General features: G+C 67.7%; 58 protein-coding genes. 30 read left to right on the top strand and 28 right to left on the bottom strand.

Features of this window, described 5'->3' with window-relative positions:
• Positions 1-116: 116 nt before the first annotated feature.
• Both YU1_RS0120095 and YU1_RS32150 read left to right on the top strand, forming a co-directional pair.
• Positions 117-296, top strand: a complete 180-nt coding sequence (locus YU1_RS0120095; protein WP_029005610.1) for a hypothetical protein — start codon at positions 117-119, stop codon at positions 294-296.
• A gap of 1 nt (position 297) precedes the next feature.
• On the top strand, positions 298-912 hold the full coding sequence (locus YU1_RS32150) for a hypothetical protein (RefSeq protein ID WP_051357066.1): 615 nt from the start codon (positions 298-300) through the stop codon (positions 910-912).
• Between the two features lie 56 nt (positions 913-968).
• On the opposite strand, the gene YU1_RS0120085 is transcribed toward YU1_RS32150, so the two are convergent.
• The 22 genes from YU1_RS0120085 to flgF form a co-directional block, all read right to left on the bottom strand.
• Complete coding sequence (locus tag YU1_RS0120085) at positions 969-2,306, bottom strand: globin-coupled sensor protein (RefSeq protein WP_029005609.1); 1,338 nt, start codon at positions 2,304-2,306, stop codon at positions 969-971.
• Between the two features lie 285 nt (positions 2,307-2,591).
• A complete protein-coding gene (locus YU1_RS30375; protein WP_198018995.1) occupies positions 2,592-3,437 on the bottom strand; it encodes a CheR family methyltransferase in 846 nt (281 codons plus the stop codon).
• Complete coding sequence (locus YU1_RS0120075) at positions 3,437-4,684, bottom strand: protein-glutamate methylesterase/protein-glutamine glutaminase (RefSeq protein WP_029005608.1); 1,248 nt, start codon at positions 4,682-4,684, stop codon at positions 3,437-3,439. Before YU1_RS0120075 ends, YU1_RS30375 begins: the two co-directional genes overlap by 1 nt.
• Positions 4,681-5,064 (bottom strand): response regulator, encoded by a 384-nt coding sequence (locus YU1_RS0120070; protein ID WP_029005607.1) that lies wholly within the window; start codon positions 5,062-5,064, stop codon positions 4,681-4,683. The genes YU1_RS0120075 and YU1_RS0120070 overlap by 4 nt, the downstream gene beginning before the upstream one ends.
• Before the next feature lie 30 nt (positions 5,065-5,094).
• On the bottom strand, positions 5,095-5,577 hold the full coding sequence (locus tag YU1_RS0120065; protein ID WP_035716043.1) for a chemotaxis protein CheW: 483 nt from the start codon (positions 5,575-5,577) through the stop codon (positions 5,095-5,097).
• Complete coding sequence (locus YU1_RS0120060; protein WP_029005605.1) at positions 5,574-8,291, bottom strand: hybrid sensor histidine kinase/response regulator; 2,718 nt, start codon at positions 8,289-8,291, stop codon at positions 5,574-5,576. The genes YU1_RS0120065 and YU1_RS0120060 overlap by 4 nt, the downstream gene beginning before the upstream one ends.
• A gap of 173 nt (positions 8,292-8,464) precedes the next feature.
• The gene (locus tag YU1_RS0120055; RefSeq protein ID WP_029005604.1) at positions 8,465-10,138 is read right to left on the bottom strand and encodes a methyl-accepting chemotaxis protein; all 1,674 of its coding nucleotides are present in this window, start codon (positions 10,136-10,138) and stop codon (positions 8,465-8,467) included.
• 31 nt (positions 10,139-10,169) lie between these two features.
• Entirely contained in the window at positions 10,170-10,688 is a 519-nt protein-coding gene (locus tag YU1_RS30370; protein ID WP_051357065.1) for a hypothetical protein, read from the bottom strand.
• Positions 10,685-11,158 carry a hypothetical protein gene (locus tag YU1_RS0120045; RefSeq protein ID WP_245263391.1) on the bottom strand — a complete coding sequence of 158 codons (474 nt, stop codon included), beginning with the start codon at positions 11,156-11,158 and terminating at the stop codon, positions 10,685-10,687. The genes YU1_RS30370 and YU1_RS0120045 overlap by 4 nt, the downstream gene beginning before the upstream one ends.
• Before the next feature lie 10 nt (positions 11,159-11,168).
• Positions 11,169-11,816 carry a rod-binding protein gene (locus YU1_RS30365; RefSeq protein WP_051357064.1) on the bottom strand — a complete coding sequence of 216 codons (648 nt, stop codon included), beginning with the start codon at positions 11,814-11,816 and terminating at the stop codon, positions 11,169-11,171.
• A 74-nt stretch (positions 11,817-11,890) separates the two neighbouring features.
• Positions 11,891-12,301 carry a hypothetical protein gene (locus tag YU1_RS30360; protein ID WP_051357063.1) on the bottom strand — a complete coding sequence of 137 codons (411 nt, stop codon included), beginning with the start codon at positions 12,299-12,301 and terminating at the stop codon, positions 11,891-11,893.
• A 3-nt stretch (positions 12,302-12,304) separates the two neighbouring features.
• Complete coding sequence (gene fliR / locus YU1_RS0120030; protein ID WP_029005602.1) at positions 12,305-13,054, bottom strand: flagellar biosynthesis protein FliR; 750 nt, start codon at positions 13,052-13,054, stop codon at positions 12,305-12,307.
• A complete protein-coding gene (gene flhA / locus YU1_RS0120025) occupies positions 13,051-15,141 on the bottom strand; it encodes a flagellar biosynthesis protein FlhA (protein WP_156922290.1) in 2,091 nt (696 codons plus the stop codon). The genes fliR and flhA overlap by 4 nt, the downstream gene beginning before the upstream one ends.
• Positions 15,142-15,389: 248 nt before the next feature.
• The gene (gene fliQ / locus YU1_RS0120020) at positions 15,390-15,656 is read right to left on the bottom strand and encodes a flagellar biosynthesis protein FliQ (RefSeq protein ID WP_029005600.1); all 267 of its coding nucleotides are present in this window, start codon (positions 15,654-15,656) and stop codon (positions 15,390-15,392) included.
• Entirely contained in the window at positions 15,653-16,069 is a 417-nt protein-coding gene (gene flgD / locus YU1_RS0120015; protein ID WP_029005599.1) for a flagellar hook assembly protein FlgD, read from the bottom strand. The genes fliQ and flgD overlap by 4 nt, the downstream gene beginning before the upstream one ends.
• 68 nt (positions 16,070-16,137) lie before the next feature.
• Positions 16,138-16,548, bottom strand: a complete 411-nt coding sequence (flbT, locus tag YU1_RS30355) for a flagellar biosynthesis repressor FlbT (protein WP_035716041.1) — start codon at positions 16,546-16,548, stop codon at positions 16,138-16,140.
• On the bottom strand, positions 16,545-16,892 hold the full coding sequence (gene flaF / locus YU1_RS0120005; RefSeq protein ID WP_029005598.1) for a flagellar biosynthesis regulator FlaF: 348 nt from the start codon (positions 16,890-16,892) through the stop codon (positions 16,545-16,547). The genes flbT and flaF overlap by 4 nt, the downstream gene beginning before the upstream one ends.
• Positions 16,893-16,912: 20 nt before the next feature.
• Positions 16,913-17,950, bottom strand: coding sequence for a flagellar hook-associated family protein (locus YU1_RS0120000; RefSeq protein WP_029005597.1), 1,038 nt, complete (start codon positions 17,948-17,950; stop codon positions 16,913-16,915).
• 8 nt (positions 17,951-17,958) lie between these two features.
• Positions 17,959-19,410 (bottom strand): flagellar hook-associated protein FlgK, encoded by a 1,452-nt coding sequence (gene flgK / locus YU1_RS0119995; RefSeq protein WP_029005596.1) that lies wholly within the window; start codon positions 19,408-19,410, stop codon positions 17,959-17,961.
• A gap of 34 nt (positions 19,411-19,444) precedes the next feature.
• The gene (locus tag YU1_RS0119990) at positions 19,445-20,734 is read right to left on the bottom strand and encodes a flagellar hook protein FlgE (protein ID WP_029005595.1); all 1,290 of its coding nucleotides are present in this window, start codon (positions 20,732-20,734) and stop codon (positions 19,445-19,447) included.
• Between the two features lie 116 nt (positions 20,735-20,850).
• A complete protein-coding gene (fliI, locus tag YU1_RS0119985) occupies positions 20,851-22,173 on the bottom strand; it encodes a flagellar protein export ATPase FliI (protein WP_029005594.1) in 1,323 nt (440 codons plus the stop codon).
• Positions 22,174-22,228: 55 nt separating this feature from the next.
• Complete coding sequence (gene flgF, locus YU1_RS0119980; protein WP_029005593.1) at positions 22,229-22,951, bottom strand: flagellar basal-body rod protein FlgF; 723 nt, start codon at positions 22,949-22,951, stop codon at positions 22,229-22,231.
• 272 nt (positions 22,952-23,223) lie between these two features.
• Here flgF and motA point away from each other — a divergent pair, with 272 nt between their 5' ends.
• From motA to YU1_RS0119855, 24 genes are all read left to right on the top strand, one after another.
• Positions 23,224-24,114 carry a flagellar motor stator protein MotA gene (gene motA / locus YU1_RS0119975; protein WP_029005592.1) on the top strand — a complete coding sequence of 297 codons (891 nt, stop codon included), beginning with the start codon at positions 23,224-23,226 and terminating at the stop codon, positions 24,112-24,114.
• A gap of 40 nt (positions 24,115-24,154) precedes the next feature.
• Entirely contained in the window at positions 24,155-25,048 is an 894-nt protein-coding gene (locus tag YU1_RS0119970) for a flagellar motor switch protein FliM (protein ID WP_425339169.1), read from the top strand.
• Complete coding sequence (locus tag YU1_RS30350; protein ID WP_156922288.1) at positions 25,029-25,376, top strand: hypothetical protein; 348 nt, start codon at positions 25,029-25,031, stop codon at positions 25,374-25,376. The genes YU1_RS0119970 and YU1_RS30350 overlap by 20 nt, the downstream gene beginning before the upstream one ends.
• Positions 25,377-25,414: 38 nt before the next feature.
• Entirely contained in the window at positions 25,415-25,783 is a 369-nt protein-coding gene (gene fliN, locus YU1_RS0119960; protein WP_029005590.1) for a flagellar motor switch protein FliN, read from the top strand.
• Complete coding sequence (locus YU1_RS0119955) at positions 25,783-26,820, top strand: flagellar motor switch protein FliG (protein ID WP_035716038.1); 1,038 nt, start codon at positions 25,783-25,785, stop codon at positions 26,818-26,820. Before fliN ends, YU1_RS0119955 begins: the two co-directional genes overlap by 1 nt.
• A 14-nt stretch (positions 26,821-26,834) precedes the next feature.
• Complete coding sequence (flhB, locus tag YU1_RS0119950) at positions 26,835-27,911, top strand: flagellar biosynthesis protein FlhB (protein ID WP_029005588.1); 1,077 nt, start codon at positions 26,835-26,837, stop codon at positions 27,909-27,911.
• 43 nt (positions 27,912-27,954) lie between these two features.
• Positions 27,955-28,350, top strand: a complete 396-nt coding sequence (locus tag YU1_RS0119945; RefSeq protein ID WP_245263390.1) for a hypothetical protein — start codon at positions 27,955-27,957, stop codon at positions 28,348-28,350.
• A 165-nt stretch (positions 28,351-28,515) separates the two neighbouring features.
• Complete coding sequence (gene flgB / locus YU1_RS0119940; protein WP_029005586.1) at positions 28,516-28,902, top strand: flagellar basal body rod protein FlgB; 387 nt, start codon at positions 28,516-28,518, stop codon at positions 28,900-28,902.
• A complete protein-coding gene (gene flgC, locus YU1_RS0119935) occupies positions 28,902-29,321 on the top strand; it encodes a flagellar basal body rod protein FlgC (protein WP_198018993.1) in 420 nt (139 codons plus the stop codon). Before flgB ends, flgC begins: the two co-directional genes overlap by 1 nt.
• Positions 29,318-29,647, top strand: a complete 330-nt coding sequence (fliE, locus tag YU1_RS0119930; protein ID WP_029005584.1) for a flagellar hook-basal body complex protein FliE — start codon at positions 29,318-29,320, stop codon at positions 29,645-29,647. The genes flgC and fliE overlap by 4 nt, the downstream gene beginning before the upstream one ends.
• 12 nt (positions 29,648-29,659) lie before the next feature.
• Complete coding sequence (gene flgG, locus YU1_RS0119925; RefSeq protein ID WP_029005583.1) at positions 29,660-30,448, top strand: flagellar basal-body rod protein FlgG; 789 nt, start codon at positions 29,660-29,662, stop codon at positions 30,446-30,448.
• 41 nt (positions 30,449-30,489) lie between these two features.
• Positions 30,490-31,068 (top strand): flagellar basal body P-ring formation chaperone FlgA, encoded by a 579-nt coding sequence (gene flgA / locus YU1_RS30345; RefSeq protein ID WP_035716035.1) that lies wholly within the window; start codon positions 30,490-30,492, stop codon positions 31,066-31,068.
• Positions 31,065-32,165, top strand: a complete 1,101-nt coding sequence (gene flgI / locus YU1_RS0119915; protein WP_029005582.1) for a flagellar basal body P-ring protein FlgI — start codon at positions 31,065-31,067, stop codon at positions 32,163-32,165. Before flgA ends, flgI begins: the two co-directional genes overlap by 4 nt.
• 349 nt (positions 32,166-32,514) lie before the next feature.
• Positions 32,515-33,216: a MotE family protein gene (locus YU1_RS32145; RefSeq protein WP_051357061.1), complete on the top strand. Its 702-nt coding sequence runs from the start codon at positions 32,515-32,517 to the stop codon at positions 33,214-33,216.
• The gene (locus YU1_RS0119900; RefSeq protein WP_029005581.1) at positions 33,216-33,935 is read left to right on the top strand and encodes a flagellar basal body L-ring protein FlgH; all 720 of its coding nucleotides are present in this window, start codon (positions 33,216-33,218) and stop codon (positions 33,933-33,935) included. The genes YU1_RS32145 and YU1_RS0119900 overlap by 1 nt, the downstream gene beginning before the upstream one ends.
• Positions 33,936-33,954: 19 nt before the next feature.
• Positions 33,955-34,479: a flagellar basal body-associated FliL family protein gene (locus YU1_RS0119895; protein WP_035716032.1), complete on the top strand. Its 525-nt coding sequence runs from the start codon at positions 33,955-33,957 to the stop codon at positions 34,477-34,479.
• Positions 34,476-35,393, top strand: coding sequence for an EscR/YscR/HrcR family type III secretion system export apparatus protein (locus tag YU1_RS0119890; RefSeq protein WP_084539993.1), 918 nt, complete (start codon positions 34,476-34,478; stop codon positions 35,391-35,393). Before YU1_RS0119895 ends, YU1_RS0119890 begins: the two co-directional genes overlap by 4 nt.
• Before the next feature lie 330 nt (positions 35,394-35,723).
• Positions 35,724-36,779 carry a flagellin N-terminal helical domain-containing protein gene (locus YU1_RS0119885; protein ID WP_029005578.1) on the top strand — a complete coding sequence of 352 codons (1,056 nt, stop codon included), beginning with the start codon at positions 35,724-35,726 and terminating at the stop codon, positions 36,777-36,779.
• 309 nt (positions 36,780-37,088) lie between these two features.
• Positions 37,089-38,768: a flagellar basal-body MS-ring/collar protein FliF gene (fliF, locus tag YU1_RS0119880; protein WP_029005577.1), complete on the top strand. Its 1,680-nt coding sequence runs from the start codon at positions 37,089-37,091 to the stop codon at positions 38,766-38,768.
• Complete coding sequence (locus YU1_RS30335; RefSeq protein ID WP_051357060.1) at positions 38,765-39,463, top strand: hypothetical protein; 699 nt, start codon at positions 38,765-38,767, stop codon at positions 39,461-39,463. Before fliF ends, YU1_RS30335 begins: the two co-directional genes overlap by 4 nt.
• Positions 39,464-39,471: 8 nt before the next feature.
• Complete coding sequence (locus tag YU1_RS0119870; protein WP_029005576.1) at positions 39,472-40,806, top strand: MotB family protein; 1,335 nt, start codon at positions 39,472-39,474, stop codon at positions 40,804-40,806.
• Positions 40,806-43,409: a hypothetical protein gene (locus tag YU1_RS30330; RefSeq protein WP_051357059.1), complete on the top strand. Its 2,604-nt coding sequence runs from the start codon at positions 40,806-40,808 to the stop codon at positions 43,407-43,409. The genes YU1_RS0119870 and YU1_RS30330 overlap by 1 nt, the downstream gene beginning before the upstream one ends.
• Entirely contained in the window at positions 43,406-45,262 is a 1,857-nt protein-coding gene (locus YU1_RS34780; protein WP_029005575.1) for a flagellar hook-length control protein FliK, read from the top strand. The genes YU1_RS30330 and YU1_RS34780 overlap by 4 nt, the downstream gene beginning before the upstream one ends.
• Entirely contained in the window at positions 45,207-45,785 is a 579-nt protein-coding gene (locus YU1_RS0119855) for a transglycosylase SLT domain-containing protein (protein WP_029005574.1), read from the top strand. The genes YU1_RS34780 and YU1_RS0119855 overlap by 56 nt, the downstream gene beginning before the upstream one ends.
• A gap of 375 nt (positions 45,786-46,160) precedes the next feature.
• Here YU1_RS0119855 and YU1_RS0119850 read toward each other — a convergent pair whose 3' ends face one another.
• Positions 46,161-46,814 (bottom strand): protein phosphatase CheZ, encoded by a 654-nt coding sequence (locus YU1_RS0119850; RefSeq protein WP_035716028.1) that lies wholly within the window; start codon positions 46,812-46,814, stop codon positions 46,161-46,163.
• 249 nt (positions 46,815-47,063) lie between these two features.
• On the opposite strand from YU1_RS0119850, the gene YU1_RS0119845 reads away from it, so the two are divergent.
• Both YU1_RS0119845 and YU1_RS0119840 read left to right on the top strand, forming a co-directional pair.
• Positions 47,064-47,447: a response regulator gene (locus tag YU1_RS0119845; RefSeq protein WP_029005572.1), complete on the top strand. Its 384-nt coding sequence runs from the start codon at positions 47,064-47,066 to the stop codon at positions 47,445-47,447.
• Positions 47,448-48,186: 739 nt separating this feature from the next.
• Complete coding sequence (locus YU1_RS0119840; RefSeq protein ID WP_029005571.1) at positions 48,187-48,855, top strand: response regulator transcription factor; 669 nt, start codon at positions 48,187-48,189, stop codon at positions 48,853-48,855.
• A gap of 569 nt (positions 48,856-49,424) precedes the next feature.
• Here YU1_RS0119840 and YU1_RS0119835 read toward each other — a convergent pair.
• Complete coding sequence (locus tag YU1_RS0119835) at positions 49,425-50,213, bottom strand: response regulator (protein WP_029005570.1); 789 nt, start codon at positions 50,211-50,213, stop codon at positions 49,425-49,427.
• Between the two features lie 547 nt (positions 50,214-50,760).
• Here YU1_RS0119835 and YU1_RS34775 point away from each other — a divergent pair.
• Entirely contained in the window at positions 50,761-50,892 is a 132-nt protein-coding gene (locus YU1_RS34775) for a hypothetical protein (protein WP_280790720.1), read from the top strand.
• Here the strand turns inward: YU1_RS34775 and YU1_RS30325 are convergent.
• The 4 genes from YU1_RS30325 to treZ all read right to left on the bottom strand — a co-directional run bounded on the left by YU1_RS30325 (position 50,882) and on the right by treZ (position 55,555).
• Entirely contained in the window at positions 50,882-51,289 is a 408-nt protein-coding gene (locus tag YU1_RS30325; protein WP_245263389.1) for a response regulator, read from the bottom strand. The genes YU1_RS34775 and YU1_RS30325 overlap by 11 nt on opposite strands.
• Positions 51,289-52,989, bottom strand: coding sequence for a sensor histidine kinase (locus YU1_RS0119820; RefSeq protein WP_051357058.1), 1,701 nt, complete (start codon positions 52,987-52,989; stop codon positions 51,289-51,291). Before YU1_RS0119820 ends, YU1_RS30325 begins: the two co-directional genes overlap by 1 nt.
• A gap of 25 nt (positions 52,990-53,014) precedes the next feature.
• Positions 53,015-53,503 (bottom strand): putative pterin-binding protein, encoded by a 489-nt coding sequence (locus YU1_RS30320; RefSeq protein ID WP_156922286.1) that lies wholly within the window; start codon positions 53,501-53,503, stop codon positions 53,015-53,017.
• Positions 53,504-53,725: 222 nt separating this feature from the next.
• Positions 53,726-55,555 (bottom strand): malto-oligosyltrehalose trehalohydrolase, encoded by a 1,830-nt coding sequence (gene treZ / locus YU1_RS30315; RefSeq protein ID WP_342447004.1) that lies wholly within the window; start codon positions 55,553-55,555, stop codon positions 53,726-53,728.
• A 191-nt stretch (positions 55,556-55,746) separates the two neighbouring features.
• Between treZ and YU1_RS30310 the strand changes: the two genes are divergently transcribed.
• Positions 55,747-55,957: transposase (locus tag YU1_RS30310; RefSeq protein WP_035714732.1), on the top strand; the 211-nt coding region annotated here is incomplete at its 3' end.

The following is a 55,957-nucleotide window of genomic DNA, read 5'->3' as shown; positions in this document are numbered from 1 at the left end:
TCCCGACACATCGGAAAGCCCGCCTATGCGTTTCGACGATTGGGACAAGGATGACGACGGCCGCCTGAAGGCGGTGGCCGCTCCAGGGATTCACCACAGCCCTCTTCGGCGGTGAAGTGGGCGCCATCCGCCTGGAGGTGGGAAAGCCGCGCCCCGGCCTTCCCTCCCCCGCCGTGCAGGTGTCCGCCACCGCAGAGCAATTGCGCGCCCTGGCGGACGCGCTGCGCGAAGTGGCGGAGCATCTCGAACGCGGCACCACACCTCCCTCGCCCCCACCCCTGCGGACCACCAACTGAAATGACCTGCCTTCTCCGCCGTCCCGCCGGCGCGCGCCCGCGCGCCGGCGTTCCGTTCCGCCCCCACGGCGCGGCCGCCGTCGCCGGCCTGCTCATGCTTTCGAATGCCGCCTTCTCCCCGGCCCTGGCGGACGCCGTGGCCGGACTGGACGACACCCCGGCGCAGGGCGCCCTCCGCCTCGCCGCCGTGGGCGATCCGCTGCCGCCCGGCGACAATGCCCCGCCCAAGGCCCCGGTGCCGCCGACCCCGCGCCTCCAGTCGCGCGAGGCCGCCCAGCCGGAGCGCCCGGCGGAGCCCGCCGGCCCGCTCGACAACTGGAAGGCGTTCGACGCCCATTTCGCCGCCTGCCTGGAGCCGGTAGCGGGGCCCGAGGACGCCACGCTCACCCTGCGCTTCGCGGTCGATGCCAAGGGCCGGCTGCGGGGCACCCCGGTCGCCTCCTATTCCAAGCTGCCCGGCTCGCTGGCCGACCAGAAGGCCTTCGTGGCCGAGGCGCTCAACAGCCTCGCCAACTGCCTGCCGCTGTCGCTGACCCCGCGCTTCGGCCCCATCGTCGCCTCGCGCCCGCTGATCCTGCGCTTCCTGGCGCCCAAGCCCCGGCAGCACGGCATCTGAAAACGCGAACGGCCCCGGCGGGTGCCGGGGCCGTTCGATCTCGTGGCGATGAAGCCTCAGGCGCCGCGCACGGTCGCCAGGAAGGTCTCCACCTCCTGGTTCAGGCGTTGGCTCTCGGCGCTCAGCATGCGGGCCGAGCCGAGCACCTGGTCGGACACCGCGCCGGTGTCCACCGCGCCCGCCCGCACCGAGCCGATGGCGCTCGCCACCTCCTCGGTCCCGCGCGCCGCCTGGGCCACGTTGGTGGTGATCATCGAGGTCGCCGCGCTCTGCTGGTCCACCGCATGGGCGATGGCCTCGGAGATGCCCGACAGGCGCTCGATGGTGCTGCCGATCTCCTTGACCGCGGCCACGCTGTCGCTGGTGGCGGACTGCATGGCGGTGATCTGGCCGCCGATCTCCTCGATGGCCTTCGCGGTCTGGGCGGCGAGCGCCTTCACCTCCTGCGCCACCACGGCGAAGCCGCGCCCCGCCTCGCCGGCGCGCGCCGCCTCGATGGTGGCGTTGAGCGCCAAAAGGTTGGTCTGCTCGGCGATGGCGGTGATCAGCTTGAGCACGTCGCCGATGCGCGCGGACGCGCCGGCCAGCGCGGCGATGCGCTCGTCGGTCTTCGCCGCCTGCTGCACCGCCTCGTCGGCGATGCGCGAGGATTCCCGCACCTGCCGGCCGATCTCGGTGATGGACGCCGCCAGTTCGTCGGACGCGGTGGCCACCGACTGGACGTTGGAGGAGGCTTCCTCGGAGGAGGCCGCGACCGTGGCGGTGAGGCTCCGGGTGGTCTCGGCGACGCGGGCCAGCGAGGCGGCGGTGGTCTCCAGGTCGGTCGCCGCCGTGGAGACGGTGCTCACGATGCCGCGGAAGGTGACGCCGATCCGGTCCAGCGTCTCCTGCTTCGCCTTGATACCGCTGTCGAGATAGACCGAGATGGCGAAGTCCATGTCGAGCAGCGCCGCCGTGATGACGGCGCGAATCAGGCCCGCCTTGCGGTCCGGCGCGGTCTTGTCGAAGCGCCCGGCCTTGAAGCCGGTCTCGATGGCCGTCACCAGCCCGCCCAGCAGCAGGCTGTAGCCGGCGATGTACCAGCGCGGCTCCAGGCCGAGCCGGGCATGGGTGCGGCCGATGCGCGTGACCGAGTCCACATAGGTGGCGTCGAACGTGCCGTTCAGGATGACGTCCCAGTGCTTGAGCTGCATCGCCTTGGCGTGGGCGCGCACGGACGGGGTGGGAAACATCTTGGCCATGTCCGGATAGGACATGAGGTGATCGTAGAAGCCGTCCAGGATCCGGGGCATGGCCGGAACGACCAGCGCCCGCGCGTCGCGCAGGCTGGCCTGGAGCGGCTTGTCCATACCTATGAAGCTCAGACGCTGGCGTAGATCATCTGTCGTCGTCATGAGTGCGTGCATCCAATGCCGGTACGCGCCACAGGGGCGGAGACGCGCACCTCGAATAGGGGGATTTCGAGCGGCAATCGAGGAAGCGGCAGCCCCCCGCTGCCGTCCTCGTGGGCGCATGGTCCAGACCTATGCTTTCGCCGAGGTCGCATCGCCGCATTTATCCCCACGCTTCGGCTTGAAGCGGGCGGCGAGGGCCGAAACGCCTCCGGGCGGAATCGCAGCCGCGATTCCGCCCGGAGGACGAAGGTCGGACGGTCCGCGCGCGGACCGGCGGTCGGCCGATCAGCGGCTCGCCATGGCCGGGGCGCTGGCCGCCGGCACGTTGGGCACGTAGAAGCCGCGCTGGTTCGGCAGCGGGCGATAGGCATCGCCGAGGCCCATCACCGTCTCCGCGCCGCCGAGCACCAGATAGCCGTCCGCCGCCGTGACCTTGGCGATGCGGTTGAGGATATCGGTCTTGGTGGGCGCATCGAAATAGATGAGCACGTTGCGGCAGAACACGATGTCGAACGTGCCGAGGCCCACGAAGGGGTTCAGCAGGTTGAGCTTGCGGAACTGCATGCCGGCCTTCAACTGGGAGGAGACCTCCCACATGTCGTCGACCTTCTTGAAGTACTTCATCAGCATCTGGATGGGCAGCCCGCGCTGCACCTCGAACTGATTGTAGCGGCCGGAGGAGGCGCGCTCGAGCACTTCGTTGGACAGGTCCGTGCAGAGGAACTCCACCCGGCGGGTGCCGACGAGGTGGGGGTTCTCCTTCAGCGTCATCGCCAGCGAATAGGGCTCCTGCCCGGTGGAGGCGGCGGCGCACCAGATGCGCAGGGGCTGCGACGGCGGACGGGTCGCGTGCAGCTTCGGCAGCATCACGGTGGTGAAGACCTCGAACGGGGTCTTGTCGCGGAAGAACAGCGACTCGTTCGTGGTCATCGCCTCGATCACCGCCTCGGCGATGATAGTGGAGCTGCTGTCGCGCAGCACCGACGCCAGCCGGGCGAAGTCCGGAAGCTCGAACTTGCGCAGCAGGGGCACCAGGCGGCTTTCGAGCAGGTAATGCTTGTCGTCCGACAGGATCAGGCCCGAGTGCTGCTTAAGGTATTTCTTGAAGAACTCGTAATCTGCTGCGCTGATCATGCCCGTCCTCCCGTCAGCAAGCGGGCCACCTTGCGGCCGATGTCGCCGATGGAGAGCACTTCGGAAGCGTTCCCCATCTGAACGGTCGCACCGGGCATGCCCCAAACGACGCTGGTCTCTTCGTCTTGCGCGATCACGCTGCCGCCGGCATCGGCGATGCGGCCGGCGCCCTTGGCGCCGTCGCTGCCCATGCCCGTGAGCACCACCGCGAGCGTGTTGCGGCCGTAGATCTCCGCCACCGTGTCGAACATGGGATCGACCGCGGGTTTGCAGAAATTCACCGCCGGCCCGTCATTCAGACGGATCACCTTGTCGTTGCCGACCTTCTCCAGAACCATGTGCTTGCCGCCCGGCGCGATGTAGATATGTCCGGCCTTCAGGACCTCGCCATCCACCCCTTCCGCCGCCGGACGCCCGGCCGCGCGCCCCACATGCTCGGCGAGGATGGCCGTGAAGGTGGCCGGCATGTGCTGCACGATGACCACCGGCACGCTGCCGATGGACGGGCCGATGTCGGTGAACAGGCGGGTGAGCGCCTGCGGGCCGCCGGTCGAGCTGCCGACGGCGAGCAGGCTCACCGGCGACATGGAATAGGACCGGCGCTTGTCGTTGACCTTCGGCTTGACGAAGGCGGACCCGGGCGCGGCCGGCGCGGGCGCCGGCGCGGGACGCGCCGCAGCGGGCGCGGCCGGCGCGCCGGGAGCCGCCGGAGCGACGGGCGCCGCGGGCGCGACATGGGCCGGAGCGACCGGAGCGACCGGCGCGAGGACGCGCGGCAGGCTGCCGCGGCGGCGCACGCGCAAACCGAGGCTGCGCACCTTCGCCGTCAGGTCGCGGCGGAATTCGTCGGCGGCGGAGATGCCGCGCCCGGCGTCGGGCTTGGGCACGTAGTCGGCCGCACCCAGGCTCATCGCCTTCAGCGACACTTCGGCGCCGCGGCGGGTGAGCGTGGAGGCGACGAGCACGACCGTGTTCGGCTTCTTCTCCAGGATCAGGGGCAGAGCCGTCAGGCCGTCCATCTCGGGCATTTCGAGATCGAGGATGACGACGTCGGGCTGCGACTTCACCACATCGTCCACGGCACGGCGGCCGTTGGCGTGGGTGGCGACGACCCGCAGGTCGGGGGCTTCGCTGAGCCAGTTCGAGAGAATCCCGCGAATGAACACGCTGTCATCCACGATCATCACCCGGATCGGGTCGTCGGCGACGCCCGGATCCCCAGTGGATGCGGGAATGCTCGTCATGTGGCGGGGGCCTTTTCCAGCAGGCCGACCTCTTCGAGCTTTTCGCGCAGGATGTCCTGATCGAACGGCTTCATGATGTATTCGTTCGCGCCGGCCTCGATGGCCCGCGTGATGTGCTCGATGTCGTTGTTGGTGGTGCAGAAGATCACCCGCGGGACGTCGCCGCCCTCGCGCTGGCGCAGCACCTGGAGGAACTCGATGCCCTCCATCACCGGCATGTTCCAGTCCAGCAGGATCCCGTCCGGCATGAGTTCTTCGCAGCTCTGAAGGGCGGCCTGCCCGTCGGCGGCCTCGCGCACGCTGAAGGACAGGTCCTCCAGAATGCGCCGAGCCACCTTTCGCACCACGCCTGAATCATCCACCACAAGGCAGGTCTTCATGGTTCCTCTCCTGAATTAGTGCCGCGGCGATCAGGCAGCGCGGGCCGTATTGAGACGCCCGAGGGCGAGATCCACGTCGAGAACCAGCATCAGCTGCCCCTTCAGGCGGTAGACGCCGGTGACGATGTCGGCCCAGTGCGCGTCGAGATTGGTGGGGTTGGCTTCGCGCCGGCCCGGCTCGAGCACCAGCACCTCGCCCACTTCGTCGATCATCAGCCCGTAGGACTCGCCGTGGTGCTCGATGCCCACCGCCATGCGGCGGTTCTCCGCATGGGCGGCCAGGCCGAGCATGGTGCGCATGTTGATCATCGTGACGATGCGGCCGCGCAGGTTCAGCACCCCCTCGATCTCGGGATTCGAGAGCGGGACGCGGGTGATGTGATCGGGCACGAACACCTCGTGCACCATCTCGATCGGCAGGCCGAACAGCTGCGGCCCGATCCGCACCGTCACGTACTGCGCGCCGGCGCCGGTGTTTTCCTGTCGTGCGATGACGAGACTGGTGCTGGTCATGCCGCCTCTCCATGAGCAGTGCCGGCGAATTCCTTCAGCGCGGCGATGAGACCGGGACGGTCGAACTTGGCGATGTAGTCGGTGAAGCCGGCCTGGCGGGCCCGCTCGATGCTGTCGGACGAACGGTCGCTCGACAGCGCGATGATCGGAACCCCGGCGGTGGCCGGCTCGGCGCGCACCTGGCGGGCGAACTGGAAGCCGTCCATCTCCGGCATGTCGAGGTCGCTGACGATGGCGTCGAAGCGGATGCCGCTCTGGAGGCGCTCCAGCGCCTCGCGACCGGACGCGCAGGACGTCACCTCGTAGCCGGCGCCGCGCAGCACCGGCTCGATGAGGTTGCGGTAGAACAGGCTGTCGTCCACCAGCAGCAGCTTGCCGAAATCGTCGTCTTCCTCATTGCGCTCGAACCAGTCGCCGAAGGCGATGGAGAGGAAGTGGCCGACGTCGAGGATCTCGGTGGCCTGGCCGTCGATGATGGCCGCGCCCAGCGCCTCGGGGGCATCCGAGGAGAGCTGCATGTCGAGGCGGGCCTCGACGATGTCGACGATCTCGTCCACCACGAGGCCCATCACGCGGCCCTCGTCGGAGAAGATCAGCATCGGCTGGGTGCCGGTGGTGCCGCGCTTCACGTTGTCGTTGACGTGCACCAGCGGGATCAGCGAGCCGCGATACTGGATGACCGGGTGGCCGTTGACGGTCTCCACCTTGTCGAGCTCCAGCTCTTCGAGGCGGGTGACCAGCGACAGCGGCACCGCCTTGACGTCGGTCGAGCCGGCGCGGAACAGCAGCAGCGAGGTGGTCGCGCCCTGGTCGCGCAGCCGGGCCGCGGCGTCGGCGGCGAGGTCGGAGGCGCGCTCCTCCTCGGGGCTGGCCGCCACCTGGGCAAGGCCGGCGGGATCGACGATCATGATCACGCGGCCGTCGCCGAGGATGGTCGAGCCCGACACCATGGGCAGCTGGCGCAGTACCGTGGACATGGGCTTCACCACGATTTCCTCGGTGTGGGAGACCGCGTCCACCACCACGCCGAAGGTCTGGTTGCCCACCTGCATCACCGCGATGAGCAGGTCGTCCAGGTTCTCCTCGCCGTCCTGGACCATGCCCAGCAGGCGGCCGAGGTTGACGATGGGCAGCAGCTTGTCGCGCAGGCACAGCACCGGGGATTCCTTCAGGCGCTTGACCTGATGCTCGGAATTGGGCTGCACGCGGACCAGCTCGATAACCGCGCTCTGCGGCACCGCGAAGCGCTCGCCGGAGGCCTCGACGATCAGCGCCGGGACGATGGCGAGGGTGAGCGGGATCTTGATGACGAAGGTCGAGCCGAAGCCCTGCTTCGAGCGCACTTCGACCGTGCCGCCGATCAGCTCGATGTTCGAGCGCACCACGTCCATGCCGACGCCGCGGCCGGAGACGTTGGTGACCTTCGCCGCGGTGGAGAAGCCCGCCGCGAAGATGAAGCGGAACACCTGGCCGTCCGACATCCGGGCCAGTTCGGCCTCGGTGGCGAGGCCGTTGTCCAGCGCCTTCTGCTTGATGCGGGCGACGTCCAGGCCCTTGCCGTCGTCGGAGATCTCGACGATGACGTGGCCGCCCTCATGGTAGGCGGAGAGGCGGATGGTGCCCTTCTCCGGCTTGCCGGCGGCGCGGCGCTCCTCGGGCATCTCCAGGCCGTGGTCGGCGGAGTTGCGCACCATGTGGGTGAGCGGGTCCTTGATCTGGTCGAGGACCTGGCGGTCGAGTTCGGTCTCGGCGCCGATCTGCTCCAGCTCGATCTGCTTGCCCAGCTCCTGCGCCAGGTCGCGGACGATGCGCGGCAGCTTCTGCCAGGCATTGCCGATCGGCTGCATGCGGGTGCGCATGACCGCTTCCTGCAGTTCCGCCGTCACGTTGGACAGGCGCTGCAGCGGGACCTTGTATTCGGAGTCTTCCTGGCGGCGGGCGATCTCCATCAGCTGGTTGCGGGTCAGCACCAGCTCGGACACCATGGTCATCAGGTGCTCAAGCACGCCCACGTTCACGCGGATGGACTGCGAGGACACGCTGCCGGCATGGTCGTCGCCGCCACGGGCCGGAGCCTTGGGCTCGTCGTCGGCGGCCTTGCGGGCGACCGGCGCGGGCGCCGGCGGCTTGGGCGCCGGAGCCGGCGGAGCCGCCTTGGCCGGGGCCGGCAGCGCGGCCTGGCCGCGCGGCGGATCCACCGGGGTCTCGCGGAAGATGCGGTCGAGCTCGTCGAGCGGGATCTCGCCGGGCAGCAGTTCGCGCTCAAGCTGCGAGATCTGCGTGCCGGTCGCCTTCGGCGGGGGCGCGACCACGACCGGGGTCGGCGGCGGCTTGTGCGCGCCGGCGGCCATTTCCTCGAGCAGATGGATGAGGTCCTGGTCGGACCCTTCCGGCTCGCTGCCGCCGCGGGCTTCAAGCTCGGCCATCAGTTCCTTAATGCGGTCGACGGTCTGGAGCACCAGCCCCACCGCCTCGCTGGTGACCGGCACGCCCTCGCGGAAGCGGTCCATCAGCGTTTCGGCGGCATGGGCGAGCGCGGCAAGGCGCGACAGGCCGATGAAGCCGCAGGTTCCCTTGATGGTGTGAACCAGGCGGAAGATGTTGTTGAGAATCTGAGCGTTGTTCGGGTCTTGCTCAAACTTCACCAGCTCGACGTCTGCAACGTCGAGGCTTTCATTGGTCTCGGTCAGAAACTCGCGCAGCAGGTCGTCCATCTGTCACTCCAGCGGGCTGGCATTCGGGTGTCCCCGCATCGCCCCGCCTGATGGCACCGTGAGGGGCCGGCAGGACGATGCGGGGACGGGAAGAAGGCGTGGTGTCCGATTGGTGGGGGGGAGTACCGCCCGGACGCGTCTGCTTTCTCCCGGTGGGTTGAGCGCGGTGCGGCCTAGGCCGCACGAACCCGCGCGATGAAGGTATCGACCTGGCTGCGCAGGCGCTTGGCCTGAGCGGACAGATCGGTGGCGGCATGGACGATGTCACTGGACACGCGCCCGGTGGCGGCCGCCGCAGCGGAGACGCCGGTGATGCTGGAGGAGACCTCCTGGGTGCCTTGCGCCGCCTGGCTGACGTTCTGCGCAATTTCCCCGGTGGCCGCGCCCTGCTGGTCGATGGCATTGGCGATGGCCGACGAGATGTCGTCGATCTTGCGGATCGTGTCGGAGATGCCCTCGATGGCCCGGACCACCTCGTCGGTGGCCCCCTGCACCGCCGAGATCTGCGAGGAGATCTCGTCGGTCGCCTTGGAGGTCTGCTCCGCCAGCGACTTCACCTCGGAGGCAACGACGGCGAAGCCGCGCCCCGCGTCGCCCGCCCGGGCCGCCTCGATGGTCGCGTTGAGCGCCAGCAGGTTGGTCTGGGAAGCGATGTCGGTGATCAGGCTCACCACCTGGCCGATGCGGGTCGCGCTGACCGAAAGGCCGCGGGCCACGTCGGCGGTCTTGGCCGCCTGGTCGGTGGCCTCGCCGGCGATATGCGCGGCGGTGGACACCTGGTTGCTGATCTCGCGGACGGAGGCCGCCAGTTCCTCGGCCGCGGAGGCCGCGGTCTGCACGTTGCTGGTGGCCTCCTCGGCGGCGGCGGCCACCACGGTGGACTGCTGCGAGGTCTGGTCCGCCGAGGCGCTCATGGTCGCGGCGTTGCGCTCCAGGATGGACACCGCGTCGGACACGGTACGGACCACGCCGGAGACCTCGCGGTCGAACTCGTCGGCCAGCGACCGCATCGTCTCGCGCTTCTCCACCTCGGCGCGGGCGGCCATGGCGCTCTGCTCATGGCGCATCTGGTCTGCCTGCCGCAGCTCGACGAGCAGCTGCTCGGTGGACTGCCACAGGTCGCCGATCTCGTCATTGGAGCGGCGGGTCTCGATCTCGACGTCGAGCTCGCCGGAGGCCAGCCGGCGCAGCGTGTCGGCGGCGCGGCGCAGCGGCCGGCTCATCATGCGGGTGCCGATCCACAAGGCGATCGACACGCCGATGGCCAGGCCGATGACGGTCATGCTCAGCAGCAGGATGCGCGTGCGGTTCTGCAGCGCCACCTGCTGCTCGCGCAGCGGGACGAGGTCGGCGCGGATCTCGTTGGTGAACTTGTCGAGCGAGGCCTGCAATGCCCGGCGATTGGCGCGGTTCTCGTCGTTGTTGCCCTGGGTGTTGGCGGCGGCCGGGCTGACGTCCGAACCGAGGCGGGCGGTCTCCGTGCGGAACGCCTTGAACGTCTCAAGGTCGGCCAGCACGCGCCGCAGGTCCGCCATGTCATCCGGCGGGGTGCGCCCCTTGAGCGAGGCGGACAGGGTGTCGATCAACTGGAGCTGCTTCAGCAGCCCGGCCGCGAACGGCTTGGCCTGCTCGACGGTGGACGAGGCATAGATGCCGCGCGCTTCCATGACCACGGCGGTCACCGCGCCGTTGAGGCGCTCGGTGAGGAAGGCGCGCTGCGAGGTCGCGTCCAGTTGCTCGGAGGCCGCCGACTCGCCGCTCAGCGCATGCAGGGCCAGTCCGCAGACCAGGACGGTCGTGCTGCCGAGCACTGCGACGATGCTGTAAAGTTTGCCTGTGATCTTCATGTTGTCCTCCCCGCACTCCCTGGAAGCGGATCTAGTGGCCTGCCTTCGCCTCAGCCTTTTCGGGCTGCGCGCGAGGGGTGGGTGACTGGTTGCCGGTCACGGTCCGAATGTCATTCTTGTCGATATAATTGATGCCATCGATAAGAATTTCTTGGACGACAGGACCATTCAGGCGCGCATTCACCTTCTCTTTGATACGATCCGTCATTTCTTTTAGATTATATTTTGATATCTTCCCGGCCTCGACGCGACCATTGGTATAGATCTCGCCGAAAGCGTCATTCGTCACGAATACAACTGGATCAACACTCAACTTTTTCAGCGTACCGGCGTCGGCCGTGAAGACCAGCTTGGCGATGACATAGCCCTTGATCTGGCCCTCGATGATCATCGGCACTGTGATGGTCGGCACGCGCCGGTATTCGAGCCCCGGCAGGTACGGATCCTCGGCCTTGCCGAAGCCCGCGCCCGCGGCCCAATAGGCCGCGCCGTAGCTCGAAGCCAGCGTCACAGCGCAGACCCAGACGCCGATGACCACAAGCTTCATCATGCCTCGCGCCCTCCGAGCAGCGCGGTGGTGTAGGTGCCATCGGACTCGGCGGCGCGCAGCGCGCCGTTGAGGATGGTGCTGATCTCGCGCGCGGCCTGCAGGTGCATGGCCAGCACCTCGCAATTGCGCTGGAGCTTGCGCTTCAGCTCGGACAGGCGGCCCTGCAACTCCGGCTCGATGCGCTCCGGCAGGTGCCGGACGGCGCGGCTCAGCTCCAGCAGGCTGCGGCTCTTGAGGCGATTGACCTCGTTGAGGTCAATCGCGCGGCGCGCCTCAAGCGCGGCGGTCTCCTGGTCGACCACCTGCTCCAGGCGGTCGAGCGAGCTGATGAGGCTGGCAACCTCCGGCGCGGGCGCAGGAGCTGCCAGGGCCGGCGCCGGCGCGGCGGCGGGAACGTCCGCCTCGCTCCAGGCGAGCTGCGCGGCGATGGAGAAGCCGAGGCTTTCGTCCGCTGTAGATTTTTCGCTCATACCGCAATCCTCAAATGGCAACGTCGGAAACGGATGGATCGGTCTTGTCGGTCGTATCGACCTTGGCGGCCGAGGCCGCCGTGTCGGCCCTGGCGGCGGTCGCCGCCGGATCGGTGGCGGCGGCGGCCGGCGGCACCACGCGGGGCGCCGGGATCGTGGCGGCCGCGCCGCTCACCGAGGTCATCTCCGGGTGGCGCCCGGCGATCTTCTTGGCGATGCCGATGCCGCCGGCCTCGGCCACCTGGTCGCCGATCTTCTGCGCCAGCATCGAGCGCCAGACGCCGCCGGCATTGCCCTTGCCATAGACCGCGGTGGCCTTCGCCGGCAGCATGGATTCCACGAAGGTGGAGAGCACCATGGCCTCGAACTTGCGCAGCGGGTTGTCCTTCGCCGAGGCCACGGGAGCGGAGCTGTCCATCTGCTCCGCGCCGGGACGACGGGTCATGGTCGTCATGTTGTGCAGCGACGTCGTGCTGGAGGAGGCATAGGCCAGACCGCCCTGATAGCCCGTCCTCACGCCCGAAACCATGGTGTCGAACGCACCCGAAGCGGCCGAAGAACTCAGCCTCTGCAGGTTCGTCGCAACCTTCTGCGCGCGGCTGGGATCAGCCGCCTGCATGACGTCGAGAACGAGATCGGAAGGAGGTTGAATGCCCATTGCCCACAATCGTCGATAGAGTATTCGGCGACTGGCAGTGTGCGCGGCTTGGCCTGTGTGAGGCTTGCATCCCCTTAGGGGGTACTATCTTCCTCTTTGGCGACGGCCAGCCGGGCTGCCACACCCTCCAGTATGCCGGCCACCATCTTCTGTTCCTGATGGCGGTCGTGGTCGCGGGAAACGCCTTCCTTCATGCGTTCCGCGCGCTTGAGGCGCAGCGCCTCGTCGCGCACCCGCACGCTTTGCCGGCCCTGCTCGGCGGCCAGCCGCTCGGTCTCCGCCGCCACCACCTTGAGGCGCTTGGCGACAACCTCCACCAGCAGCGGGCCGAAGGTGTCGCCATTGAGCGTAGTGATGAGCTCGGCGCTCACCCGTTCCGTCTCGGCCTTGGCCCGGCCGATCTCGGCCAGCCGCCATTCGGCCTGCCGGTGCATCTGCTCCTGCACGGCGACGATGCGGCGGGCTTTTTTCAGACGATCCTTCATCTCTCACCCCAGCTTGAGGAAGGCGCCGAAGGCACTGATGAACGCGACCAGCAACTGGTCCGACATAGCGTAGAGCAACAACAGCCCCCCGGCCAGCGTGAACGGCGCGGAGATGAAGAAGACGGGGATCTGCGGCGTCAGCTTGTTGAGGAGGCCGATGGCGAAATTGATGATCAGCGAATAGACCAGGAACGGGCTCGCTAGGCGCAGCGACAGCATCAGGGCGGCGGACAGCTGGTCGACCGCCTGCATCAAGGCGCCGCGGCCGCCGAAGCCGACGCCGATGGGGATCTGCCGGTAGGAGGCGACCAGGCCGCGCAGCATCTCGTAATGCTGGTCGGAAATGAACATCATGGTGGTCGCGGTGAGCGCCAGCAGCGTGGCGATCGGCGGCAGCGCCTCGTCCTCCTCCGGCAGGCCCATCATGGACGACAGCCCGATGAACTGGGCGGAGGCCACCAGCATGGTCTGCAACATCAGGAAGAAGAAGCGCGCGAGCAGGCCGATGATGGCGCCGGTGGCGATTTCCGACGGGATCGCCCCCAGCAGTTGCGGCCCGGAGGCGGACTGGATGAAATCCGCCATGTCCGCGAACAGCAGCGGCAGGATGGCCAGCGACACGCCCACCGCCACGAACAGCCGGATCCGCACCGGCAGGCGATGCCCGGACAGGCCCGGCATCAGCATCACGCACCCGCCGATCCGGCAGAACACCAGGAAGGCGCTCAGCACGGTGACGTTCAGAGGGATCACGAGATGGTCCCGAGCGACTTGATCTCGACGCCGCGGGCGATCTCCACGTGGGACAGCACCGGCAGGGAGGGGAACATGCGCTCGATGATCATGCGCACATAGGGCCGCGCGTCCGGCGCGCTCACCAGCACGAAGGGCTGGCCCTCCTTCATGTGCTCGCGCACCACGGCGGAGGCATCGGAGCCGAACTGCTCCACGAGGCGTGGATCGATGTCGAACTCCACCACCTCGCCCTTGGCGTCGCGCTTCAGGCTCTGGTGGAAGGTCAGGTCCCACTTGCTGCCGAGGCGCAGCACGCGCAGCACGCCGCCGTCGGCGAGATCGCCGCAGATCTGCTGGGCCATGCGCATGCGCACATGCTCGGCCACCTGCTCGGAACGGCGGGCGTGGGGGACGATCTCGGCGATAGCTTCCAGGATGAGGTGCAGGTTGCGCACCGAGACGCGCTCGGCGAGCAGCAGCTTCAGCACCGCCTGGAGGCCGGAATAGGAGATCTGCGCGGGGCAGATGTCCTCGATCAGCCGCTTGTATTCGGGATCGAGGCGATCGAGCAGGCCGCGCATGTCCTTGTAGGACAGCAGCTGCGGCAGGTTGTTGGCGATCACCTCGCTCATGTGGGTGAGGATGACGGTGGCGTTGTCCACCGCCGTGAAGCCCTCGCGCCGCACCTCGGCGGAATAGGCCTCCGCGATCCACATGGCCTTCATGCCGAAGGCCGGCTCGCGCGCCTCGTCGCCCGGCACGTCCGGCTTGGCGCCGTCGCCGGTCACCACCAGCAGTTCGCCGATGCGCATCTCCTGGGATGATACCACCGTGCCGTGGATCTTGATCTGGTAGTGCTTGGGCGGAATGTTCAGGCTCTCGGTCAGCCGGATGTCCGGCACCACGAAGCCGTAGCGCTGGGCGAACTTGCGCCGCATCTTGGCGATGCGCTGGCCCATCTCGCCGGAGGCCCGCAGCACCTGGCCGGCGAGCTGCTTGTCCACCACCAGCTCGATCTCGGCGGTCTTCAGCTGCTCCTTGACCGATTCCCGGACTTCCTGCGCCTTCTTGTCGGCTTCCGCCTTGTCCTTGGCCGCCTTTTCCTCGCGCTCCTTGGCCAGTTGCTTGGGAATGGCATAGCCGACGAAGGCCATCACTCCGCCCAGCGTGGCGAAGGGGATCAGCGGCAGGCCGGGCACGATGGCAAGGGCGAACAGCAGGCCGGCGGAGACGAACAGCGCGCGCGGATAGGCGCCGAGCTGCCCCAGCACCGCCTTTTCCGCCGAGCCGCGGGTGCCGCCCTTCGACACCAGCAGGCCGGCGGAGAGCGAGACGATCAGGGCGGGGATCTGCGAGACGAGGCCGTCGCCCACCGACAGGCGGGTATAGATGTCGGCCGCATCGGCGATCGGCAGGCCGTGCCGGGTGACGCCGATGATGATGCCGCCGAAGATGTTGACGGCGATGGTGATCAAGCTCGCCACCGCCTCGCCGCGCACGAACTTCGAGGCGCCGTCCATGGAGCCGAAGAAGGCGCTCTCCTCCTCCAGCTCGGAGCGGCGGGACTGCGCCTGCTTGTCGTCGATGAGGCCGGCGTTCAGGTCGGCGTCGATGGCCATCTGCTTGCCGGGGATGGCGTCGAGGGTGAAACGGGCGCCCACTTCCGCGATACGCGTGGCGCCCTTGGTGATGACCAGGAAGTTCACCGTCACCAGGATGAGGAAGACGACGATACCGATCACGAAGTCGCCGCTCATGACCAGCTTGGAGAAGCCGGCGATGATGGCGCCCGCCGCATGCACGCCATCCGCGCCATGGGCGAGGATCAGGCGCGTGCTCGCCACGCCGAGCGCGAGGCGCAGCATGGTGGCGATCAGCAGGATCGTCGGGAAGGAGGAGAATTCGAGCGGCTTCTGGATCCACAGCGCCACCATGAGGATCAGCACGGACAGCGCGATGGACAGCGCCAGCCCGATGTCGATCAGCATGGGGGGGATCGGCAGGAACAGGACGGCGAGGATCGCCACCACGCCCATGGCGAAGCCGATGTCGCGGCGTGAGCGCTGCGCTTCGGGATTGGTCAGGGAGACGTCTGTCATGTCCATTCACCTCAGGACCTGCCCGATCACGCCGGGCCGGCTCCTGTCTCTGCGCGCGACGTCCTCATGACGCCTGGGATCGCAATCCCGCCGCCTCCGGGGGAGGCCGCGGGCCGGGACCTGCGCCCCGGCTGCATTTGCGAGTGCCGGCCTGTCTGGCCGACGCCCTGGAGAGATTGCCCCTCCCGGCGGGAGCCGGACGGGGCCAGTGTGCGAGGCGTCGCCGCCGGGCTGGCATCGGGGCGGAGCCGCCCTCAGAAGCCGCTGCCGATGCGCGCGTAGATTTCCTCGGTGAAGGTCATGATCTGGCTGCCGATGAACGAGCCGGTCAGCGCGCAGACCACGAGCACCGCGACGATCTTGGGAACGAAGGTCAGGGTCGCTTCCTGGATCTGGGTCAGCGCCTGGATCAAGGCGATGACGATACCCACCAGCATGGCCGCGCCCACCGCAGGCCCTGCTGCGAGCAGGATGGTCCAGATCGCGCTCCGGACCACGTCAAGAGCGTCGGCCTCGTTCATCCGGAGATCTTCACGCCGGAATTGAGAGTGAGGGTCGTACCGTCCGCCAGGGTGGCGACGGGGGAGCCGCCGGAAACGATGCTGACCGAAGACACCACGCCGCTGACGGTGCCGTCCGCGCTGGTGACGGTGCGGCCGATGGCGCTGTCCGCCGTCTGGAGCGCGGAGGAGGTGAGCAGCGTGTCGAGCTTGCTGTTGGTGTTGGTCTGCTGCTCCACCTGCGAGAACGAGGCGAGCTGGGACAGATACGCCGTGGAATCCATCGGCGAGGTCGGATCCTGGTTCTTCAGCTGCGCCACGAGGAGCTGGAGAAACTGATTGTAATCCACGCTGCTCGTGCTGGTGCTCGAACTGCTGCTGCTCGAGTTCGTGCTGGAAGTCGAAGACGTGTTCACGCTCGAAACGGTGCTCATGTCAGGCTCTCCTTTGCGACCTTTCTGCCCGGCGAAGGTTGCGCGAGGCCGACTTCGGCCTCCCGGTCTCACGCCGCCCTGGTCGACCCGCTGTTGAGGATCGCGTCCTCGATGGGGAACAGGCCGCGCAGCGTGCGCAGGGCCTCGAACGTGCGGCCGGCGATCACCTGCTGGGCGAGGGTATCCAGGCCATCCAGGACCGTCTGGTTCTTGAAGGTCTGTGACAACACCGCCCACTGACGGTGGAACAGATGGCGCGCGCCTTCCGCATTGCGCGGATCGATCAGGATCGCCTGCACCACGAAATACAATTGACGCAGCGGCGTGGTCGTGTCCTCCACCTGCATCACGTGGCCTTCCAGCAGGAAGGTGGCATCGTTCAGCAGTTCGAGCGTCACTTTGCGGTCCACGCGCAGCACGGCACCGTTGATGTAGATGCGCTCGCCCGGACGCAGCGTGAGCTGCATGGATTTGCTCATTGCAGGCCATCCCTGATACTGCGGTTGACGCTGATGAGGCCGGCGAAATTCTGCGACGCCTCGTTGATGACGAGGTCCGCCTCCTTCACCACCCAGAGGCCGATCGAGATCAGGTCCGCCCGCAGGGCCGGGGAGAGCTCGTTGCTCGTCTCGGCCAGGTCGCGGATCAGGATGCCCCACAGGCGCTGGAGATAGAGCATGGCCGCGCGGGTTTCCGAAGAGGCCGGCCCGGCCGCCTCGGCCGCCACCAGCAATTCGAGGGCGCGATCGAAGGCATCCCGCTCGCGAAGGCGCGCTTCCGAGCTGGAATCCTCCAATATTTCCGCGTAAGAGAATTTGTACATCGCGGCGCTCCTTATTGTCTTTAGACGTAGTTCATGATCGTGAGCGACAGCAGCTTCGTGGTGGTCGAGTAACTCATGCTCAGCTGATTGGTGAGCGTGTCGAGTTCCGTCTTCGCCTGAGCCGGATCCACGCTTTCCAGCGAGGAGATCCGGGTCGTGACCACGTCCATCGTGGTCTGGAGCTGCGTGGTCGCGTTCGTCGTCCGGTTCTGCGAGACGCCGATGGCGGCCGCAGCGTTCGTTACCCCCGTCATGCCTTCGCTCAGGGTGGCGCGGGACTGGTCCATCACCACCTGAAGAGTCGCGGTATTCAGGTTGGTCGTCCCCAGATACCCCATCATCGTATATGCCATGGCGAGCTTGCGTATGGCTGGGTCGTTGGCGGAAACCGACGCCGTCACGCTCTCGGTCTGGGACACCTGCTTGGTGAGCGCCTGGTCGGAGGCGTTCGACCAGGTGGACTTCCAGTTGGTATCGTTGAACAGGGTGGCGAAATCGTTGTTCAGGAAGTCCTGCATGTCGCTGGCGGTGATGTTCGCCGCCTGCGCGTCGGTGCTGGCGAAGCCGAACTTGGCCACGAACGCCGCTTCCACGGCGGCCTGCGGCCCGTTCGAATAATCCTTCACCGGCGCGACGCCGCTGTTGATACCGCCGAACACGTAGCGGGTGCCGTCTGTGCTGCCCAGCGCGGCGACCAGATTGGAAAGCCCGGACTGGCCCTCCATCTGCATCTGCGTGACCGTCTCCGCCGAGGCCTGGCTGCTCAGCAGCGTCTGCTGATAGCTGCTGGCGGTGTCCAGAATGTTGGTGAGGCCGGTCTGGGTGCGCGTCATCACCGCCTGGGTCAACGAGTTCGAATCGATGAGCCCCTGCAATTGGCTGTATTCACGCCGCATATTGACGCTGAGCGACGTGGTGACCCCGAGCTGGAGGCCGATATCGGCATAGCGCCCGGTGGCGATCTCGGTGTTTTTCTTGGTGATCTCGTTCTGGATCTTGGTGATCGACCCCATCGAGGACATGGTCCACGAGAGCGTGGAGATATAGCTGCTCTTCATGGCTCAGCTCACTTGATGATGGTGAAGAGGGAATCATACATGTTCTGGACGATGCCGATCAGCTTGGAGGAGCCCTGGTAGCTGCGCTCCAGCTCAAGCTGCGCGGCATATTCCTGGTCGGTATTCACCCCGGTGGCGTTGGACAGGGCCGTCGACGCCTGGGACAGCACCGTCTTCTGCGTTTCCGCATTGGTCGTGGTCGCCTGGCGCAAGCCTTCGAACCAGCTGACGGAGGCGGCGGCGAAGGTCGTCAGGCTGACGTTGCTGGTGAGCTGGGTCGAGCTGGAATACGTCCGCTGCGCCGACATGGCGGTCTGCAACGCGCTGAGGCGGGTGGTGAAGCTCGCCGCGCCCGTCGTGTTGTAGCTGTAGTTCGTCCCGTTCATGCCGCCGTCGCGCAGCGTAGAGACCGAGCCGGACGGCGGCACCGCAGCGGTGTTGACGCTGATCGTCGCCGCGAGGTTGCGGGTCAGCGTGGACGGGACCGTCGCATCCGTGCCGTTGGTGAACAGGCCGGACTTGTCGGCGCCGGTGCTGACCTGGTCGCTTTCCTTGAAGGCGTCGATGAGGCCGCGCGCGACCTCGTCGAGTTGGTCCTGGTAGGTCACCGTCGTGTTGTCGCGCAGCTCGGCAAGGCCCGCGATGGCGCCGGACTTCAACGGCATCGGGGCGTTGGCCCCGGTCACCGCCACGCCGTCCACATAGACGGCGTTGCCGGTGGTGGTGCCGTCATAGAACGGCGTGCTGTCGAAGGTAACCGAGCGCGGCGTCTTGTCGAACAGGGTCACGCCGCTGTCGGTATAGATGACGATGTCGTTGTTGCCGCGGGTGACCGCGGAGATGCCCATCTGCTCCGACAGCTTGGACAGGATGGCATCGCGGGCGTCGAGGGCGTCGGAAATGTCCTCGCCCTTGACGGTGCCCGCGACCACCGCATTGTTCGCCGTCTCGAACTGCTTCAGCAGGTCGTTCACGCTGGAAACCGCCGTCGCCATGCTGGCGTCCGCGTCCGAGCGGACCTTCTGCACGGTGGTCGAGGCGGAGTTCAGCGCGGTGGCGAGATCCTCGGCAGCGGTGACGGCGGCCTGCGCGAGCGTATCGTCGTCCGGCGAGTTGGCGTAGGTGCTCAACGCCGTGTTGAAGGTGGTGAGCTTGGCGGCCACCGAGGCATCGCTCTGGGTGTCCCCGATAGTCGTCTCCAGCGTGGTGAGGCCGGTGAGCAACGCCGTCTGTTCAGAACTGGACGATGTGGACGCCAGCATCTTTGCGAACAGGGCGGCGTCGCTTGCGCGGCTGACCGTGACGCTGGTGGAGCCGTCGGCGCCCGTCACCAGGATCGCATTCTTTCGCGAGTAGCTGGTGTTGCTGGCTCCCTCGATATTGCGACTGGAGGCGGCCAGCTGTGTCGCCGTGTTGAGCAGAGAGTTGCTGGCCGTCGAAAAGGCGGTCGTTAGGCTCATTGTCTTCACCAGGTCCGGCAGGAGGGCGACGAGATCAACGCTTCAGGCTCATGAGGACGTCGAGCAGTTCGGTGCCCGTCTGGAAGACCTTGGAGTTGGCCGTATAGTCGCGCTGCGCCACGATCATCTCGGTCAGCTCGGACGCCATGTCGACGGTCGAGTTCTCGAGAGCGTTGGACTTGATGGAGCCGAAGCCGGCATCCCCGCCGAAGCCGAGCTGCAGCGCGCCGGAATTCTGGTTGACCTGGTAGGCGTTGCCGGCCACCGGGGTCAGGTTGTCCGGGCTCTGCACGGTGGCGAGCGGGATCTTGTAGAGGTTGGTGGTGTTGCCGTTGCCGTCCACCGCATACACGGTGCCGTCCGAATTCACCTTGACCGACGACGCCGCGCTGGGCGGGCTGCCGTTCATGGTGGCGGAGATGCTGTAGCTGGTGGCCAGTTGGGTCACCTTGCTGGTGTCGAGCTTCACCGTGCTGCCACCGGGGATGGCGAAGCTGGTGCTGGTGCCGGAGGTGATCTGGCCGCTCGAATCGAACTTCAGGGTCTGGGTCGCGAGCGCGGCGGAGGAATAGGGGAACGACGTCGTGCCGCCGGTCGTCGCGTCGGCTTGATTGTAGACCGCCATTTCCCAGGTATCGACCGTCGGCGGCGAGGCCGTCGCATCCGCGGCGACGGTCTTGGTCAGGTAGACGTCCAGCGTCACCTGGTTGCCCAGGCTGTCATAGGTCGAAACCGAGGACTTCTGGGTGTAGGCGGCGGTCGCCGCATTGGTGGACGGCAGGCTGGCCGCCGCCACCACCGTGGAGCTGGACGGCAGGTTGGCGGTGATCGAGCCCGAAGTGGTCGGCACCGCCGACAGGGTCACGCTGCCGATATTGACCGGGACGAGGCCGCCGGTGCCGTTCACCACCACCGACGGATCCTGGCCGCCGCTGATGTCGTAGGCCATCAGGGTATAGCCGGCGGCGTTCACCAGATTGCCGGTGGAAGCATCCACGGTGAAGTTACCGGCGCGGGTGAGCACCGTCTGGCCGCTGGTATCCTGCACGACGAAGAAACCGTCGCCGGACACCATGAGGTCGGTGTTGGACGTGGTGTTGTTGGTCGTGCCCTGCTCGGACACGCCATAGGCGATCTTGGTGTTGACCGAGCCGGAATTGTATTCGGAGATGCCGCTATCGACGATGAGGGAGGAAAACTCCGTCGACGCCTTCTTGTAGCCCGTGGTGCTGGAATTGGCGATGTTATCGGAAATGGTGCCAAGCTTGCTGGACTGGGCGTTCATGCCCGACACGCTGGTGCGCAGCGTCCCATAAAGGCTCATGGAAAAACTCCTGATGATGCGGGCGCATCTCGCCCTTTGTGGCCGGTACCCGGTGTCAAAATGGACCGACTAGCTTGTGCGAGGCTGCCACTTCCCCCACACGCGCCGGGGCCGGATCAGCCGCGTATGGCCTGCGCCAGCTCGGTGAACGGATCGGAGGATGGCGGCGCGTCGCTATATTGGCGCAGCGCGTCGTAGATCTTGGGAACGAGCTGCACCGCCTGGTCGAGCTCGGCGTCGCTGCCCGCCTGGTAGCCGCCCATGAGGCGCAGGTCGCGGGTATCCTCGAAGCGGGCGATCATGGTCTTCAGACGCCGCACCAGGTCGCGCTCCTCCGCGCTCCACACGCTGTCGGCGAGACGGGAGATGGAGCCGAGCACGTTGACCGCCGGGAAGCGGCCCTGATCGGCGATGGCCCGGTCCAGCACGATATGGCCGTCGAGCGTGCCACGGATGGCGTCCGCCACCGGGTCGTTGTGATCGTCCCCGTCCACCAGCACCGAGAACACCGCGGTGATGGCGCCGGTGCCCTCTGGCCCGGGGCCGGCCCGCTCCAGCAGCTTGGGCAAGGTGGAGAACACGCTCGGCGCATAGCCGCGCGCCACGGCCGGCTCGCCGGCGGCCAGCGCCACGTCGCGGGCGGCGTGAGCGTAGCGGGTCACGCTGTCGAGGATCAGCAGGACGGACTCGCCGAGATCGCGGAAGTATTCCGCAACCGCCAAAGCCGATTGCGGCGCGAGGCGGCGCATCATCGGGCTCTCGTCGCTGGTGGAGACCACCACCACGGCCCGCTCCATGTTGGAGGCGAGCGGCCCTTCCAGGAATTCGCGCACCTCACGGCCGCGCTCGCCGACCAGGCCGACGACGATGGTATCGAAGGAGGCGCAGCGCGCCAGCATGGACAGCAGCGTGGACTTGCCCACGCCCGAGCCGGCGAAGATGCCCATGCGCTGGCCTTCGCACATGGGAGTGAAGAGGTCGATCACCCGCACGCCGGTCTTGATGCCGCGATGGATGCGCTGACGGGTCATGGCCGCCGGCGGCTCGGCATCCATCGGCATGCGGTGCGACCCACGCGCCAGAAGGCCCTTGCCGTCCAGCGGCACGCCGAGAGCGTTGATGACGCGGCCCTTCCAGGAGCGGTCGGGGCTCAGCCCCAGCGTCCCGACCCGGAAGGCGGTGGCGCCCATGCCCACCGGCACGCGCTCGTCGAACGGCTTGATGGAGGCGCCGGCATCATCCACCCGCACCACCTCGCCGATGCGGGTGCGCCCCTCCTGGTCGATGCCCACCCGGTCGCCGAGCCGCAGGTAGCTGGACAGGCCGCAGACCCGGAAATGGGTGGGCGTCACCTCGCGCACCACGCCGCCGACCCGCAGCGGCGGGACGTCTTCCAGCGCCGATTCCACGGCGGCCTGCAATCGGACCAGGGCGTTCATCAGGCGACCACCTCAGGAAAAGGGCGGCAGCGGGCGCGGCTGCGCCCGCCGGGGCTCATTGCGGGCCGAGCGCGCGGATCGAATCGACGCTGGTGGTCTCCTGCTCGGAGATGGCCGAGGCCGCGCTCTCGAAGGCCCGCTGCACCGTGATGAGCCGCGTCATCTCCATGATGGGATCGACGTTCGACCCTTCCACATAGCCCTGGCGCATCACGTTGCTGTTGTAGTCCACCACCGCGGTTGCCGGGCGATCGGGGATGACGGCGGAATTGTCATACCGCGTCAGCTTGGCCATGGGCGAGATGTCGAACATCCCGATGGTGCCGACCTGGTTGGTGCCCTGGGTGAGGGTGCCGTCGGTGCCGATCTTCAGCGCCCCGGCGTCGGGATTGACCAGTACGGCGGCACCGCCCTGATCGAGCACGGAATAATTGTTGACCGTGACCACCCGCCCCTCGGCGGTGACATTCAGCCGTCCGTCGCGGGTATAGGCGACGCCGGCCGGGGTCTGGATCGCCAGCCAGGCCGGCCCCTCGATGGCCACGTCGTTGGGGCTGTTGGTGTAAGTGACGCTGCCGGCCTTGCGCGAGGTGTAGCTTTCACCGATCGAGGAGAAGGCGACGTCCTTCGCGCCGTTTTCTGACATGATGCTCTCGAACTTGATCTCCTCGGCGCGATAGCCGGGCGTGTTCATGTTCGCTACGTTGTTGGCGATGGTCGTAAGTCGCTTTTCCGTCGCCATCTGCGCGGAGAGAGCAACATAAAGGCCATTGGACATGTCAGCCTCCGAGGGAGAGGTCGAGCCTGGCGCGGCGTGGGACCGGCCGGGAATGGGGCGCGCCACCGGCCGGTTTCGGGCGCGGCCCGGGGGAGCGGACCTCGACCACGAAACGGGGTGGCAATCGGCACCTGATCGTGCCTTTGGCCAACCTCCCACCCCAAGCTTGTCCGAGCCTGCCTTCGGCGGCAGGCCCATTGCCGCGGTCAGTCCAGCCTCGCGCAATGCACGTCGCCTAACACCGGAAGTGTCAAACAGGGGGAGTCATCACCGTGAGCGTCTTGATCGGAATTGTCCTTGGTCTGGCTGCCACCTTCGGCGGCTTCATGGCCATGGGCGGTCACCTCGACGTGGTCTGGCAACCGTTCGAGTACGTGATCATCGGCGGCATCGCCTTCAGCACGTTCCTCATTGCCAACCCCATGAGCGTCATCAAGGACACCGGCAGCGGCATCATGCATGCCCTCTCCGGCGTCGCGCCGAAGCGCAAGGACTTCCTGGCGCTGCTCGGCCTGCTCTACGCGCTGATGCGCGAAGTGCGCGCCAAGCCGCGCAACGAGGTGGAAGCGCACATCGACGACCCGAACAATTCCGGCCTGTTCGCCCACTTCCCGACGATCCTGAAGGACAAGGAACTGACGCAATATATCTGCGACTACGCGCGCCTGATCATCATCGGCAACGCCAAGTCGCACGAGATCGAGGGCTTGATGGAGCAGGAAATCTCCACCATCAAGAAGCACAAGACCAAGCCGGCGGCCGCGCTCGGCACGGTGGCGGAGGCGCTCCCCGCGCTCGGCATCTGCGCCGCGGTGCTCGGCATCGTGAAGGCCATGGGCGCCATCGACCAGTCGCCGGAAATCCTCGGCCATTACATCGGCTCGGCCCTGATCGGCACCTTCGTCGGCATCTATTCGTCCTACGCCATCATCTCCCCGCTGGCGCACAAGATCAAAATTACCCGCGAGAAGCAGTGCCAGCCCTTCATCATCGTCAAGCAGACGCTGATCGCCTTCATGAACGGCGCCCTGCCGCAGATCGCCCTGGAGCACGGCCGCAAGACCATTTCGGAAGGCGAGCGCCCGACCATCGACGAAGTGGAGAGCGAGGCCATTTCCAACGTGCCGTCCGCCAATTCTCCGCCCCAGCAGCAGGCCGCGTGATCCCATGAATGCCGCCCATTCCCACCAAGACATCCGGGACATGCTGCTCGACGCGGCGGGTCTGTCGATCGATCGCATGCCCATGCTGCATGTCATCTTCGACCGCCTCGGCACGCTCTGCGCCGAGGGGCTGCGCCAGCTGGCCGCCTCGCAGGCCTTCTACTCGCTCTCCAGCATCGAGACCGGCCGCATCGGCGACGTGCTGGAAATGTACGAAGGCATGGCGGTGGCCGGCGTGTTCCACGTGCCCATGTGGGACAGCCACATCATCGTCGGCTTCGACCGCGACTTCGTCTTCACCATGATCGAGGCGCTGTTCGGCGCCGACGGCTCCGAGCCGCCGGTGGAGGACGAGCGCGGCTTCTCCAACATCGAGCTGCGCATTTCCCAGGCCATCTTCGAGCAGATGCAGAAGGCGATGCACAACGCCTTCACCATGGTCAGCGACACCCAGTTCAAGTTCGAGCGGCAGGAAACCCGCATGGACTTCGCGGTGATCGGCCGCCGCAACAACCTGGCGGTGACCGCGAAATTCCTGCTCCAGGCGCTCAACCGCGGCGGCGAGATGTTCGTCATCATCCCGCAGGCGGCGCTGACCCCGATGCGCCAGGCGCTGTCGCGCACCACCCCGGCGGAGACCTCCGGCCGCGATCCGGTGTGGACAAAGCAGATCCGCACCGAGGTGAACCGCACCCAGGTCCAGGTTCGCGCAATCCTCGAGGAGCGACACTATCCGCTGGGTGAAATCGCCGACTTCAAGGTCGGCCAGGTGCTGAAGCTTCAGGCCACCCCGCGCACGCTCGTGAAGCTGGAAAGCGCCGACCAGCCGCTGTTCTGGTGCCACCTCGGCCAGGCCGAGGGCGCCTACGTGCTGCGCGTCGAAGACCAGATCAACCAGAACCAGGAGTTCCTCGATGACATACTTCCCCGTTGACATGGTTCTCCTGGTTGCGCTGGTGATGACGACCGCGTGCGTGGTGCTGGTCTACCGCAAGCTCAAGGAACTGGAGGCGCATCAGGCGCATTACGAGCGCATCCTCGCGGAGAGCTCCCATGCGCTGATCGCCGCCCATCAGGCCGTCTCCGCCCTCAACACCGACGGGCGGGAGCTGCTGTTCTCGCTCGGCGGCAAGATCGAGCAGGCGCACGAGGCCATCGCCGAGATCGACCGCCGCAACGCGGCGGCGCGCCGGGCCCGCGCAAGCCGCGACACCGGCGCCGAAGTGAGCCAAGATGGCGACATGCTGCCCCGCGGCGCGTGAAGCCTGTTCGATATCTCTTTTACTGACAGGAGTGTTCCATGGCACCGCCCGATCGCGATGACCTGGGGAAGGAAGCCGCCGAGGACGAGGCGCTGTTCGCCAAGACCCTTCAGAGCGCGGAAAAGGAAGAGACCATCGGCAACGGCCGCGGCCTGGAATCGGTGATGCGCATCCCGGTTCTGCTGCAGGTCGTGCTCGGCTCCGCCAGCATGCCCGTGGCCAACCTGATGAAGCTCGGACGCGGCGCCATCGTCCCGCTCGACCACCGCGTGGGCGAGCCCGTGGACGTGGTGGTGAACGGCCGCATCATTGCCCGCGGCGAAGTGATGGTGGTGGAAGACGACAACTCGCGCTTCGGTGTGACGCTGACCGAGATCGTCGGGCCGTCCGGCTCCGATAACAGCTGATGGCGGCCAGAGCGATGGCCCCTCCCCTGACGGGCAAATCCCGTCCTCTGCACGGCACTGACAAGGTGGCGGCGCTGCTCATGACCATGGGCGCGCCGATGGCCAACCGCATCCTCAAGCATTTCGAGCCGGAGGAAATCCGGCTCGTGACCCGGGCCATCGCCGATCTGCGGCCTATCCCCACCGCCACGGTGGAAAGCCTGATCGAGGAGTTCGCCACCAGCTTCGTCGCCGGCGCCAATCTCGTCGGCACGGCGGCGGACGTGGAACGCCTGCTCACCGGCGTCCTGCCGCCCGAGCAGATCTCCGAGATCATGAACGAGCTGCTCGGCGCGGCCAATCATTCGATCTGGGACCGCATCTCCACCGTCAGCGAGAACATCCTCGCCACCTACATCATGAAGGAGCATCCGCAGACCGCCGCGCTGATCCTCTCCAAGGTGCGCCCCTCCTGCGCCGCCAAGGTGATGAGCCATATCCCGGCGGACAAGCGCAACGGCCTGATGCGCCGCATGCTGACCTTCAAGCCGATCGTCGATGCCACCATGCAGGTCATCGAGAGGACGATTCATGAGGACTTCATGATGAACTTCTCGCGCAATGCCGGCGCCGACCCGCACGCGCGCATGGCGGACATCATCAACAAGATGGAGCGCGACGACATGGAGCTGGTGCTCTCCTCGCTTGCGGCCACGCGGCCGAAGTCGGCGGAAATCCTGAAGGGCCTGCTCTTCACCTTCGACGACATCGTCAAGCTCACGCCCAAGGCCCGCACCGCCCTGTTCGACCAGGTGCCGAACGACAAGCTCATCCTGGCGCTGAAGGGCACCGATATCGAGTTCCGCGAATCCATCCTCCAGTCGCTCGGCGCACGCGTGCGGCGCATGGTGGAGCAGGAACTCGGCAACGGCGAACCTTCCGCCCAGAAGGAAGTGGCCGAGGCCCGCCGGACGATCACCGACATGGCCCTCGACATGGCCGGGCGCGGCGAGATCGAAATCAATACCGGCAACGATGACGACGCCTACGTCCGGTAGCGGAAGCCATATGCATGTCTGAGGCTGCCGACAAGGAAAGCAAAACCGAAGACGCATCGGAGAAGAAGATCTCCGATGCCCTCGAGAAGGGGAACGTCCCCTTCTCGAGGGAGACGGCGTTGTTTGCATCGCTGCTGGGTATTCTCGCCGTCCTCACCTTCTTCGTGATCAACCCGGTGCGCGTGCTCACCGCCGAGCTGACGCATTTCCTCGACGATCCCAGCGGCTTCCGGCTGATGTCGTCGGACGATGCGATCGCCCTGGCCTGGGGCGTGCTCATGCTGCTCGGGCAGTTCCTGCTACCGGCGGTGCTCGTGCTGGGCGCCGCCGGCCTCATCGCCTCGCTGTTCCAGAATACGCCCCGCCTGGTGCTGGATCGCATCCAGCCGCAGTTCAGCCGCATCAATCCGGCGAGCGGCTGGACGCGCATCTTCGGCAAGGAAGGACATATCGAGTTCGGCAAGTCGGCGTTCAAGCTGGTGGTGGTGGCCATCATCTGCGGCATGCTGCTCTATTCCGAGCAGGGCCGGGTGATGAACGCGATGTACAGCGAGCCGCTGCTGCTACCGTCGGTGATGCTGTCGCTGGCGACCCGCCTCGTCTCCGCAGTGTGCGTGGCCACCATCGTCCTGGTGGCGTTGGACCTGGTCTGGGCCCGGTTCCACTGGCACTCGGAACTGAAGATGACCAAGCAGGAGGTCAAGGACGAGCACAAGCAGGCGGAAGGCGATCCCATGGTCAAGGCGCGCATGCGCTCCCTGGCCCTGCAACGCGCCCGCCAGCGCATGATCAGCGCGGTGCCCAAGGCGTCGCTGGTGATCGCCAACCCGACCCATTACGCCATCGCGCTTTATTACGACCGCCAGAAAGGCGGCGCGCCATTGGTCGTCGCCAAGGGCGCCGACCTGATCGCGCTCAAGATTCGTGAGGTCGCCGAACGCTGCTCGATCCCGATCATCGAGGACAAACCCCTCGCCCGCGCCATGTATGACGCGATCGAAGTGGACCAATGGATTCCGCCCGAGTTCTACCGTCCAGTCGCCAAGATTCTATATTTTATCTATTCCCGGGGCTCAAATGCACAATCATAGTGCTCATTTCATCAATCGATCGACTTTGGGCGATATTGGCCTGATGGTCTATGAGCGTGCGTTAGCCGAGTGTCTCCGTCATTTTCTGAGCGAACTGTTTTATACCAATGCCGGCGTGGTCATCGGCTATGTCCACGCCAACCAGGACAGCAACCTCAACGACCTGATCGCCTCCTCCGCCGAGCTCTCGCTCCGGCCCGGGCTGCTGCGATACGGCCAAAACGCCGCCATATCCTCCGACTGGGGCCAGCCGCCGGAGGTGAGCCTGGACATGGAACTGGCCCACCCCGCGCTCAAGGTCTATTTCCGCGTCGAGTTCGACGGCAAGGGCGTGGGCGTCGCCATCGAGGGCATCGTCAGCACGGAGCCGCTGGGCACCGACGACGAGAATCTCCAGCGTTTCCAGGACGCGCTCGCGGACTGCCGCCTGCCGGCCTGAACCGGCCCCCGGGGCCGCCCGCCCGTTCTCCGACACCCGCATGACCGGCCCGGCGGCCGGCGGCGCCGCGCGTTCCGAGGCGCTGGGGCGGCCGGGCGGACGACGCGCCAGCCCCGTGCAAGGTTTGCTTCCTAACGTGGCGACGAGACGATCCAGGAGGACCCGTTGGATCCTTTGTACCTGTTCGACGTTGCCTCGCGTCAGGCCCAGTGGGCTTCCGTGCGGCAGGCCACGATCACCGGCAATATCGCCAACGCCAACACGCCCGGCTTCACCGCCCGCGACGTGGAGCCGTTCTCGGCGGTGCTGAACAAGACGCACCTGACCATGGCCAAGACCTCCGAAGGGCACGTCGACGTTCCCTTCGCCGGCGCCCAAACCACCAAGATGAACGACGGCGACAGCTGGGAGATCAGCGCCTCGGGCAATTCGGTGAACCTCGACCAGGAAATGCTGAAGGCCGCGGACGTGAACCGCACCTTCACCCTGAACACCAATATCGTGCGCGCCTTCAACCGCATGATCCTTGCCAGCGTTAGGAGCAGTGGATGATCGATCCTCTGAAGACGGCAACCCAGATCGCCGGAAGCGGCCTGCAGGCGCAGTCCACCCGCATGCGCATCGTGGCGGAGAACCTCGCCAACGCGCGTTCCACTGGCACCACCGCCGGCTCCGACCCCTATTCGCGCAAGACCGTCCAGTTCGAGGCCCAGCTCGACCGCGCGCTCGGCTCGTCCAGCGTGAAGGTGAAGAGCACCGGCGTCGACAAGAGCCCGTTCGTCCAGGAATACGACCCCGGCAACCCGGCGGCCGACACCAATGGCCGGGTGAAGATGCCGAACGTGAACCCGCTCGTGGAGCTCGCCGACATGCGCGAGGCCAACCGCTCCTACGAAGCCAATCTCCAGATGATCAAACAGACCCGCTCCATGGTGGCGATGACCGTGGATCTGCTGAGGACGCAGTCATGATCGAAAGCATCTCTTCGCTCGCGGCTAGCCTGCGCACCCCGAACTCGGTGTCCACCACCCGGGCAGATACATCCGAGACCACGACGCAGTCCATCGGCTCCACCAAGGGCGCCGACTTCTCCGACGTGCTGGCCAACGTCTCCACCGAGGCCATGAACACCCTGCGGCACGGCGAGGCTGCGGCCATCTCCGGCATCCAGGGCAAGGCGTCGGTGCAGCAGGTGGTCGAGGCGGTGATGTCCGCCGAGCAGACCCTGCAGACCGCCCTCGCCGTGCGCGACAAGGTGGTCGCCGCGTATCAAGAAGTCAGCCGTATGGCGATCTGAGGAGTATCCGTCATGAGAGCACTCGCAATCGCCGCAACCGGCATGAGCGCCCAGCAGACCAACGTGGAAGTGATCGCGAACAACATCGCGAACATCAACACCACGGGCTTCAAGCGCGCGCGCGCCGAATTCGCCGACCTTCTCTACCAGGCCGAGCGTCCCCAGGGCATCCCCAACCGTGACGGTGGCGAGGCCATTCCCGAGGGCGCCATGGTCGGCCTCGGCGTGCGCACGGTCGGCATCCGCAACCTGCACACCCAGGGCGCCCTGACCCAGACCGGCAACTCGCTCGACCTCGCCATCAACGGGCGCGGCATGTTCGAGATCACCACCCCGAACGGCGACACCGTCTATACCCGGGCGGGCTCGTTCAACCGCAGCGCCACCGGCCAGCTCGTCACCTCGGACGGCTATACGGTGAACCCGGCGATCACCTTCCCGCAGAACGCGACCGACATCCAGATCAACGAGAGCGGTCAGGTCTATGCGGTGATCCCGAACCAGACCAACCCGCAGCTGCTCGGCCAGCTGGTGCTGGTCAACTTCGCCAACGAATCCGGCCTTGAGCCGCTCGGCGACAACCTCTACCGCGAGACCCAGGCCTCCGGCCAGCCGGTCACCGGCGTCGCCGGCGACACCGGCTTCGGCAAGGTCCAGCAGGGCTACCTGGAGAGCTCCAACGTCGATCCGGTGAAGGAAATCACCGAGCTGATCGCCGCCCAGCGCTCCTACGAAATGAATTCCAAAGTGATCCAGGCCGCCGACGAAATGGCGAAGACCGTTTCGACCGGCATCCGCTGACGGCGCTCCCACGCCGGGCTGAACCACACACGAGAGCCGCCATGCGCACGATCCTCGCCGCGCTCGCCGTCATGGCGGGCCTCGCCACCCTCGCCTCGCCGGCTGCCGCACAGTCATCCGGCGGCCCCAGCATCGCCTCGCGCGTCGCCGCGGCGGAGGCCGCCGAGGCCGCCGCCCGCGCCAATGCGCCGGCGGCTCCGGTCACCCAGGTGGCGCCTTCCCTCCCCACCAGCTTCGCCCTGCCGGTGCCGGTGGTGCCGATCTATGCCGGCGACACGATCAACGATTCGATGCTTGTTGATCGTGCGTTCACCACCAGCCCGCAGGACCGCGTCGCGGTGGCCACCTCCCGCCAGCTCCTGGTGGGCAAGGTGGCGCGCCGCAGCCTGCCCGCCGGCATGCCGATCCCGGTCAATTCCTATTCCGATCCCCAGGTGGTGACGCGGGGCAACCTTGCCCCGGTGCTGCTGCGCGAGGGCGGGCTCACCATCTCCGGCTTCGCCATGGCGCTGGAGAACGGCACGGTGGGCAATATCGTGCGCCTCAAGAACCTGGACACCGGGCTCACCATCGCCGGCACGGTGCAGGCGGACGGCACGGTGCGGGTGAGCGCGCAATGATCGCCCGGCTCCTCCTCGCGGCCCTCCTCGTCTTCAGCACGGGCGAGGCCTTCGCCCTGACGCGCATCAAGGACATCTCCAGCATCCAGGGCATCCGCGACAACCAGATCATCGGCTATGGCCTCGTCATGGGCCTCCAGGGCACCGGCGACACGTTGCGCAACTCGCCCTTCACCGAGCAGGCCCTCCAGGCGATGCTCGACCGCATGGGCATCAACGTGGTGGGCAATCCGCTGCGCGCGCGCAACACCGCGGCGGTGATCGTCACCGCCAACCTGCCCGCTTTCGCCGCCATCGGCACCCGCATCGACGTCAGCGTATCGTCGATCGGCGATGCCACCTCGCTGAAGGGCGGCACGCTGCTGCTGACCCAGCTCAACAATTCCGACGGCATGACCTATGCGGTCGCGCAGGGCCAGCTCGCCGTCAGCGGCTTCAGCGTGCAGGGCCAGGCCGAGACCCTGACCCAGGGCGTGCCCACCTCCGGCCGCATCCCCAACGGCGCGCTGGTGGAGCGGCAGATCCCCGGCCAGCTCCGCGACCTCAACGAGATCCTGGTGGATCTCACCAATCCGGACTTCAAGACCGCCGCCATGATGGCCGACGCCATCAACGCCTATACCAAGGCCCGCTACGGCCGCCCGCTCGCCCGCGAGCGCGACCTGCGCACCGTGGTGGTGCAGCGCCCGCCGCAGGTCAATCCGGCCCGCTTCCTGGCGGAGATCGGCGAGCTCGGCATCGAGGTGGATACGCCGGCCAAGGTGGTGGTGGACCAGCGCACGGGCACGGTGGTCATCGGCCGCAACGTGCAGATCTCCACCGTCGCGGTCACCCAGGGCAGCCTGACGGTGCGCGTCACCGAGACCCCGGTGGTGTCCCAGCCGAACCCCTTCGCCAGCGGCGAGACCGTGGTGGTGCCCCGCACCGACATCCAGGCGGACGAGGCCGGCGGCCATCTGGCCGTGGTGCGCGGCACCGACCTGCAGACGCTGGTGCGCGGGCTGAACCGGCTCGGGCTCAAGCCCAGCGACATCATCTCCATCCTCCAGGCGATCAAGACCTCGGGCGCGCTGCAGGCGGAACTCGTGGTGCAGTGATGCCTTCCCGCAGCGCCGCACGTCAGCGTGACGCAAGCATCGCCCGTTAGCAAAGAAGCTGAGTTTCAAGGCAGGTCTGGACGGTGACCGGAAGATGATCTTCCGGCCGCCGGGCGGGTCCGCCGGCTCCGGAAGCAGGACGCCTGACGGCGTCTCGCCCTCCGGGGTAGTCAAGGAAGATGCCAATGTACCCCCAAGGCATTCGAGCGGCCATGATGGCTGCGCCGGGATCGCGGCCCTGCCGTGCCCTCCCGTGGACGAGCATCCCGGCGCGCCTCCCGCGCGCGGGAGCGCCTGCCGGGTCCGCCATTGCGTCTTCCGCGTTCTCGCACCGCATGGAGGGTCTGTGATGTCCGCCCAAACGTCCTTCTGGCCATTCCTCGCCATCTACCTCGTCGGCCTCGCGACGGGCGGCCTCGCCGTCGGCGCCTTCGCCGCGCTGCGCATCTCCGATCTCAAGCGCGAGAACGCCCTGCTGCGCGCGGGCCTCGCCGGCGCCATCCGGATGACCGCGAGCCTGCCCCAGCGCGTGCGTAAGGTGGCGGGCGCCGTCTCCTGCACCCTGCTGATGCTGTTCGCCGCCGCCACCGAGGGCTACGCCCAGCAGGCGACGCCGGCCTCGGCCAGCCAGACCGCGGATGCACGCGACGACAACGCCCTCGCCTATTGCCGCAACATCGCCAACACCGCCTCGGACGCCCGCTTCGCGCGCCAGGCGGCGGCGCTTGCCGCCATGGAGAAGGAAATCGAGGCCCGCATCGCCCAGCTCGAGGCCAAGCGCGCCGAGTATCAGGACTGGCTGCAGCGCCGCGAGACCTTTCTGAAGAAGGCCGACGAATCGCTGATCGCGGTCATCTCGCAGATGCGGCCGGACGCCGCCGCCGCGCAGATCTCGGTGATGGCCGACGAAGCCGCCGCCGCCGTCCTCGCCAAGCTCAACCCGCGCTCCGCGAGCGCGATCCTTAACGAAATGGAGCCGGCCCGCGCGGCTTCGCTCACCAACACGATGGTCGGCATCAGCCGGCGTGCGCAAGCGGAAGGACGCTCTTGATGAAGCCCGTCATCCTGGCAACCGCGAGCGCCCTCATGCTGGGCGCCTGCCAGACCAACCCCTATGACAGCCTCGCCTACGGGCCGACGCTGAGCCCGGTGGGACAGGGCCTGGAAGCCGGCCGCATGCCGGTGCCCGTGCCGTTCCAGCAGCCGCGCGAGCGCACCTTCCGCTCCACCTGGGACCTCAACAGCCAGAGCATGTACCGCGACCTGCGCGCCACCAAGATCGGCGACGTCATCCGTGTGACGATCTCCATCGACGACAAGGCGCAGTTCGACAACAACACCAAGCGCGAGCGGACCTCGTCCAGCAATCAGGGCTTCACCGCCGACCTGAGCCTCTCCGGGCTCGGGAAGGGCGCGAATGCGGGCGCCGGCTCCGGCAACCTCGGCCTGACCGGCGACACCAAGACCGACGGCAAGGGCAATATCGACCGCTCCGAGAAGCTGCGCCTGTCGCTCGCCGCCGTGGTGACCGAGGTGATGCCCAACGGCAATCTCGTCATCAACGGCTCGCAGGAGATCCTGGTGAATTACGAGGTGCGCGTGCTCACCCTGGGCGGCATCGTCAACCCGCTCGACGTCTCCTCCGGCAACACCATTCCCTACGACAAGGTGGCCGAGGCGCGCATCTCCTACGGCGGCCGCGGCCGCCTGAACGACATCCAGCAGCCGGCGTGGGGCCAACGGGTCTTCGACGCCGTGGCGCCGTACTGAGCGGTCATAGGGGGGATCCATGGCCGCCGCGACGCCCGACGACAATAAGACCAAGATCCTGCTGCCGAGCACGGAGAGCAAGGGCGCGAGCCGCAGTGCCCTCATCCTGTCTCTGCTGATCCTGACGCTGCTGGCGATCGCCACCGGCGCCGGGCTTGGCGTGCAGCTCGCCACCACGGTCGAGAAGGTGGTCACGCAGAAGGCCAAGGACGAACCGCCGCCCAAGACCCAGCCGCTGTTCTACGTCGGCAACACCATGATGCAGACGCTGAAGCCGGTGGTGGTGAACCTTGCGGCGCCGGCCAATACCTGGGTGCGCGTCGAGGCCGCCTTCGTGTTCAAGAACGGCGCCCTGGCCAATCCCGCGCTGACCGAGGCCACGCTGCGCGAGGACCTGATGGCCTATCTGCGCACCATCACCCTGAGCCAGCTGGAAGGCCCGAGCGCGCTCCAGCAGCTGCGCGAGGACGTCAGCGAGCGCGCGCGGGTGCGCAGCGAAGGCCGGGTCGACGAACTCATCATCGAAACCCTGGTGGTGCAATGAGCCGTACCACGACCACCCCGCCGTCGCACGCCGCGCGTGACGACGGCCGGCGGCGGCTGGGCACCGCGCTTGCTTTTCTCCGGCCGCTGCTGCTGGCGCTCCTCGGCCTCGTGCTGACCACCGGCCTGGTGTTCGCCCAGACACGGGTGCAGGGCGACACGCAGCTGCCCTCGCTGGATTCCCTGCTCGGCGACAATGGCGGGGCGGTGACCGGCCGCATCGTTCAGATGATCGCGCTGCTGACCGTGCTGTCGGTGGCGCCCGGCCTGCTCATCATGGTCACCAGCTTCACCCGCTTCGTGATCGCCCTGTCCTTCCTGCGCTCCGGCCTCGGCCTGCAGAGCACGCCGGCGAACCTGGTGCTGATCAGCCTCTCGCTGTTCCTGACCTTCTATGTGATGGGCCCGACCTTCGACAAGGCGTGGACCGAGGGCGTGCGCCCGCTCACTGAGCGAAAGATCACCGAGGAAGAGGCCTTCGCCAAGATCAGCGATCCATTCCGGCAATTCATGCTGTCCCAGGTGCGGCCGAAGGATCTGCGCCTGTTCGCCGACATCGCCGCCGCCACCGGCCGGCCCTCGCAGCACGATCCCGAGACCGCCCCGGCCAACGGCGCCACGCCGCTGCCCGCTAACCCGGACGCGCGCGCCAACGACCAGCCCGAGCGCCAGATCGAGCTGCGCATCCTGATCCCGGCCTTCATGATTTCCGAGCTCCGCCGCGGGTTCGAGATCGGCTTCCTCATCATCCTGCCGTTCCTGATCATCGACATGATCGTGGCCACCCTGGTGATGTCCATGGGCATGATGATGATGTCGCCCGCCGTGCTGTCGCTGCCGTTCAAGATCCTGTTTTTCGTGCTGATCGACGGCTGGAACATCCTCGTCAGCGGGCTGGTCCGGTCCTATTTCTAGCCGGTCGGCATACGAACAATCCGGCAAGAGGCACCTGCCGGGCGCCTGCGACAAATACTTTCAAAACATTGATTTCGTTTGATAATCTCGGCGGCTCCGCGACCCTTTTCGGCCCCGGCCAGCGTAAAAAACGCCGAGACCGCAAAAAAAATGCAAGCGTCGCGCAAGCTTCATGTCTATAATGAAATTCATGACGGATTGACTGCTCGACACGGGCAGCGAGGCTCTCCAAGCGAGGCCCACTCAAAGGCATGATGCCGCTCCGTCATCCCGGTGAAAGTCCGGAATGTCCCCCAAAATTCAGTCGTATCCAACTGAGGGACATACACCATGACCAGCATTATCACGAACAACGCCGCTACCGTCGCGCTGTCGACGCTGCGTTCGATCAACAACGACCTGAACACCACCAACGACCGCGTCTCCACCGGCAAGAAGATCAACTCTGCCGCCGATGGCGCCGCGTACTGGAACATCTCCACCACCCTGACGTCGGACAACGGCGCTCTCGGCGCGGTGAAGGATGCCATCAACCTCGACCTGAGCTCGGTGAAGACCTCCAACACCGGCATCACTCAGATCCTGACCAGCCTGAACACCATCAAGCAGGCTCTCGTCAGCGCCACCAGCTCCACCTCGGACCGCGTGTCGCTGCAGAAGAACATCACCAACGCGATCTCGGACATCTCCTCGGCCGCCAGCAGCGCCGTGGTGAACGGCTCCAACTGGCTGTCGATCGACAGCTCGGCCACGGGCTTCAACTCCGACAAGAGCCTGCTCGCGAACTTCTCCCGTACCGACGGCGCCGTGACGGTCGGCACCACCCAGCTCGATACGGGCGTGTTCACCGTGTACGACTCCGCGACGGCCGGCACCTCGACCGGCACCAGCAGCACCCTTGACAAGGCCGTGACGGCCATTGCCACGACCGCGACCGACGCCACCGGCCTTGCCGTTGCCGTCGACACGACCGCCGGCAGCCTCAAGGGCTTCATGGACACCAAGTATGCGATCACCGGCACGATCGGCGGCGCCACGGTGTCGACGACGACCTCGGTGGCTGGCATCGACATCTCCGCTCTCACCAGCAGCGATGTGGACCAGGCCAAGATCAGCGCGTTCATGAAGGTCGTGTCCGCCACGATCGACGCTCTGCAGAACGGTTCGACGGCCCTGGGCACCACCCAGACCCGCCTGACCTCGCAGCAGACCTTCGCTCAGTCCCTGATCGACATCAACACCTCGTCGATCGGCTCGCTGGTCGATGCCAACATGGAAGAAGAGTCCACCAAGCTGAAGGCCCTGCAGACCCAGCAGCAGCTGGCGGTGCAGTCGCTCTCCATCGCGAACTCCTCGACCTCCAACATCATGACCCTCTTCCGTTGAGATCTGATCCGCTGGGTTCCTGGGCCGCTTCCGCGGCCCAGGGCTCGGCGGGTACGGGTCAACGGGAAAGTTCAAGTGTGGTGGGTATTTTCCACACTGGCCGGCGCGTAATTGCCGGCACTTTCGGGCCACGTCTCCGCAAAGGGACGTGGCCTTTTTCGTCTGCAACGCCCATGCAAGGTTGACGCGAAAGATTGCCCCCTGGGACGCCGGGCTGCGGTTCATCGCCGGCCAGTGTCTCAAGTCCGTCCGGGATGGCGGCCCCAGCCCCCGTCCCGACCTCGAGGCAATCACCATGAGGCGGCGCGCATGAATGCCCGCGAGCAGCTTGAGCGGCTCCTGTCCAACCTTCGCCAGCTCGGCGCCCGACGTCTGGTGGCCCTGGCGCTGATCGCGCTCACCGTGGTCGCGGTGATCGGGCTTGGAGCGATGTATCTCAGCCAGCCCGAACGGGAAACGCTGTACGCCAACCTCAATCGCGAGGACGTCACCCGCATCGGCGGCGCGCTCAAGGACGCCGGCATCTCCTTCGATGTCTCCTCCGATGGCGCCTCGGTCCTCGTCGCCCACTCAGATACCGCCCGGGCGCGCATGCTGCTGGCCGTGAAGGGCCTGCCGCAGAGCTCCAACTCCGGCTACGAGCTTTTCAACGACGTGCGCTCCTTCGGCCTCACCTCCTTCATGCAGGAAGTGACCAAGGTGCGCGCGCTTGAGGGCGAGATCGCCCGCACCATCCAGACCATGAAGGGCATCAAAGCGGCCCGCGTGCACATCGTGCTGCCCGACCGCGGCTCGTTCCGCCGCGACCAGCAGGCCGCCACCGCCTCGGTGGTCATCCGCACCGAGAATTCCGCCGACAGCTCCACCGCCCAGGCGATCCGCCACCTGGTGGCCTCGGCCATTCCCGGCATGAAGCTGGACAACGTCACCGTCCTCAACACCGATGGCGCGGTGCTGTCCTCCAGCGAGGACGGCGTGAACGCCGCCGCCGGCAAGAAGGCGCTGCTCCAGCAGCAGGTCAACCGCGACACGGAAGAGCGGATCCGCCGCACCCTGACCCCGTTCCTCGGCCTCGGCAATTTCGAGATCAGCGTGTCCTCGCGGCTCAACACCGACAAGAGCACCATCAACGAGACCACCTTCGACCCGGCCTCCAAGGCCGAGCGCTCCACCCGTGTGGTCAAGGAGCAGGGCCAGTCGCAGAACAAGTCGTCCCAGCCCAACACCACGGTGCAGCAGAACATTCCCCCGCCTCCGGGGACGCCCGCCAACGGCAACGAGAACAACGAGAACAATCAGCGCCGCGAGGAACTGACCAATTTCGAAATCTCCACGCGCACCACTCAGACCGTGCGCGACGCCTTCCAGGTGCAGAACCTGTCCATCGCGGTGCTGGTCAACAAGGACCGCCTGACCGCGGGCAAGGATGCGCCGCCGATGGAGACGCAGACCTATGAGATCGAGCAGCTCGTCGCCTCGGCGGCCGGCTTCGACAAGGAACGCGGCGACAAGCTGAAGGTCGTGGCCGTGCCCTTCGCTGACGGCGGCAACAACATGGAGGCGATCCCGCCGCTGACCTGGAGCGAGCTGCTGTTCCGCCAGGCCGGTACGCTGGTCAACGCGCTCACCATCCTCATCGTCGCCGTGCTGCTGATCTGGTTCGGCCTCCGGCCCGCCCTGCGCGCCATCCTGGCCCGGCCGGAGCCGGACGAGGCGGAAGCCATCGAGGCGGCCATGCTCGCCGCCCCGGCGTCCGACCTGCCGCCCGACCAGATCCTGCCGACGTCCGCCACCGCCGACGGCCTGGCCGGCGTCACCACCCTGCCGGCCTTCGCCGGCGGCGATTCCGGCCCGGTCAACCTGATCGGCGACGTCACCTCCAAGGTGAACCGCTCGCCGCAGCGCCGCCTTGAGCAGATCGTCGAGTATGACGAGGAGCAGGCCGCCGCTATCCTGAGGCAGTGGCTGCACCAAGAGGCCAAGGCATGAGCGCGAAGGCCCTGAAGACGCACCTGCCGCATTTCGGCTCCGCCTCCGCGCCCATGCCGGAGGTGCTGAAGCCCTCCGCCACGATCATGAAGCCGCTGCACGAGCCCAAGGCCAAGGTGGAGGCCCCCGCCAAGCCGAAGATGGAGAGCCTCGCCCAGCCCAAGCCGGTCCGCCCGGTCAAGGAAGCCGCGCCGGATCCGGCGGTGGTGCTGGCCGCCGCCGTCGAGGCCGCCCGTGCCGAGACGCTGGCCGCCGCCCGCCTGGAGTTCGAGGCCGAGCGCGCCCGTGACGCGGAGGCGTTCGAAGCCCATCTCGGGCTTGCCCGCCAGCAGTGGGCGGTCGAATCGGCCACCGGCCTCGCCGAAGGGCTGAAGGGGGCCATGGCCGAGATGGAGGAGCGCATCGCCACCGCGGCGGGCCGCATCCTCATGCCCTTCCTCGCCGAGGCGGTGCGGGCTCGCGCCGTGGACGAGTTGGTCGGCCATGTGAAGCGGCTGATGTCCACCCCGGAGGCCCCGGTGGTGCGCGTCAGCGGCCCCGAGGACCTGCTCAATGTGCTGCGCGCCCGCTGCGACGGCACCGGCATCGAATTCCAGCCGAACCAGGACGTGGATGTGCGCGTGACCGCCGACGACACCGTGATCGAGACTCAGCTGCGCGCCTGGGGCGCACAGCTGACCGAAGCTCTGGCCTGAGGCGCACCATGGCTGACAAGGGCGAGCACCACGAAATCATCATCATCAAGCGCCACGACGAGGAGGAGCACGAGCATCACTCGAGCGCGTGGAAGGTGGCGCACGCCGACTTCATGACGGCGATGATGGCGTTCTTCCTCATCATGTGGCTCATCAACGTCACCGATAAGGACGTGCGCAAGGCGATCGCCAGCTATTTCAATCCGGTGCATCTCGCCGAGAGCATGACCGAGCGCAAGGGCCTCAACGACCCCGAGGACATCAAGCCGGACGGCACCTCGGCCGACGGCAAGGAGAAGTCCGCGCTGAAGCAGACCGCAGGCGCCGGAACCGGCCCCGGCTCCGACAACCAGGTCGGCGACAAGGACCGCGCGGCCTTCCAGGATCCCTATGCGGTGCTCTCCAAGCTCGCCGGCGAGGCCGATCCCGCCGATATGAGCACGCCGGACGCCGCCGTCGGCGAGACCGGCAAGCCCGGCAACACCGCCGGCGACGCCGCGCGCGATCCGTTCGACCCGGTCTATTGGCAGATGAACCAGGCGCGCAAGCTGCGCACCGACAAGCCCGGCCCCCAGAGCCTGAACGCCCCCACCGCCAAGCGGCCGGACGCATCGGTGTCCGCGCGCGGCACCGGCGACCTTCTCAGCGACGCCGACGGCACCGATCCCGCCATCGCGCCCGTGCCGGATGCCCAGGCCGTGGCCAGCGGCGGCGGCAAGGCCGCCGCTCCCTCCACCGATCCGAACAAAGCCAGCCCGGGCAAGGGCGATGTCGCCAAGGGTGACCTGGCGAAGGGCGACGCCGCCAAGGGGGATGCCGCCAAGGGCGAGCAGGCCAAGGGCGACACCCAGGCCGGCGCCGGCACCGTCAAGGCCGACCAGGCCAATGCCGACCGGCTGAAGGGCGAGGTGCTGGCGGCCGTGCAGAGCACCATCGGCAATGTGCGCGCCCCGCATGTGGACGTGCGCGCCACCCGCGAGGGCCTCGTCGTCAGCCTCACCGACGACATCAATTACTCCATGTTCCCCGTGGGTTCGGCCGTGCCCGACGCCCGGCTGGTGCGGGCGATGGAGAAGATCGCCCAGGCGCTCGCCAAGCGCCCCGGCGAGATCGTCGTGCGCGGCTATACCGACGGACGGCCCTACCGCTCGGACACCTATGACAATTGGCGGCTGTCCTCCGCCCGCGCCCACATGGCCTATTACATGCTGGTGCGCGGCGGCCTGCAGGACCAGCGGGTGTCGAAGATCGAGGGCTTCGCCGACCGGAGCCTGAAGAATCCAAGCGATCCCAACGCGGCGGAAAACCGCCGTATCGAAATCGTGCTGCGGGTGCCCAACTGATGCGTCGCGGACCCTTCTCCCCCCTCGCCATCACCCTCGCCCTCCTCATGGCGACGACGGCGGTGCGTGCCGAGACCTTCGACCTGTTCGGACTGCTGCGGCCCCATCCCGCGGCCGAGCCGGCGGCAACGCCGGATGGCGCGGGCGGCGCCGACGATGTCGCCCCCTTGCCGCAGCCGCAGACACTGGCGGTGGCGCCGCTCCCGCTGCGCCGCCCCGCCGTTGTGCAGGACGCCAGCGCGGCGGGCGCCGACGTTGCCCCCCTGCCGCAGCCGCAGGTGCTCGCGGCCGTGCCGCTGCCCCCGCACCGGCCGAAGATCACGTCCGAGCCCTCGCTGCTGCTGTTGCAGATCCCCAGCGCCGGCAAGACGGCGGTGACCGCCGCCAGCGGCACGGTGGCCGCGCCCGCCGCGGCCGTGGCCCAGGCACCGGCCGTCGCCCCGGCCCCGCCCGCCGCTCCCGCCGTCGTGGCGCAGGCGCCCGCGCCCGTCGCGGCGCAGCCGGTGCCCGCGCCGGTCCCGTCCGTCGCAGCCCAGCCCGCGCCCGCTCCGGCGGCCGTGGTTGCCGCTCCGGTGGCCCCCGCCGCTCCGGTCGCGGCCCCGCCGGCCACCGTCGCCGCTGCCGACACGCCGGTGTCGCCGGTTGAACGCGCCGCCATTCCCTTCCCCATGCCCCGCCCCGCGGTGGCGCAGGCCCCCGGCGTGCAGCCCAAGCCCGTGCGCACGGTGACGGTCGCGGCCCCGCCCGCCCACCGGCCCGCGGAGCCGGCGCCCGTGGCGGTGGCGGCGGCAACGCCGGCGCGCGAGACGCCCGCGCCCCGTGCCGCGTCTTCCGCCCCGCTCGACGCCGGCCGCGACCTCGCCTCCGATCCCATGCCCGTGGTGTCGCTGGAGCCGTCGGCCAATACGCTGTCGCCCGAGGCGATGAGCGCCATCGTCATCGCCCAGACCGAGCGCGAGGGCCTGACGGCCGCGCAGGATCTCGCCGCCGCCAAGGCGGCCGGCACGAAGCAGATGGGCGGCCAGGACGAACGCCGCGTCGCGCGCGACGATGCGCCCCCGCCGGTGCTGCCGCCCGATCCGGCGGCGGTCGCCGACGCCATGCTTCAGCGTATTCCCACGGTGACCTCGGCCATCGCCGGCATCGTGTCCGCGGTTTCGCCGACCAGCGCCTACGCCGGCGCCAACACCACGCAGACGGCGCAGGCCGCGCCTGCCGGCCAGGCCCAGGCCGCGCCGACGCCCGCCGACGTGACCCGCGTGGAGCGTCCCACCGGCGGCCCGGCGCCCTACGAGATGGTCCGCCGCCTGCAGCGGCTCCAGGACCGCATCGCCAATGGCGATACCGACGCCCTCCAGGCCCAGCGCGTCCTGATCGCGCAGACCGAGGAGGTGTTCCGCACCGCCGACCCGCAGGTCTGGCAGGACCCGCGCAACGCCCGCGGCGCGGTCATCTTCTTCCTCAGCGGCGGCGCGCCCACGGAGTTGCGCCGGCTGCTGACCCTCACACCGAAGCCCGCCGTGGACGAGCGGCTGCTCCAGGGCGCCCTCGCCTATGTGGAAGGGCGCCAGGAGGACGCGGAGCGCTATCTCAGCGAGATCAACGCCATGCAGCTGCCCGACGCGCTCGGCGGCCAGATCGCCATGGCGCAGGCGGCCGTCACCGTCAGCAAGGACCCCAAGAAGGCCATGGGCATGCTGGACGTGGCCCGCCTGATGATGCCGGGCACGCTGGTGGAAGAAGCGGCGCTGCGCCGCGAAATCCTGGTGGCCGCGCAGCTCGGCGACCTCAAGCAGTTCGAGCAGCTCTCGCGGCAGTATCTGTTCCGCTTCCGCTACTCGGTCTATGCTGGCAACTTCCGCCAGCGCTTCGCCGCCGCGCTCACCCGCATGGCGTTCGTGAATGACGGCGACCAGTTCCACCGCCTGACCAGCCTGCTGGCGCCGCTCGACCGCGACAGCCGCCTGGAGATCTACCTCATGGTGGCGCGCGGCGCGCTCAACCAGGGCAAGCTCATCGCCGCGACGATGGCCTCCGACAAGGTGATCGCCGAGGCCCCGGCCCTGTCCTCCGATGCCGAGCGCGCCCGGGTCTATCGCAGCGCCGTGCGCGCCGCATCGAGCCATGACGTGGACGTGGCGCTGGCCGAGCTCAGGGGGGCCGAGCGCAGCCGGCTGCCGCCGGAAGACGTGCTGCTGCTGAACGCCGCCATCACCACCGCCGAGCTGGTGAAGTCGGCCGGCGAGACGGTGAAGGTGGCCGCCACCAAGCCGTCGGCCAAGGTCGACCCGATGAAGATCACCGCGCCCGCCAGCGGCGGCCCCGCTTTGGTGCCGCGCTGGCCGGCGGCCGAGCCTGCGGCGCAGGTCGCCGAGGCCAAGGCCACCGACCAGAAAGCGCCGGACGCGCGCCCCGCGGCACCCGCCGGCGGCTCCGTCCAGGCTTCCGCCCAGCCCGCGCAGGCCCCCGCCGCGACCCAGCCGACGGCTGCGGCCGCCCCGGCTCCGGTCTTCGACGACGGCTCCACCGCCAACGCCCTCGTCAGCCGCGCGCAAGGCACGCTGAGTAATGTTGACGCCCTGCTGAAGGATGCCCCCAAATGAGCGCGCTCAACATCACCGGTGCGTTGCCGCCGACCCGTGGCGCCGACGCCACCTCCGGCAAGGCCACGGAGATGGAGGGCGACGAGGCTTCGGGCGGCAACCAGTTCGGCGACGTCTTCCGTGACCTCTCCAAGGCCAACAGCGAATCCGGCCGGGCGGCGGAAACCCGTGATCCGGCGGGCGACGGCGCCGCCGCCGGCCAAAAGACCACCAAGACCTTCTCCCTGGCGGACGCCCTCGCCTCGGTGGGAGGGCGCCGGTCCGAGGACGGCGCGACCACCGACGCCAGCACCGAAGGGGCCACCGACGCTGCTGCCGCAGAAACCGATGTGCGCGACGCGGCCTCCGCCAGCCACGAGCGGACCACCGCCCAGGCGGACGCCGCCGCCCGCACCCGGCGCATGCAGGGCAACCAGGGCCTGAGCGCGCTGCTGTTCGGCCGTGCCGACGGCGAGAACGGCCTCAGCCCGGCAAACTCCGTGTCGCAGGACCAGGGCAAGGCCACCACGGCCAAGGATGCCGCCGATAAGGCCAAGGACACGTCGCAGGACGCCGACCCGCAGGCCCAGCCCCAGCCGCAGGTGGCGGCCGACCCTGCCGCCATGCTCTCCGCCCTGGTGCCGACCCACGAGGCTCCGGCCGTCGAAGCGCCCGCCGAGGCGCACGAGGACGCCGCTGGCGGTGCCGCTCAGGCGGTGACCGCAGAAGCGGAAACCGCATCACCCGCCGCGAATCAGCCCATGCAGATCACCGTGCTGTCGCGGGAAACCCATTTCGCCCCCATCCGGACCATCGGCATGAACGGCGGCAGCGCGCCCACGGCCAAGGCCGATCCCGCGCAGGCGCCATCCAGGACGACCGACGCTCCGGCCACGACCGGGACCGCCACGGCCGCGACCGCCGCCACCGCCACCGCCACCGCCGGCCAGCCCGCCACCTCCCGCGCCACGGCGGCCGTGAAGCCCTGGACCACCTCGCTGCCCGGCGCGAAGACCGCGCCCAGCGCCACGACCGCCACCGCGAGCACCGCCACCGCGCCTGTCGATGAGGATGCCGCCGCCACCGCCGCGGAAAAGACCGTCGCCGGCCAGGCGCAGACCGCGGCCCGCGCCGCGACGGCGGACCGCCGCGAGGCCGATGCCCGCAGCCGGACGGAGAGCGCCGCCGCATCGACCGCGCCCCAGACCTCCCGCGCCGCGGCCAGTGACGACGTCAGCCAGAGCCGGGGCGCCGACGTGACCGCCGCCCGCAACGAGACGGACGGCAACCTGCCCATGACCGGCACGGCGGGCATCGCGCCCGGCGGGGTGGCGACACAGAACCTGCCCACCCTGCGCCAGATTGGCGCCGCCATCGCCACCGAAGTGACCACCATGGGCCAGGCGCCGGTGGCCAGCGCCGATTCCGCCTCCGCGCAGGCCCTCGCCGGGCCGGTGCGGCTGCTGCAGATCCAGCTGAAGCCGGATGATCTCGGCACCGTGAACGTGCGCATGCGCCTCAGCAGCGGCGGGCTGGAGATCCAGCTCCGCGCCAGCAACGCGGACACCGCCCGCATGCTGGAGCAGGATCGCGCCGCTTTGTCCGAGCTTCTGACCGCCTCCGGCATCACGGCGGACAACATCACCATCGTCGGCATCGATGGCGGGGGCTCCATGCAGCTCACCGGCCAGGACGCCGGCCGCCCCTTCACGCCCCCTGAGACCGCGAGCGGCCAGACCGACCGGCAGGAGCGCAATTTCTCCGACCAGCAGGGCCGCGGCTCGCAGGAGGAGAACAGCCAGAACGGAGCCCGACATGATGAAGCGCGCAGTCGCAGCGGTGCTGCTGACGCTGGCGGCGATTTCCGCATCTAGCCCCGCCGCCACCGCCCCGCAGACCGTCCAGGCGGACGCTTGCGAGAAGGAGCTGGTGCGCGCCTCGGCCAAGTACCAGATCCCGCTGCCGATCCTCTATGCGGTGGGCCTGACCGAGACCGGCGTGAACGGCAAGATGCACCCCTTCACCATGTATATCGAAGGCAAGGACGTCCAGCCCAAGACGCTCTCCGAGGCGCTGGCCATCTTCCGCGAAGCCAACGGGCGCGGCGTGAAGCTGATCGACATCGGCTGCATGCAGGCCAACTGGTACTGGCACCGCGCGGAATTCCCCTCGCTGGAAGCCATGTTCGACCCGCGTCAGAATGTGGAGCAGGCCGCCAGGTTCCTCCAGGAGCTGAAGAAGCGCCACGGCACCTGGACCATGGCCGCCGCCCGCTACAATGCGGGCCCGAACAATGACGTGGCGCAGAAGCGCTATGTGTGCCGGGTGATGAAGAATCTGGTCGCCGCCGGCGTCGGCAACTGGACGCCGACCGCCAAGGCCTTCTGCGACGCCTGACCCCCAGGCGAGCCCCGGCTGCGGCGCGGCCGTTCTTCCCAACAATCCCGTCCTGCCCCGCCAGCGCCGCCCTTCCGGGCGGCGTTATCGCATCTGCGCCCGGCGCGGCGGTGCTACCGCCTCACGTCAGGCGACATGACGCGAGGTGGGCACTACACCCTCCCGGCGTGCCCGGCGGCTGTCACGCAACCGATGAAGAAGACGGCTATCGTTCAGGTTCACCGATCCACGCCGTGAACCTTGCCGTGAGCCTTGCCGCGAACCTTGCCGAAGCCCGGACGCCGAATGCTGCCCGACGCCCGATCGTTTGCGGGCCCGCAAACGCAAACGGGCCGGCGTGCGGCGCCGGCCCGTCAGCAATCTCACATGAAACACTCAGGCGAAGAGCGAGTCGATATCGTCCTGGGAGACCACGTTCTCGTCGTGGGCCAGCGCCGGACCGTTGAGCAGGGCCTCGTCACCCTCGCGGGTGATGATGCCGGCGTTCTCCGCCACCATCTCCGCACCGCCCCAGATGTCGGTCATGCGCGCCACGCGTTCCTCGATGAAGGTGAGCAGCTTCACCACCTTCTTGATGCGCTGGCCGGTGATGTCCTGGAAGTTGCAGGCCTCGAAGGTCTTGATGGTCTGCGCCTGGATCTCTTCCGCCAGGGTCAGTTCCTCGCCCGAGAGCCGGCCGATCAGGATGGACACCGCCGAATCGATGGTCTCGGCAGACGAGAGAATGGCCTCGGTGGCTTCCTCGGTATCCTGCACGACGGCATCCAACTCGTCCGTGGCACGGAAAAGGCTCTCACCGCGCGTCCCCTCGGCGTGGAGGGTGGCGATTTCCTTCTTCGTGTTGCGGATCGCGTCCTGGATCGTCTCGATCCCGGCCCAGAGGGCGTTACGGTCCCGCTCGCGGTCGGCCGCTGGGTCCCGCTCCCGGAACTTCACGATCTCCACGCGCACCTCGGCGATCTCCGTCAGGATGCGGTCGAGTTGACCCTCGACGCTAATTCCGATAGGGCCGCTGCCCGCAACATCCATGATGCTGCTTATGCGGTCCGAAGCCTCAATGCGAAACGGCCGCCGGCTAACCGACATCCGAACCTCCTTATGCAGGGCAGTCGACGATTTATGGTCTACTTCTATACTTCATCGCCTCCCGCATCAAAAGTCCCCCTTGTCCCGGGCTGCAAGCTTGGCGCAAGGTGTTTCCAGCTAAAACGTATGAGCCCAGCCGACGAGTCACCTCTCGGTTAGTATCGACCTTGCTACCCGCTAACGGAGTGTGCCATGGCGGTTGACCTTTCAATGCCGGTCCTCGTCGTCGACGACTATAAGACGATGGTCCGGATTATCCGAAATCTGCTTAAGCAGATCGGCTTCGAAGACGTGGATGAGGCTTCCGACGGTACGGAAGCTTTCACGAAGCTCAAGGAGCGCCAGTACGGCCTGGTGATCTCCGACTGGAACATGGAGCCGATGACCGGCTACGAGCTCCTGAAGCGCGTCCGCGACGACGCCGACCTCAGCGCGATCCCCTTCATCATGGTGACGGCGGAAGCGAAGTCGGAGAACGTCATCGCGGCGAAGAAGGCCGGTGTGAGCAATTACATCGTCAAGCCGTTCAACGCTCAGACCCTCAAGGGCAAGATCGACGCCGTCTTCGAGGCGTGAGCCCTCAGGCGGTACCGGCGCATCGCGCGTCGCAGGATGGGTACCGTCCTTCAAGGTGTCACCGGCCCGAGCGCCAGCAGGCAGCCGGGCCGGCATCGGCCGGGTGATTGTTCGGGCCGGATGCTTCATGTATCCGGCCCGAACGTCTTTTCATGCGCGCCGTCCACGGCCGCATTCGCCACGCCGGCCCTGCCGCCGGCCCGGCGCACTCCGCGCGCCCGCCCAGGCGAGGACGCGAGAGACACCCGCGGCCTCCGAGCTCAACTCGATCGGGGAGAAGGCCTTTCCCGCAGGGAAGGCCCCAAACGGCCGGAGCCGCTCAGCGGCACGCGCCACCCCCGCCGCCGGTCACGCCACTCAGCGTTGCGGCTGGGCCGGGAAGCTTGCGGGACGCTTTTGTCCTGCCGATGCCGGCGAAATGTATTTCCAATTCCCCCCCAATTCGGCGTCAATTTGGACGGGCATTCGCAAGTGGAGGGTTCTCTCGGTGGTATTTGCTGAATGATTTGTTAGGTTTTTTAAGGATTTATGGCGATACCAACGAAAAACGCCTCCAGCATCCCCCAACTCGGCCCAATCTGGAGGGAAACTGGGTCCATTCGTGAATCTATTCGGATTGCTGCCCCCCCTCCCGGTCAGTAACCGTTTCTCAACGAAGTCCTGAACCCGCAATTTCGGACTTCGTGTCTAACGGTTTTGACGGTGCGCTGGTTCCAGCGCCTGTACGGGGGATGCAGAAATGTACGTTGTCGTCGATCACAGAGCGACTGTCGCTGAAGGGTATGTGTCGAGCTTTTCTCGCGAGGGCTTCTCGTCCCTCGGCCTCGGGTGCAGCGAATTCAAGGAATGGCTGAACACCGCTTCCGACCAGGACATCGGTGCCGTGCAGGGCTTCCTGCTGGGTGACTTCGACAGCCGTCCCGCTTTCCCGGAAATGATCCGCACCCACAGCCGCGCGCCGATCATCGCGCTGGCCGACATCCGCTCGCTGCAGCAGACCCTGGAGCTGTTCACCGCCGGCATCGACGACGTGGTCCGCAAGCCGGTGCACGTGCGTGAGATCGTCGCCCGCTCGGACGCCGTGTGGCGCCGCGTGAACTCCGCCACCGGCCCGGCCACCAACGGCCGCCTGCGCGTCTATTTCGATGGCCGCGATCCGGAAGTGGACGGCTCGCCGCTGCCGCTGCCGCGCCGCGAGCGCCATATCCTCGAATATCTGGTCAAGAACAGCCGTCGCCGCGTGACGAAGACCCAGATCTTCAACACCATCTACGGCATCTTCAACGACGACGTGGACGAGAGCGTCATCGAAGGCCACATGAGCAAGCTGCGCAAGAAGCTGCGCCTGAAGCTCGGCGAGGACGTGATCGACGCCAAGCGTTACATCGGCTACCAGTTCATCGGCTGACACCCGACGGCGCCAACCCGGCGGATCGTCGATCTGTCGCAAGGCCGACCGGACAAGGACGGGGGCGCATGATGCCCCCGCCTCTCGCGCACGGCCGATCGCCCCCGCCGCCTGCGGCAGGGCCGGATTGCGTCAAGGCGGCACTCAAGCGCCTTCGAGCGAAGTGGATTCCGGTTCGCGTGAAGAAAACGCGATGAAATAAATGGACAGAGAATTTCACCGATTTGAAGAAATCGGGAAATGCTCAGGGGCAGACCGGAACTGCCAGAGACATATCTGATCGAGATCGCGCCACGCGATCCATGGCCGGCATCAATGCCGGCCCCGGCTGTCCGGCGCTGCCTGATCGCGCCCGGCGCCTGAAGGGGCCTTGGACCCGCGCCTGCGCCCCATGACTTAGCCCCATGACTGAGACCGATTCTTGCGCTTGAGACCGCGCTCCGCGGCGCCCGTCCGGGCGCCCGCAGGGCAGCGCGCCGGAGGCTGGCAGATGCAGCCCGCAGGAAATCCTCCACGCGTCCGCCCGCGCGCCGGCGCCGACCTCCCGCGGCCGGCGGCGACAGCGCCGCTCAGTCCAGCTTGAGCCCGAGCCGCCCCGCCTGACGCTGCACGAAGGCTTCCATCCGCTCGCGTCCCGTGCCGGTGAGCTTGACCAGGATGCGCCGCCGGTCGCCCGGATCGGGCACGCGGTCCAGCAGCCCGGCTTCCTTCAGATCATCGATGCGGCGCAGCGCCGTGGTGGTCGGCACGCCCGAGGCGATACACAGGCTGGTCACCGAGATCGGCCGGTTGGTGGCTTCCGCCACCGCAAGGTCCAGCAGCATGTCCCAGGCGGGATCGGAAAACAGGCCGGCCTGGAAGATGGCGTCGCGGTCGGCGCGCGCCGCCACCAGGGCCTTCAGATAGTTCGGCCGGGCCGTGGCGGCCGGCACCAGGGCGGACGGCGAGCCGGCGGCGGCGGTCTCGTCCTCCACCAGGGACAGCGCCCGGTGGATGGCATGGGCCACTTCCTCGGCCGAGAGCGGCTTCTGGAGGAAATCCACCGCATGCAGGCGCAAGGCGCCGACCGCGCGGTCGAGCGAGGCATGGCCGGTGATGACGATCGCCGCCATCGGCTTGGTGCGGCGCCGGACCGCCAGCTTCTGCAACAGCTCAATGCCGTCGATGCGGGGCATCTGCAGGTCGGTGACGATCACCTGAAGATCCTCGTGGCGCTGCACGAGATCCAGGGCCTCGACCGCCGTCTCGGCGGTCAACGAGGGCAGATCGAGGGCGGCAAGGCCCTCGCTGAGCTCGATGAGAACGTCGGGATCGTCGTCCACCAGCAGCACGCGGGGGGGAGAAATCTCACCGCTCATGGGATCGAAGCCACAATGGAGGCCACTGACGTGCCCTGGGAGGAACGCGCTGCCAGCATGGAAAGGAGGTCCGGTATTAGGAATTTGCGGGACACCAGAGAACCTTCAACATCTGCGACGGAAATGGCACGGACGAGCCAAGGATCCTCCGGCACGTCCACTTCTCCGCTACCACGGAACGGCCGACGTTGCGGCCCGCCAAGGTGATAGAGGCAAAAATACTACATGATTTTGTCGATGGCTGCGCTTCCAGCCGGGCGCGGGCCCGCGCGAAGTGCTGGTCCGGGCCCACAAGACGGGAGCGCATATCGGCCCGCGCTGGCCGCGGCGCGCGCGCGGTGACGTCATGCGGGCCTTTCTCGTGCGGAAAGGGGTTTTGCGAAAAGGGGTTTTGCGGGAAGGGATCTTGCGGAAAGAGGGCAGGTTCGAGCGGGGAGTGCGGACGGGCCGCTTCCGCCAAGCGTCCCTGGCGCGCCAGGCCGGCCGCCGCTCGCGAGCCGCGCCCGGGCGCGGCGCCCTGCGGCGGGACAGCGAGCCGAGGGCCGCCATGGCCGGTCCCCTCGCCGGCCTGCGCCACGGCACGGCCGGCACGCGCGAGAAACCGACCGACGTCTCCCCGCAGTGCGATTTCGCCATTCCGGACAAGCACGGCCCGTGCGTGCGGCATTTTATCCCCTGAGCATCGCCTCCCGATCCGGGGCCGGCGCACCGGAGAGGAGACGTTCCACCCCCTCCATGACGATCACCGGATCGACAGGCTTCACGAAGAGGAAATCCGCGTGAAAGTCAGCCGCTTCAGTCTCGCTCACCACATGTCCAGTGATAATGGCAACAACCTTCGGCTGCAAATGCTTTGGCATCTTCCGCACGCGGGCCACCAGTTCGGCCCCGTCGTGGTCGGCGATGCGCAGGTCGGTGAGCAGGCAGCTCGGCGCCAGCCCGTCCTCCAGCGCGGCCATGGCGGCCGGGGCGGTGAAGCACACCTTGGCCTGCCAGCCCATGGAGACGAAGAACTCGCCCAGCTCCTCGGCGAGCTCGATCTCGTCGTCCACGATGAGGATCGATCGGTCGTCCATCACGCCACGTCCTGGGTCTGGGTGCGCGCGACCGGCAGGGTGATGGTGAAGCGCGCGCCACCCTCCACATTGGCGGCGGCGATGGTGCCGTTCATGTCGCGCACCACATTGCGCGCCATGGACAGGCCGAGGCCGGTGCCCTTGTCGGCCGACTTGGTGGTGCAGAACGGATCGAAGATCTGGCCGATGATGTCCTCGCGGATGCCGCCGGCATCGTCCTCCACCTCGATCACCACCTCGGCGTCCGTCACCCGGGCGCGCACCGTCACCTGGGCCTGCCGGGTGTCGTGCTTCTTGCTGTCATAGGCGTCGCGCGCATTCACCAGCAGGTTGACGATCACCTGCTCGAACATGGTCTGCTCGCCGGTCAGCATCAGGTCCGGCGAGATGTCCATGTCCAGCGCCATGCGGATGCCGGCGGCGCGATACTGCTCGGCGACGAAGCCGGCGGCGAGTTCCACCGCATGGCGGCAGGAGAAGCTGCCGCTCTGGTCGCTGGGCATGCGGGCATAGCGGCGCACCTGGTCGGTGATGCGCTTGGCCCGGTCCACCTGGGTGCCGATGCGGTCGAGCTTGGTGGTGACGGCCTCCGGGTCGGCCTCGCTCAGCACCAGGCGGCGGGCGTTGGCCACCGCCATCTTGATGACGGCGAGCGGCTGGTTCAGCTCGTGGGCGATGGCGGTGGCCATCTCGCCCAGCGTCGCCAGCTTGGCCGCCTGCATGAGCTGGAGCTCGGCATTGCGCATGCGGCTGGTGTCGGTGAGCAGGATCAGGATCTGCGGCCGGCCTTCCCAGATCACTCCGCACACCGCTCCGCGCAGCGAGACGATCTCGCCGCGCGGCTTGGTGAAGGCCATGGACAGCGAGCCGGAGCGCCGGCCGTTCTCGTCCACCGCCGCCTCGAAGGCGAGGCGGATGAGGCGCTTCCATTCGGGATGCTCGGGCGAGGGGTCCACCAGCGCCGCCGCGCTGGGATTGATGAAGCGCACCTGGTCGCCGGCGGGATCGACGATGATGGTGCCGATGGGCATGGCCTCGATGATGGCACGCAGATTGTCCTGCACCGCCGTGACCTCCGCCTTCGCCGCGGTCACCTCCGCGAGGCGCTGGCGGTCGCGCCGGCCGTCCATGAACAGGATGGCCACGAGGCAGGTCCCGGAGACGAACAGCAAGGCGAAGGGCACCACCGCCGGGCTGGCGGCCACCTCCCGCTCGCGGCGGAAGATCTCCTCATTATAGGCGACCGACTGCATCAGCACCTTCTGCAGCACCCGCCCCAGGGGCTCGATCTCGTAGAAGGCGCTGCGCAGCGAGGGCAGCGTGCCGGGCGCCGTCGGCGAGAGGCCGGGAAGGGAATCGATCAGCGCGTCCAGCACCACCTCGTAGTGCTGGAGCACCTCCTTCTGCGCCGCCACTTCCTGGAGCAGGCGGCCCTCGTCGGAATCGTAGAGCAGCGGCAGGCGCGAGCGCAGCAGCTCCAGGCGGAACTGCAACTCGTCCAGGGCGCGCCGGCTGGGGCGCAGCATGGTGATGTCGAACTGGCTCTGGGTCTTCACATATTCGAGCTGCGCCTGATAGGCGACCCAGCCCGAGGAACGCACCGTGGCGGACAGCAGCGCCCGGTGCTGGTTCTGCGAGACATAGAGCATGCCGGTGGCGAGGAAGAGGCCAAGCGTCGTCACGATCAGCGCGGCCGGCATCAGCCGGGCCCACGGGCGGGATCGATTATTCAACGACGAATTCAAGTGACTTGACCTGCCAGATCATGCGGGCCTGATACATCTGGGTATCGAGGTCTCGCCTACCATCGATCGGGTACATGATCCAATAGGGCCCCTTGTCCCGGACCCGCATGGTGGCGCCGTTGAGGCGCGACGCCAGGATGATCCCCTGCCGCAGCCAGTCGGTCGCCGGAATGGTCGCGGACCAGTCGCCCAGCGAATAGGCCCGCACTTCCTTGCAGCAGGGTCTCTTGGCGAGTTCCGCGATCGCCGCCAGCGTTGGCCCGGTGAAGGCCTGGACGCCATGGGTCCAGGGGGTCCGGGTCACGATCTTGGATTGCGGCAGGGCGTCGATTCCCGCCAGGTCGAAGGTGTGCTCCGAGAGCAGCTCGCCCGACGGAGTCACGAATGAAACGGTAAGCGGGTATTTTGAGCCCTGCGCCAACGCGCCGCCCACACAGCCGAACACGACCACGGCGGCCCAGAGGGCCAAGGTTATCCCCATCTTTACGGCGCGCACCTCGCCTCCCCTCCCCACGGGGATGTCCAGCGACGCGGACGCGGCCCCGATGAAGCTGCCCCCCCAGCCTTATCGTCTCTCGTCCCGAGCTTGTCACAGGGGGCCATCGCGTCGGCACGAAAAACGCTCCAGTTTGGCGCCATGCCGACCCCTTTCGTTCCATTATGAAACGATTGCAAGGGGGCGCGCAGGCGGTCAGGCGGCAGGCCCCAGCGCCCAGCGCACCGACCAGGGACCGGCCCGGTCGCCGTCGAACCAGCCCTCGGTCCAGAGCACCGCGCCGGTGGAGGACGGAAAGCCCCGCACCGGGTCCGCGGACAGGTTGGCCATCAGCTCCAGTTCCGCGTTTCCCGCGCGCCAGCGCACCGCGACGCCCCGCCCGCCCGCGATCCGCCACGTGCCGCCCGCATGCAGGCGCGGCAGCAGCGGCACCACCTTCTCCCGCCGCACCGCGAGGATGCGGCGATGCCAGTCGCGCACCGCCGCGTGCGGCGCCCGCCCCGCCTCGTCCCAGTTGAGCCTGCTGGCCGCGAACGTCGCCGGATCGAGCGGATCGGGGATGGCGGCGCGGCGGGCCGGGTCGCGGAAGGCGGCGAAATGGGCGAATTCCGCCCGCCGGCCGTCGCGCACCGCCTCCGCCAGGTCGCCGGAGAAATCGCAGAAGAAGCGGAAGGGGGTGCTCGCCGCCCATTCCTCGCCCATGAACAGCATGGGGATCTGCGGCGCCAGCAGATAGAGCGCCGAGGCCGCCTTGACCGCCGCCGGCGGCGCCAGGGCCGAGATCCGCTCGCCCAGCGCGCGGTTGCCGATCTGGTCGTGGTTCTGGAGGAAGGCGACGAAGGCGGTGGGCGGCAGATGGGCGCTCGGCGTGCCCCGCGCGGCGCCGCGATGGGCCATGGTCTCGCCCTGGAAGGCGAACCCTTCCGCGATCGCCCGCGCCCGCCGGGTCACGTCGCCGGCATAGTCGCCGTAATAGCCCTCCGCCTCGCCGGTGAGGGCCACGTGCAGCACATGGTGCAGGTCGTCGTTCCATTGGGCGGAGAAGCCCTGCGGCGCCGCAGGCCGCAGGCGCGCGGCGTCATTCTCCTCATTCTCCAGGATGAGATGGACGGGCCGCCCGGGGTTCGCCGCGCGCACCCGGCGGGCCAGTTCGTCGAGCAGGTGCTCGGAGCTGTCGTCCTTGATGGCGTGGACGGCATCCAGCCTCAGGCCGTCGAGGTGGAATTCCTCGATCCAGTAGAGCGCGTTGTGCAGCACGAAGGCGCGCACCGGCAACGCGTCCGGATCGTCATAGTTCACCGCCGCGCCCCAGGGGGTGTGGTGGCGCGCGGTGAAGAAGCGGGGGGCATAGGTCGGCAGGTAGTTCCCGTCCGGCCCGAAATGGTTATAGACCGCGTCCAGGATCACCATGATGCCGCGGGCATGGGCGGCCTCCACCAGCGCCTTGAAATCCTCGGGCCGGCCATAGGCGGCATCCGGCGCATAGAGCAGCGTGCCGTCGTAGCCCCAGTTCCGCCGGCCGGGAAAATCCGCCACCGGCATGATCTCAATGGCGGTGATGCCGAGCGCCGCCAATTCGTCCAGCTTGCCGGCGGCGGCCCTGAACGTGCCCTCGGGCGTGAAGGTGCCGATATGCAGTTCGTAGATCACCGCCTCGTGCCAGGGGCGGCCCGCCCAATCGCCGTCCCGCCAGGGATAGGCGGCGGGGTCGATCACCTCGCTCGGGCCATGCACGTCCTCGGGCTGGTGGCGCGAGGCGGGGTCCGGCACCTCCAGCCCGTCCGGCAGGCGGAAGGCGTAGCGCGTGCCCGGCCCGGCGAGGTCGCTCACCAGATGGTGCCAGCCGCCCTCCTCCCGCGACAGCGGCAGGACCGGGCCGCCGATGAGATGAAGCTCCACCCGGTCGAGGTCCGGCGCCCACAGCCGGAAATGCACGCCCGCCCCGGTGATCGCCGCGCCGAAGGGCATGACGTGGCACCGCGCCACGGGCGCGGCGGGCGGGGCGGCGTTCATCGGAACAGTCACGGGAGCATCCATGGGATCGGGGGTCGGACCAGCCGGCACCCACGCGGGCACCGCTTGGACCAACCCCGCCCGCGCGGGGCGGTTCCGGCTCCCGTGGCCCGGCCGGGGCGACGCCCGGCTAGGTAGTGTGGACTCTTGGGGTTCCCGGGCTGAATGATCTGTGATTCAAAGCTGCCTTTGATGAGGCAGCGATGGGTGTTCTTGATCGACTGGTGCTTGGGGATGAGCAGTGGGCGCGGATAGCGCCGCACATCATCGGCGACGAGCGGACGCGCGGCTCTTCGGGCCGGGACAATCGTATGTTCATCGAGGCGGTGCTGTGGATCGTGCGCACCGGCTCGCCTTGGCGCGATCTGCCGGAGCTGTTTGGAGAATGGAACACCGTCTTCCGTCGCTTCAGCC

It is taken from the genome of Azorhizobium doebereinerae UFLA1-100 (assembly GCF_000473085.1).
Taxonomy (GTDB): Bacteria; Pseudomonadota; Alphaproteobacteria; order Rhizobiales; family Xanthobacteraceae; genus Azorhizobium; species Azorhizobium doebereinerae.
Note: the sequence above shows the minus strand (reverse complement) of the source record. Positions and strands in the feature narration are given on the sequence as shown.

Coding starts and splice junctions, on each gene's coding strand:
- fliQ (WP_029005600.1), bottom strand. CDS start 15,656: ATGAACGAGGCCGACGCTCTTGACGTGGTCCGGAGCGCGATCTGGACC.
- YU1_RS0119970 (WP_425339169.1), top strand. CDS start 24,155: ATGCTGCTCGACGCGGCGGGTCTGTCGATCGATCGCATGCCCATGCTG.
- YU1_RS0119890 (WP_084539993.1), top strand. CDS start 34,476: ATGAGCCGTACCACGACCACCCCGCCGTCGCACGCCGCGCGTGACGAC.
- flgD (WP_029005599.1), bottom strand. CDS start 16,069: ATGAGCACCGTTTCGAGCGTGAACACGTCTTCGACTTCCAGCACGAAC.
- YU1_RS30325 (WP_245263389.1), bottom strand. CDS start 51,289: ATGGACGACCGATCGATCCTCATCGTGGACGACGAGATCGAGCTCGCC.
- YU1_RS34780 (WP_029005575.1), top strand. CDS start 43,406: ATGAGCGCGCTCAACATCACCGGTGCGTTGCCGCCGACCCGTGGCGCC.
- YU1_RS0119870 (WP_029005576.1), top strand. CDS start 39,472: ATGGCTGACAAGGGCGAGCACCACGAAATCATCATCATCAAGCGCCAC.
- YU1_RS0119820 (WP_051357058.1), bottom strand. CDS start 52,989: ATGCCGGCCGCGCTGATCGTGACGACGCTTGGCCTCTTCCTCGCCACC.
- flgI (WP_029005582.1), top strand. CDS start 31,065: ATGATCGCCCGGCTCCTCCTCGCGGCCCTCCTCGTCTTCAGCACGGGC.
- YU1_RS30330 (WP_051357059.1), top strand. CDS start 40,806: ATGCGTCGCGGACCCTTCTCCCCCCTCGCCATCACCCTCGCCCTCCTC.
- fliI (WP_029005594.1), bottom strand. CDS start 22,173: ATGAACGCCCTGGTCCGATTGCAGGCCGCCGTGGAATCGGCGCTGGAA.
- YU1_RS32145 (WP_051357061.1), top strand. CDS start 32,515: ATGTCCGCCCAAACGTCCTTCTGGCCATTCCTCGCCATCTACCTCGTC.
- YU1_RS0119895 (WP_035716032.1), top strand. CDS start 33,955: ATGGCCGCCGCGACGCCCGACGACAATAAGACCAAGATCCTGCTGCCG.
- flhA (WP_156922290.1), bottom strand. CDS start 15,141: ATGGACATGACAGACGTCTCCCTGACCAATCCCGAAGCGCAGCGCTCA.
- YU1_RS0119840 (WP_029005571.1), top strand. CDS start 48,187: ATGTACGTTGTCGTCGATCACAGAGCGACTGTCGCTGAAGGGTATGTG.
- YU1_RS0119900 (WP_029005581.1), top strand. CDS start 33,216: ATGAAGCCCGTCATCCTGGCAACCGCGAGCGCCCTCATGCTGGGCGCC.
- YU1_RS30335 (WP_051357060.1), top strand. CDS start 38,765: ATGAGCGCGAAGGCCCTGAAGACGCACCTGCCGCATTTCGGCTCCGCC.
- YU1_RS0119945 (WP_245263390.1), top strand. CDS start 27,955: ATGGTCTATGAGCGTGCGTTAGCCGAGTGTCTCCGTCATTTTCTGAGC.
- YU1_RS0120045 (WP_245263391.1), bottom strand. CDS start 11,158: ATGAGCGAAAAATCTACAGCGGACGAAAGCCTCGGCTTCTCCATCGCC.
- YU1_RS30365 (WP_051357064.1), bottom strand. CDS start 11,816: ATGGGCATTCAACCTCCTTCCGATCTCGTTCTCGACGTCATGCAGGCG.
- YU1_RS32150 (WP_051357066.1), top strand. CDS start 298: ATGACCTGCCTTCTCCGCCGTCCCGCCGGCGCGCGCCCGCGCGCCGGC.
- flhB (WP_029005588.1), top strand. CDS start 26,835: ATGTCTGAGGCTGCCGACAAGGAAAGCAAAACCGAAGACGCATCGGAG.
- fliN (WP_029005590.1), top strand. CDS start 25,415: ATGGCACCGCCCGATCGCGATGACCTGGGGAAGGAAGCCGCCGAGGAC.
- flgK (WP_029005596.1), bottom strand. CDS start 19,410: ATGAGCCTAACGACCGCCTTTTCGACGGCCAGCAACTCTCTGCTCAAC.
- YU1_RS0119850 (WP_035716028.1), bottom strand. CDS start 46,814: ATGGATGTTGCGGGCAGCGGCCCTATCGGAATTAGCGTCGAGGGTCAA.
- flgF (WP_029005593.1), bottom strand. CDS start 22,951: ATGTCCAATGGCCTTTATGTTGCTCTCTCCGCGCAGATGGCGACGGAA.
- flgG (WP_029005583.1), top strand. CDS start 29,660: ATGAGAGCACTCGCAATCGCCGCAACCGGCATGAGCGCCCAGCAGACC.
- YU1_RS0119835 (WP_029005570.1), bottom strand. CDS start 50,213: ATGAGCGGTGAGATTTCTCCCCCCCGCGTGCTGCTGGTGGACGACGAT.
- YU1_RS30350 (WP_156922288.1), top strand. CDS start 25,029: ATGACATACTTCCCCGTTGACATGGTTCTCCTGGTTGCGCTGGTGATG.
- YU1_RS34775 (WP_280790720.1), top strand. CDS start 50,761: ATGGCCGGTCCCCTCGCCGGCCTGCGCCACGGCACGGCCGGCACGCGC.
- YU1_RS30370 (WP_051357065.1), bottom strand. CDS start 10,688: ATGATGAAGCTTGTGGTCATCGGCGTCTGGGTCTGCGCTGTGACGCTG.
- YU1_RS0119955 (WP_035716038.1), top strand. CDS start 25,783: ATGGCGGCCAGAGCGATGGCCCCTCCCCTGACGGGCAAATCCCGTCCT.
- fliF (WP_029005577.1), top strand. CDS start 37,089: ATGAATGCCCGCGAGCAGCTTGAGCGGCTCCTGTCCAACCTTCGCCAG.
- YU1_RS0120075 (WP_029005608.1), bottom strand. CDS start 4,684: ATGACGAGCATTCCCGCATCCACTGGGGATCCGGGCGTCGCCGACGAC.
- YU1_RS0119885 (WP_029005578.1), top strand. CDS start 35,724: ATGACCAGCATTATCACGAACAACGCCGCTACCGTCGCGCTGTCGACG.
- fliE (WP_029005584.1), top strand. CDS start 29,318: ATGATCGAAAGCATCTCTTCGCTCGCGGCTAGCCTGCGCACCCCGAAC.
- YU1_RS0119845 (WP_029005572.1), top strand. CDS start 47,064: ATGGCGGTTGACCTTTCAATGCCGGTCCTCGTCGTCGACGACTATAAG.
- YU1_RS0120065 (WP_035716043.1), bottom strand. CDS start 5,577: ATGACCAGCACCAGTCTCGTCATCGCACGACAGGAAAACACCGGCGCC.
- YU1_RS0119855 (WP_029005574.1), top strand. CDS start 45,207: ATGAAGCGCGCAGTCGCAGCGGTGCTGCTGACGCTGGCGGCGATTTCC.
- flgA (WP_035716035.1), top strand. CDS start 30,490: ATGCGCACGATCCTCGCCGCGCTCGCCGTCATGGCGGGCCTCGCCACC.
- flaF (WP_029005598.1), bottom strand. CDS start 16,892: ATGTACAAATTCTCTTACGCGGAAATATTGGAGGATTCCAGCTCGGAA.
- flbT (WP_035716041.1), bottom strand. CDS start 16,548: ATGAGCAAATCCATGCAGCTCACGCTGCGTCCGGGCGAGCGCATCTAC.
- YU1_RS0120060 (WP_029005605.1), bottom strand. CDS start 8,291: ATGGACGACCTGCTGCGCGAGTTTCTGACCGAGACCAATGAAAGCCTC.
- YU1_RS0120085 (WP_029005609.1), bottom strand. CDS start 2,306: ATGACGACGACAGATGATCTACGCCAGCGTCTGAGCTTCATAGGTATG.
- YU1_RS30360 (WP_051357063.1), bottom strand. CDS start 12,301: ATGAAGGATCGTCTGAAAAAAGCCCGCCGCATCGTCGCCGTGCAGGAG.
- YU1_RS0119990 (WP_029005595.1), bottom strand. CDS start 20,734: ATGAGCCTTTATGGGACGCTGCGCACCAGCGTGTCGGGCATGAACGCC.
- YU1_RS0120070 (WP_029005607.1), bottom strand. CDS start 5,064: ATGAAGACCTGCCTTGTGGTGGATGATTCAGGCGTGGTGCGAAAGGTG.
- YU1_RS0120055 (WP_029005604.1), bottom strand. CDS start 10,138: ATGAAGATCACAGGCAAACTTTACAGCATCGTCGCAGTGCTCGGCAGC.
- YU1_RS0120000 (WP_029005597.1), bottom strand. CDS start 17,950: ATGAAGAGCAGCTATATCTCCACGCTCTCGTGGACCATGTCCTCGATG.